Origin of the sequence: Paenibacillus pseudetheri (genome assembly GCF_924513355.1) — a bacterium.
Taxonomy (GTDB): domain Bacteria; phylum Bacillota; class Bacilli; order Paenibacillales; family Paenibacillaceae; genus Paenibacillus_AQ; species Paenibacillus_AQ pseudetheri.
Map to the genome: position 1 here is coordinate 115,344 of NZ_CAKMAB010000013.1, position 42,786 is coordinate 158,129.

The following is a 42,786-nucleotide window of genomic DNA, read 5'->3' on the forward strand; positions in this document are numbered from 1 at the left end:
TTTAGCTATAATAATTTCAATAATATTTTTTTTCTCAGTGTCCTGATTGTAATAGTCGTCACGATACAGGAACGCAACAATGTCGGCATCCTGCTCGATAGAACCGGATTCACGCAAGTCACTCATCATCGGACGTTTATCCTGACGCTGCTCCACACCCCGGCTAAGCTGCGACAGGGCGATAACCGGCACGTCCAATTCACGAGCGATCTGCTTCAGTGTACGGGATATATCCGATACTTCCTGTTGACGGTTTTCCCCGCCTTTACCGCGGCCCTGAATGAGCTGCAAGTAGTCAATGACGATCATCCCCAGGCCCTTTTCCTTCTTGAGCCTCCGGCATTTCGCACGAATATCCGTTACAGTAATCCCTGCTGTATCATCGATATAAATCTCCGCCTCCGATAGGGACTGAATGCCCATAGTCAGCTTCGACCAATCATCATCACTCTTGAAGTCACCGGTACGCATAGTATTCGCATCCAGATTAGCTTCGGCACAAATCATCCGCTGTACTAGCTGCGGCGCAGACATTTCCAGACTAAATATGGCAACCGTCTCTTTGGCACGCACGGCCACATTCTGAGCAATATTTAGCGCGAATGCTGTCTTACCTACAGAAGGACGGGCTGCAACAATGATCAAATCATTGCGCTGGAATCCATTAGTCATATGGTCTAAATCCACAAATCCCGTTGGAATACCTGACATGCCGCCCTTATCTTTATTCTGATGAAGGAGTTCAACCTTATCAAATACTTCCATCAAAACATCGCGGATTGCGATAAATCCACTGCCGCTGCGCCGGTTAGAGATTTCAAGAATTCGCCGTTCTGCATCACTCAGCATATCGGCTACATCTTCGCCGCCGGTGTAACCCTCGCTTACGATTTGCGTCGCTGTACGAATCAAACGCCGTAACATAGCCTTTTCTTCAATAATCTGCGCGTAGTATTCTACGTTAGCCGCAGTAGGCACAGCATGCGCCAGCTTAGCTAGGTAGCTAACACCACCAATATCTTCGAGCTCTCCCTTGTCCTGCAGTCTAGAAGTAAGCGTAACAAGATCAATCGGCTGGCTCTCTTCTCCGAGCTGCACCATCGCCTCAAAAATCATTTGATGCGCTTTATCGTAGAAGTCTTCGGTATTCACCCGTTCCATTGCAGTAATGAGCGCTTCATCCTGCAACAGAACAGCACCAATTACCGCTTGCTCCGCCTCAAGATTCTGCGGGGGGACCCGATCGAAAAAGAGATCTCCACCCATGTTACTCCTCCGTTACCTGAACCTTAAGGGTAGCCTTTACTTCAGTGTGTAGTTTTATACTTACTTGAAACACTCCCAAATGACGAATCGGCTCTCCTAGCTCAATCTTGCGCTTATCGATAGAAATACTTTGAGTGGAAGCTAGCGTTTCAGCAATTTGTTTGCTCGTGATTGCGCCGAATAGACGGCCGCCTTCACCTGCTTTTGCTTTCATAGTAAGGGTAAGCTCATCTATCTTCTTGCCCAGTTGCTGAGCTTCTTCTTTTTCGTTATCTTTACGGCGTTGTTCAGCAGCTGCTTGATTCTCAAGCGTCTTCACATTGCCTTCCGTTGCCGGACGAACTAATCCACGTGGTAATAGGAAGTTCGAAGCATAACCTTCGGATACCTCTTTAACCTGACCTTTTTTACCTTGACCCTTAACATCTTTTATGAAAATGACCTTCATTCGAATAAACCCTCTTTCGATTCGATTTCAGCCAGCACCTGCAGCAGTCTGGCTTCTGCTTCTTTACATGTTCCTTCTAGCTGTACCGCGGCGTTCGATAGATGCCCACCGCCACCCATTTTTTCCATCACGACCTGGACATTCATACGCCCAAGTGATCGAGCACTAATGCTTATCAGGCCGTCTGGTCGCTCGCTAATGACAAATGAAGCGACTACGTTCGTCATCCCAAGTAATGTATCCGCAGTCTGAGCGATAAGTAGCTGTGGAATCTTCATACCTGGTGCCGTAACGACCAATGCGATTTGATCATAAATCATACGCGCATGTTTGATAATTTCGGCTTTTGAAATATACTCCTGTAAATCCTCCTTCAGCATACGCTGAATAAGAACGGTATCCGCACCATTTCGGCGCAGAAACCCTGCAGCTTCAAATGTACGTGAGCCTGTATGCAGTGCAAAGTGCTTCGTATCTACAGTAATTCCCGCTAAGAGCATTGTAGCATCCAATGGACTAATCTTTACCTTCTCATGGATATATTGAAGCAACTCTGTCACCAGCTCACAGGTTGATGAAGCATAAGGCTCTAAATAGACAAGTACAGCATCGTTGATGAACTCTTCACCTCTACGGTGATGATCCACCACCACAATTCTACTCGCATATTGCACAAGCCGCGGTTCCATTGTCATAGACGCCTTATGGGTGTCCACAACAATAAGCAACGTATGCTCCGTCATCACTTGTAAAGACTGCTCCGTTGTGATGAATGACTTAAATAATTCATCATCTTTCCGAATCTGCTCCATCATGTTTGTTATGGAAGGATTAGGAGTCTCCATCACAATGCTAGCCTCTACATTATACATCTGTGCCGCTCTCAGAAGGCCAATCGCAGCACCAACAGCATCGATATCTGGTGTCCGGTGGCCGAGGATCAGCACACGGTCGCTTTCCTGCATCAAATCACGCAGCGCATGCGCAATGACTCGTGCCCGCACTCGTGTACGCTTCTCCGCAGCATTACTCTTTCCACCGTAGAAAGACAACCTCTGACCTGCTTTTACAGCAGCCTGATCACCACCTCTGCCGAGCGCCATGTCCAAACTGGATTGTGCTAAAGCACCTAGCTCGCTTGCAGAGTCCGCGCCAAATGCCATACCAATACTCAGTGTCATTGGCACTTTAAGGTCGGCCGTCATTTCCCTAATCTCATCGAGAATAACGAATCGACTTTCTTCCAGTGCTTGCAGACTACGATGATTAAGTAGCATTAGATAACGCTCAGACGACAGACGACGCAGGTAAACATCAAACTGTTTACTCCATTCAGTGATCTCACTCGCCACCTTAGCGATCAGAGAAGTACGCTGTTGATCATCCATTCCTTGAGCAGATTCATCTAGATTATCCATCATCACTATGCCAATCGCCAGCTTCTCATCCTCATAACGTTCACGTAGCACCACAAGCTCAGTGATATCATACATGTAAAGAATACGTTCACTTGGAATAATGACGGCTTGATAAAATCGTTCATCCACAGTGATCTCAAGGCGAGTGTCATGCAATACGCCTTCTTTGTGAACATCCCGTTTTCCCGATACATTCGTCGTAAAAAAAGACTGCATATCCGGCAGCAATTCCAGTAGCGGCTCCCCAACTAAAGACTTGCGCGCAAAAACATCACCAGCGTAGCGGTTATTCCATTCTACTGTTCGATCTTCGCTAAACAGAATGATTCCGAGGGGCAGCATACTCACTGCTTCTCCCTCCACTCGCTTAATACGAAAAGTTAATCCATTAATATATTCCACCAGATTACGGCGGAACGAAATCTCCATCTTCAGCATATAGAAGCATAATGTACCTGCCAGAAACAGGCTAACGACCCCAAGAGCCCAGTTATAAATACTAACAATTATAATAAGGGCCAACAGCAGCATGAACGCCCATACGGTATGATAGCCGTGCCAGCGTCTTTGCAGAAATTTAGGCATGAACTCTCACCCTATCGTTTCGATTTCGTCACATACTCCCGCAGTGGGAAAGCAAGATCAATAATACCGATAATGCGTAGCGGCGGCAGCAAAATGACCGGTATTGCTAGCAGAATGGCAACCATCTTGTTCCATTTGCGTTCATGCGCCAGGAAGAAGAAAAATCCAATCGCCTGAATCATAAAGCCAATTCGTAGCAACGGCAGTAGATTGGCAGAAATCATGAGGATGTAATTATTCTCTGATCCTGAGAAGAAGAGCTGAAGAACCACACCAATCAAATAATACCAAATAAACGATCTCGAAAGTCTCCATTCACGAGCAGGCTTCATCTTAGGCACTGCATAATTCATACTGTTCAGAATCGGACGAACAATAGAATGCGTAATGACAGCTATCATAAAAGAGCTTACGATTAGTGTCATTGGGATCATTTGAACCGTCATATGACTTAGCTTGTTTACATCCTCAGTCGTAAATCCAAGATCAGTAAACAGTGGATTAGCAGTACCAAGATCAGACAGAGGCGAGTTAACCATCTGCAGCACATCGTTCACATAGTTAGACAAATCAAAGTTAAATAACGCCGTACCGAGTAATAAGAGTACCAGGAATTCTCCAAGAATCGTAACCGTACCTGCAATCACGGTAGATACTGCTGAAGCATGTCTTTTATACCAACGTCCCATAACCAGAGCAGGTATTAAGAAATACGCCGCGATAAGCACATAAATAGGTGTAATCAGACCAACAATCAGCAACACCGGCAATACGTGTAGAACGAATTGTTTGGTGTTCAGCGTAGTGAATAACACTACTGCCGGAACAATCATAAATAGGGTAGTGATGATGAGCAGTGGAGTCGTTAAACTAAGCAGCAAAAGTAAGTATATTACGCTCCAAGCCACAGATGACCAGCGAAATTTCAACAGTATTCACCTCTTACGCATATGTTCTTCTAAAGCAGATATATCTTGATACCATTCTTCCAGTTGATGCCCTTCCTGCTTATGCTTTCTGAGCTTCTCGAGTAGCAAGTCATCTAATTGACGATAGGGAATCCCTAGTCTGCGGCCCAAAATATAAGAGCTCATAATCAAACTAGCCAGGCTGTCGCCCACACGGGTAGTACTGCCTTCCCATAACGCTTTAAATAACCGTGAAACTTGGTCAATCACTTCTGTTTTTAACCATTCAATTACCTTGGCGCGTTTAGCGACATCCAGATCCTTCGGCACATTGGACACGTCTCTCTACCTCCGGCAAAAAGCTTTATTCTCCATTATAGCATAAAAAATTCTGTGTCACACAAGGGCGCCCCGCGCACCTTAAGTATGCTTCATCCAGGGATGAACTAGTACTTCTTACATTTTAAAAAAAGACCTGCTTTCCGTTATCGCCGGAAATACAGGCCTTGTTCCGATGCTTCTATTCCCGCGAATAAATTGGGCTATAATGACTCTTGTGATTGTTTTGATACAAATTTCTCGCAATATTCTATGACTTGACTCCGGCGAACGATGCCAATAAAACGGTTCATATCATCGACTACAGGAACAAAGTTCTGTACCTTAGCCAAATTAATCAGATCTTCCATATCCGCATCAATCGAGACAGGTCTGTTATTCATCCTCAACGGCAAATCTTTAAGCAAGAATTTTGAAGCGTTCTCGAAAGTAACCTTGCCCTCGGATTCCTTCATATACCAGAGCAGATCACCCTCTGTAACCGTACCAGCATATTCTCCATTTCGGTTCAGAATAGGGACAGCAGTATAACGGTGATACTCCATCCTCTCCAACGTTTGACGTAGCGTTGAATCGATCGTTACGCAAGCGACTTCCTGTTTCGGAAGTAAAAAAAATGCAATATTCATCTCTTGATCCTCCTCAAAGAGTTCCGAAGGAATTACGGTTCTTTAACTTCCTTTCACTGCCATGCAAAATTATTAATACGTGGCAGCTTAATAATAGTTCCAATACATTATAGCATGAAGACAGTAAGCAGCAGCCATAAGAATGTGAATGGCTGCTGCAATTAATTATATGCGTTTGAATTCCACTTTAGAATTATTGCGTAACTGCTGTTGATTTAGGCTCCAGTGCATTACTTGCTTTTCCAGGCTCAATTAGTTGATCTACAGGTGTTGCTGCACTCATCCAATTGTCGATCATCGCCTTAGCTTCACTCAAATCCTCTTCATCAATGATATCATAGTAAACACCATCCATACGTTTACCTTCACCCATAACTGTGAAGCTTGAGATATCCATGCCTTTTCCGCCCATGAATTTTTTGGCTAGACTAATGATCATCGAAGGCTCTATATCGGTTTTGAAATTATCTCCCATAATATCCAACAACTTCGGAATGTTGCCAATTTGACTAATCGATAACATTTTATTCGCTACAACATCAATAAAAACCTGTTGACGTTTGGTACGGTTAAAGTCACTATCCTCACGATAACGCGTATAGTTCAGTGCTTCTTGTCCGTTATAAAGCGACTTTCCAGCTTCAATTGTAAACTTTTCATGATCCTTACCTTTGTTCACAATGTCTTTCTTAATCGGCAGCGGAACGCCTCCAATAGCATCTACAGCATCCTTGAGTCCTTTGAAATTTATTGTCGCATAGTATTGAATATCATGACCGAGCAGCGCCTCTAGGGAATCCTTGGCCATCTGCTGCCCCCCAAAAGCATAGGCATGTGTAATCTTATCCTTTTTATTATCCTTATGACCTATAATTTCCGTATACGTATCACGCGGAATAGAAATAAGCAGGATCTTATAGTCCTCAGGGCGAACAACAGCGTACATCATGGTATCTGAACGTGCTGTTTCATTATCACGTTGATCGGTACCTAAGAGCATAATTGAGAACGGATCGCTCTTGTACACAACCGGTTCTGGCTTAACCTTATTATCATCCTTAAGCGGCTGGTAAGATTCTTCCTTTAGCTTAGTTTCAACCCGATCAGACAAAAAGAGGTCGAAGGCTAAGACAGCCAGGGAATTACGAAACAGAAAGCCTCCCGCTATAATAACAACAAGAACAATGAGGGCGATATATCTTTTCTTTATTTTTTTCATCTTTGATTCCTTCATTTTTGATTCCTTCTTTATTGTAGAATAATTGCTTGCCATATATATAATGCTTCCTGAATCTTTATCAGGCAGTCATGACTTTATTTCTCACGGCGATCAACTGTCCCTTATTCCATTATCTTATTGTCCCCCCTTTCAGGAAATTCAGGTCATTCAAAATTATAGAAAAAAAGTTTTTTGCAGTTCTAAAATAATGTGGGCTAAAACAATATTTCTATTGTAATCACTAAATGGATAAAAAGAAACCACAAATAACGACATGAATAGGGAAAAAGCACCAAACCAAGTAATAAATACTGGTATGGCGCTCCGACTTTAGTTCCTAATTCTGAGCGGATTCATCATATGTTTAACCCGATCTCCGGATTGTAAACCACGAAAAAATCCGTAATCAAATAATTTTGCTGCCCCTTCAAATCGGCTCTCATAAGTCTTTGCCCCCATAACGACTGCAATAAGCCTATGCCCATCCCGCTGAGCCGAGCCTGCAATGCAGTATCCTGCCCGGTTATCGTGTCCTGTCTTTAAACCATCTGTACCCTCATAAGCGTAAATGCCACCCATAGCTGGCAACATAAAATTGCTATTACTTACATATAGCCCCTTATTCTTCAAATGCATTTGTGTACGGCTAGAAATATTGAGAATATCCGGATGATGATAGATTAGTGCAGCAGCCAATTTAGCGGTATCACGAGCTGTCATCATAGTCTCACCGCTAATATGCATATTCGGATCAGTGAAACCAAGATCCTTACCTGATAGTCCCGTTGCATTAGTAAATATTGTGCGAGAAGATAAGCCTAGACTACGTGCCTTGTCGTTCATCATGAGCACAAAAGAGGCTTCTGAACCAGCCATATACTCAGCCAATGCAACAGTAGCATCGTTGGCAGAATATATAGTGACTCCTTCGAATAATTCTCTTATAGTATAGAATTCCCCCCGCTTCAATGAGAGACTTGTGCCTCCCATTTTACTTGCATAGGCACTAATTGGGACTCTATCCTCCCATCTAATCATTCCAGAGGAGATTTGATCCAGCACAATCATTTCTGTCATTAACTTAGACACACTGGCCGGTGGCATGGGTACATCACCATTAATGTCCACCCATATATCTCCGGTATCCATATCTAGAAGCACCGCTGATTCCGCGTCAATATTCGGTTTAAAACCAAGCCCTGTTGGCCTCCATACCGCAAGCAAGACAACGACTAATACAGCTGCGATTGCCCCCACTACTATCCGTCTCTTCATCGTCGTCATCCTCCATACTATATATGACGAATGAAACTACAATTTGATTTCATTTTTCACAAAAAATTATTATTTTATTTTTCGTCCTCTTCCTTAATCCACCATTTGTAAGGGTCTATAATTGTACTTATAGAATTGACACGAACGCCCTGTAGGCGCTTATTTACTGGAACAATGGCTTTTCGTTCGGCAAAAAAGATCATAGGTACCTCTTCATTAACCAGCTTCTGCCACTCATAATATATTTCTTTACGATAATCCATATCGTATGCCTTCATACTTACGCCTTCACGAATCAGCTCTTCATTCCGCTCTGAAGACCAACGTGGATAGTTCCATAGATCATTTTCTCTCCATAGACCTGTTGGATCAGGATCACTCGCTAGCCCCCATACTCCGTAAAATAGTTCGATAGACGGATCATCGGCTTCCACTGCGTCGTAGAAAGTATGGAATTCTTTTAAAGCTCCACCGTTTAGCTGTACATCGAGTCCAACATCACGCCAATTTCTTAAGATGGCATTAGTACGTAGCTCTGCTGTTTGACTGCCTAGCATAGAATCAAAATGGATCATCAGCTTCTGGCCCTTTGGGTCTTCCCGTAATCCGTCACCGTCTAGATCCAAGAACCCAGCAACATCCAGCAGTTCCTTGGCCTTTGTAGGATTATACAGATAAGCATTAATCTCAGTATCAGGGATCTTCGCCCAGCTAGTACTAGATATTGGAGTCTCTACAGGCTCAGCTAGACCGTGGGAATATGCTTTGATGATCCCTTCACGATCTAAAGCATAATACATAGCTTGCCGTAATCTTTTGTCTTCAAATTTAGGGTTATCCATTACGATTGTCTCGGTTTTCGTATCCCAATGCCCGAATTTAAAACCTATATATTCATAGCCTAGCTCAGCAGTTTGCAGGATGTTTATATTCTCCAGTTTTTTTAGATCATCATAAGCATCCCGAGGGGCTGACTCTATATCAATTTCTCCTGTTTGAAAGCGTTCGGTCACTTCCTTATCGTCAAATGCCTTATACACTATCCCATCCAATAGCGCTTTGCCCTTGTAGTATTGATCAAAACGTTTCATTTCTACCCTCTGGCCAGGCTGAATATGTTCAACCTCAAAAGGGCCAATACCTATAGGAGATTTTCGCATCTGGTCACTTTCAGGCATATCTTTAACAGCAATTCCAGTATAGTATTTTTTATTCATCGGATAGGGCCACAGACTATCGATTGTATTTACCCGTGCAGCAGTTACAGTTATTTTCAAAGTATAAGGATCTATAACCTTTAATCCGGATATCCCCTTCGCTTCACCCTCATGATAGGCTTCTGCACCCTGAATCATTTCAACACTATAATAATGCGAGCCCGTGTAATCTGGACTAGCAATAGTTTCAATTGCGAATTTCCAATCCTCTACCGTTAATTCATCACCGTTATGCCAACGGATTCCCGGTTTAATTTTAAAGGTAAATACTTTATGATCATCAGATTCCTGCCAAGAGGCGATATTAGGAACCGTCACTAGTTCATCATTTACCTGAAACATCGGCTCAGTAATAAACTCCAGCACATGAAAATCATCTTCACCTTCATAAAAAGCAGGCTCAAACAAACCCGTAAATGGTGAGGAGAATCCGTAGGTAACTACTCCACCAGCTTGTGGCTTATCGTCTACTAAATTATGGCGCGAAGATAATGGATTACTGCTAGAAGTTGCTCTACTACATGCTGACAATAGAGTTGCCATCACGAGCAGCGTTAACAACAACCTGCATATTTTCTTATTATTCATGTGTTTCTTCCCTTCTCTAGTTGAACGTATATCTACATTTAAGCTATGGAACATAAATATTTTTACTGTAACAAAGTTTTATGGTGGTTACAATAACTTCTAAGCCCTAGGCCTTTACTCCTGCTTGAAATTCACTTATTTCGTTATATCTATAAAAAAAAGACCTGTCTCGTGGACAGATCTTCATTGAATCTATTCTTCATCTCTGTGCGTAATCGTTAAACCCTCAACATGTTTACGCTGCATCAACTTGCGCTTTTTACGTGTATCCTTACTCTCAAAAATAATATCAAAGTCATATTCCTCCGGGTATAACTCTTCTTTTGAAAGATAGGGCTTCAACCGCTTATGGTTAATTTTCATTTTTTGCTTCTGGATCATCACTCCAACCATTCCTAAATGATCTCTCTTCTCATAAACGATCCCTGTCCGGCCAAGTGACGTTACCACAACTGCATCTCCAATTTCAAATTGAATCAGCTTCTCCTTGCTGCGGTCAGATGGAGTAGCTTCTTCTTCTGCGTTGCCATGTTCCTCTACTGGAAGTGCAGCATATTCTTGCTCTCCATCTTTGCTGAAAAGACTTTCCCATGCCTCTCCGCTGCCTTTCTGTAGCCTTTGTTGCTGCGCCTCAACAATTTCCCATGATCTCTTAATAACGTTATCCTGTATCCCCAGCTTTTTAGCGATCTGCAGAGCATAACTTTCCCCCGCTTCTCCAATCGTCAATCGATACAACGGCTGTAGCGTTTCTTTATCAAATTCCATTCGCGCATTTTGAAAGCCCGTCGTTGCGGCTGCAAAGGCTTTTAGCTCATTAAAATGTGTAGTAACAATAATATTCGCCCCTTTACGGCTCAGCTCTTCCAGAATCGCGATAGAGAGCGCAATGCCTTCCCCGGGATCCGTACCAGCCGCCAGCTCGTCAATGAGCAGCAGCACCCCTTTAGATGCATCTCTCAGCATTCCCTCGATACTCTTCATTTGCGCGGAGAACGTACTAAGTGATTGTGCCAGACTTTGTCCGTCGCCAATTACACTGATCACATCCGTAAAAATAGTAAATTCGCTCCCCTCCTCGACCGGAATCAACAGCCCTGATTGAGCCATGATCGTCAGCAGCCCTAGTGTCTTAAGGACCACAGTTTTACCACCAGTATTTGGACCTGTAATGATGAGGGATTTATACCCCTTACCAACCTCCAGATTGATCGGAATCATCCCCTTCAGCATGGGATGCCTACCTCCATTCATCTTTAGAAAGCCTTTCGCATTCAGCGTAACAGCAGATGCCCCCAGCGTTCGTGCATATTTAGCTTTGGCGAAAATAAAATCATACGTGCCCGTAGCCTCAATATTAAGGTGCAGGGCAGCCTGTTCCTGTTCTACCAAGCTAGTCAGCATACTGAGGATAACAGCTTCTTCTCGAGCCTCTTCACCCAAAAGCAAATCAAGCTCAATTTGGAGAGCAGCGATCTCGTCTGGCTCAATAAACACCGTCTGTCCACTTGTGGATTGGTCAAGCACCGATCCTTTTATTTGTTTATGATATTCCCGTTTTACGGGGATAACGTAACGCCCACCTCGCTGACTATATATATTCTCCTGCAAAATCGATTGATGGCGTGACATAATTCCGTCGATTTTTTTATGAAGACGTTCTTTAGCCACTACAATCCGTTTCCGAACTCGCTCTAACCCCTTACTCGCTCCATCATCAATCGCACCAAAACGGATACAGCGATCAATAGCCTCTCTCACATGATTTAATTCCATCAACGAGGAAGCATACGCAGCAATTCGTGGAGCGCTTTGTTCTTTAGAGGCCATATATTTGCGTAATTGACTACAGCTCTTAAGAAATGTAGCAACTGCAGTGAAATCTTTCTCACTGTACAAATATCCAGTTCCCATTAAAGACATGATCCACTCAATACCCTCTAATGAAGGAATGGGTACACTCGATCCTCGTTCCAGCAGTTCTTTAGCTTCAGAAGTCTCCTCCATTGCTCTTTGAATCGTCGGCAAATAGGTCATTGGCATAAGCTCTTCTACAGCTTTTTTTCCTACATAAGATACTGCGTGGCGCCCAAGCTCTGTTTTAATGATTTCGTATTCCAGTGTATTTAGACTTTGTAAATTCACAGCAAATCCTCCTTCAAATCTCTATTGGTTTGGACCTAATTCTCCATAACGCAAAGAAGGGCAAAGAATGCCACTATGGCAGTCCTTGCCCTTCTTATACTGGTGCCCTCTATCGTCCTAAGGCCCCGAAATGAGAACAGGTGCCGAAAAACAAAAAAACCGTGCAATAAGAGCACGGTTAATTACAAAGAGAACAACAGCCGTAAAGAGGCCATTTGACGCTTCGTGTGTTCTTAACTAAATCATCCACCCGTAAGGAGCAACAGACTGCTGCGTAATACGAACTCAAATAGAGCACGTAATCGCCTCATGACGAGCCTGCTAAAGCCTTCCTAATCAAGTGTTATGAAATTGCTAGTTAAGAACGGTCACCAACATCAAAATTTCCCCTTTAGTTATAGGATAGCTGTAATTTAACATATTAAAGTTCCAACGTCAAACGATTCAACGCCCAAATAATTCGATTTCATGCTTACCCCACTATTAGTGCTTCCTTTTCTGCATACAAAAAAAGCAGCCGGTTTCCCGACTGCTTTTATAAAACGTCCTATTCCGTTGTGTAAGGAAGCAACGCGATTTGACGCGAGCGTTTTACAGCAATGGTAAGAGCGCGTTGGTATTTTGCACTTGTACCTGTTACACGACGTGGCAAAATCTTTCCACGTTCGCTGATGAACTTCTTAAGAAGTTCGGTATCTTTATAATCAATGTGAGTAATCTTGTTCACAGTGAAAAAGCAAACTTTTTTACGCTTGTTGCGTCCACCACGACGTGCCGGTCTTTTGTCGTTGTCAGCGCCTTCTCTTGGTTTAAAAGCCATATTCTTTTCAGTCCTTCCTAATTAAAATGGCAAATCATCATCCGATATATCAATCGGTTTACCATCGCCCGAAAAAGGATCTTGAGTATTGTTGTTACGCGAGAAATTATTGTTGTTATTTCCGCGTCCAGCGTTACCACCGCCACCATATGCTGGCTCTTCAGGCATACTACTTGCACCACTTGAAGTATTTCCACCTTCACGGCTCTGTGAAGATTCCAGGAAACGAACATTATCAGCAATAACTTCAGTTACGTATACACGTTTGCCTTCGTTATTCTCATAATTCCGCACTTGGATGCGTCCTTCCACTGCTGTCAGACGACCTTTGCGCAAGTAATTGGCACAGGTTTCTGCTAGCTGTCTCCAGGTTACAACCGGGATGAAGTCTGCCTCACGTTCACCGTTCTGGCCCGTAAAGTTACGATCTACGGCTAGCGTAAATTGCGTTACGGCAACACCAGCGGGAGTATAACGAAGTTCCGGGTCACGGGTCAACCGTCCGATCAAAATGATACGGTTCAACAATTCTGGTCCCCTCCTTTAGAGCGATTCATTACAAAGCTTGTCAAGATCTTAAGCAACGTCGTTCGTAATGAGATAACGAATAACTTCGTCAGAAATCTTCATAAGACGTTCTAATTCAGTAACTACTGCAGGTTCTGCATTGAAGTTAACCAAAACATAAACGCCATCACGGAATTTCTTGATCTCATACGCAAGACGGCGTTTACCTTGCACTTCGTGCTTTGTAATTTCCCCGCCATTGGAGATGATGCCTTGGAATTTATCGACTGCTGCTTGAACGGCTTCTTGTTCAATGTCAGGACGAATAATGTACATCACTTCATATTTGCGCATAATTTTCACCTCCTTATGGTCTGAGGCCCCTAATCACGTCAGGAGCAAGGAACGAGCACAAACATAGACTCGCACCTGATTAATATACCAAAATGAACAGCAGAGTGCAAGCAATATTAATACAGGACAACTCCTCCCCCTCTTTTACATGAAAAAATCACTACCTGCGCACAATAATTACGAATTCATCTACACTAAAAAAGGAGGAATAATAATGGGTGAGAAAACGGAATATGAAGAAGGCGACAAAGCCCCCAATCCAGGCATGTATACAGAGGTAGGCGAAGCGCGAAGCTTCCATACTGAGATTTCGAATCCACAGCACATTAAAATGGAAAAAGGGGATACCTTCCCTGAGACCACCAACAAAAATCGAAAGTGGAAAAAGGTTGAAAAAGCACGGGTCCACTAATTCAAAAATATTTTAAAAATAAATGTGTATAAAAAACCCGATATTACACATACTATACTCAGGCAGTACAAAAGAGAGGTGTGGTTCCGTTGGGCGTCGTAGACGAACACAATCACAGGAGATCTGATTCAGCATCTATTGTAAGCTGGGAAGAGTAGTGGGTTATTGTCTTAAAAAAGCATTAGCCTCAGCAACGCCTAAATCACTTTAGTCGCTATAAACAGAGAAATTCCAACATCATTGATGTACTGCCTCCTGAAGAAGGACCCGAAAGGGCCCTTCTTTTTGCGTTATATCTTATCCTGTGTATCGGCTATTATAGACACAAAAAAACCTCCGTTACAGGAACGAAGGATTCATTAAATCTTATATATGCTGAAGTGGCGGAGAGGGTGGGATTCGAACCCACGCACGCTTTGACACGCCTAACTGATTTCGAGTCAGCCCCCTTGGGCCTCTTGGGTACCTCTCCGCAGCAAAAATAATTGTATCATGCAGACATGCCATTTGCAAGCTTAATTATTGTCTGTATTTTCCTCAGCAGAGCGCAGTACCTTCTTCATATTCTTCTCGAATTTAGCACGGGGAATCAGAACACTATGCTGACAGCCTGTACATTTAATTCGGATATCCATCCCCATGCGAATGATTTCCATCTCATTAGATCCACAAGGATGCTGCTTCTTCATTTGCACTATATCCCCAAGCTGAAAAACTTTACGTTCCACTATTCTTCCCCCTCTTCTCCTTCTTGTGTAGCTGCGATTTGCCGTCTTGATCCAGTGTTTGCCGACCCTGTAACTTGTAGTGCATGTTCTGTCTTTGCAAGATCAATTTGAGCCTTCACCTCTGCCTCTGCTTTCTTACGTGCTTCTTCTTCAGCTTGAGCCAGTTCCAGCATGCTCTGTTTCTCTAATGCCTGCTTTATATCGTTCTGAATTTGTCTTTCCGCTGCATCTCTTGCATTAGGAGCACAACTGGCTGCTATACGAATCACATATTCCGAGGTGCTCATGGACTGTATACCGAGCACATTAGGGTAAGCAAGCACATTGGAGTTACGATCTTCTATTCCTTTTAACGCCTCGCCAATTAATCCTAACGTAGCTTCCAAGCTTTGCTCCATTTTAACAGGAACGTCAACTACAGCCAAAGCATTGGCAAGAGAATAGTTAGTCACATTCGTAATTAAGCCATTCGGGATAATAAACACTTCACCGGTAGCACTAAGTAGTCTTGTAGTTCGCAGTCCGATTAATTCTACTGTTCCTTTATAAGTCCCTGTCTGGATCACATCACCCACTGCAAATTGGTCCTCCAAAATAATAAAGAACCCTGTAATAACATCCTTCACCAGACTTTGTGCTCCAAAACCTATTGCTAAACCAAGCACACCCGCTCCGGCCAACAAGGGTGCCAAATCGAAGTGGAACTCTGAAAGAACGAGCATGATCATCACAAAATTACAGATAACTGTTACTACATTTTTCATCAATTCTCCTACCGTAGTAAACCTTCGTGTGTTAGTCAGAATTCTGCCACCGGTTTTACGTTCAAGCGAACGATCAATAATATTAGAAACAATTTTAATAATAACCCTAGTTAAGAGAAAAATAATAAGAATTCGTAGTCCTGAGAATAAGACATTGGCCCACATATCAGCATCGGTAAACCAATTCCACACCTTATCTTTAAAACGCAAAGCATCTTTTACAACATCATCGGAAGTAGTAGTCTCCAATATCCACTTATTCATATCGTGTATTCCTCCCTACCTCTCAATCAGTATGTAGTTCTCGTTGTGTTTTCTGTAGATACCGCGAATCTCGATATTCTGCTCAGTTACAATCTTCTGTACCTCTCCCAGCGCACTTTGATAAAACTGAATCGATATCGCGCACCCTGCCGTGATCTCTTTCGGGGTAGGGAATATATCAATTTCAATTTCTGCATATTCAAGCAGCATTTCAGCACGAAGCGCCTGCTGGGTAGAGTCAAACGCGATCAACATCTCTTCCTGCATATACGTTACGCCTCCCATAGGTTTATCGTCCTATCTCTTGCCGCTGTAGTATAAAACCCCTCTTCTATCCATATACTAGATACCATCAAATAGAATCAGCTTCAGAAAGGAAGATGGTATGAATTTTTCATCGAAGGCTACATCAGCGCAAGAAACGTCCTGTTTAAAAATATCACATACAGATCCCAATATCTATTCTGCGATCACCCACCGACTACTTTTCCACTTCGCACGCACACGTCCGGAGACACAGATTGTCGTCATTTGTGTGGGTACCGATCGATCCACAGGAGATTCTCTTGGTCCTCTTGTTGGCACTGCATTGTCACGTTTTCATAGTCCGCTATTTCATTTATATGGAACACTTGAAGATCCTGTTCATGCCGTTAACCTTGAGGAAACTTTAACCTTAATCAATGAAAGATATAGCAATCCCTTTGTCATCGGTATAGATGCTTGTTTAGGTCACTCTACTAGTGTTGGCTGTATCCAAGTTGTTGAAGGACCTCTAAGACCTGGCGCTGGCGTAAATAAACAATTGCCGCCGGTAGGTGATATCCACTTGACTGGAATCGTTAATGTCGGCGGCTTTATGGAGTATTTTGTATTGCAGAACACGCGATTAAGTTTAGTGATGCGATTATCTGATATTATTGCAACGAGTCTATATTCAGCCTTAAAGCAATGGAATCTTCATGCTAGGTCCGCTGCAACGCGAGAGTAACGACTTCTTTTTCTTCAGGTGATAGCACATATTGTGATTCACCATTCTGCATAGGTTTAGAGTAAATGTAAGAATTCTCACGATTATGAAGACTGGTTAACACAATACCACTGCTATTGTCATCCAGTATAGCGACTGAAAAGCTCAAATCATTGCCACGTTCACCAAAAGCATTATAACGCTTCAGCGCAATATTAGACTTCATGCCACGCATTCTAGTTTGAGTAGCTTCTAGCACGACTTTTTGCTCGCGTTGTTCTTCTTCCAACATGTCGCTTTGGTTCTTCAGATCAATCAGAAGGCCTTCCAGATCCTCCACACCGCTTCCAGCCATCATGGCCTCATACTTACGCCGCATAGTGCGTAACTTAGCCCCCTGGGCGATCACAGTGATTACCAGCACCAACATTATTACTGTAAAAGCAAATACAAACCACTGCAACTGCTCACTAATTAATTGATTTAATTCAGACATGAATGGACCATCCTTTTTATTTATCTGCTGCGGGCATTGCCATATAAGTCATCCATAGCAGCCAGCATTCTGCTTATATTATGCTCTGTCGTATCTACGCCTACACTCGCCCGAACAGCACCACTCTCTAGCGTGTCAACCGCCTTATGTGCCAAAGGGGTACAATGCATGCCCGCTCTGACCGCTATTTTATAATCACGATCTAGACGGTGAGCGATATTTGCTGACTCTTCTCCATCCACCACAAACGATACAATACCTGTTCTCGGAGCGCCTAGAGAGGGTCCTAATAGTCTAATGCTCGGGATGTGGGACAAACCCTCCATCAGTCTTTGAGTTAACGCCCACTCTCTCTCATGAATAACGCTCGTCCCTAAAGATTGTACCTTTTGAACACCTGCTAGTAAACCGGCAATCCCTACCGTATTTTGCGTTCCCGCTTCATACCGATCTGGACGAACAGAGGGCTGTTCACTGTTTTCCGATTGACTACCAGTTCCTCCATGCATCAGGGGTTCAAGGTCCAATTCAGGTGATATATAAAGTCCGCCGGTTCCTTGTGGTCCAAGTAGTCCCTTATGCCCCGGAAAAGCCAATAAGTCGATATTCATTTTTTTAACATCAATATCAATTGAACCTGCGCTTTGAGCAGCATCCACTAGAAATACAGCACCATGCGATTTAACGATATCGCCAATATCGCCAATAGGCAGTATGCTTCCAAGTAAGTTGGAGCTGTGATTACAAATCACCATTTTGGTGTTTGGCTGAAAAGCATTTTCGAGTTCTTGTAAATCCAACTGTCCTTCATGATCCACTTTTAAATAGTCAACTTTTATCCCTAGTGTCTTACGCAAGTATTCCAGCGGCCGTCTCACAGAATTGTGTTCTGTCATCGTTGAAATCACGTGATCTCCCGCTTTAAGCGTCCCTTTGATCGCCATATTCAAACTCATCGTAGTATTATGGGTAAAAGCTATATCTTGCGCATTAGATACACCAAACAATCCAGCCAGTACACTTCGCGTCCTTACTAATACTCGACCGCTTCCTATCGCTAGTGAGTGATTACCTCTGCCAGCATTTGCTCCTGACTGCAGAGCATCCATCATCGCAGCTGCAACCTCTGGTGGTTTAGGCCAAGAGGTAGCTGCGTGATCCAGATATACGAAGTCTTCCATAACCCCGCTCCTCGTCTAATACCCTTTTTAATCAACTTATCTAAAAAAACATACCCCTAATTATCCGATTAAGGATATCTCAGGATATGTTCTTGGCATAGATACCCATTTAGTTACCCAATAATTCCAACAATCTTTCTAAATCCTGAGCACTGTAGTAATTCAGTTCAATCTTCCCTTTTTCCTTACCCTGTTTTATTTTCACCGTTGTTTTAAAACGTTCACGCAATACTTCCTCTACATTATCAATATAGGGATCACGTTTAACAACTTTGATTTTTACTCCATTAGTAGGTTTTCGGTCCAAGTTCTTCACTGTTTCTTCTAGTTCTCTTACACTCCACTGTTGTTCCACGCATTGTTCTGCCAGTTGTTTAATTACTTCTGGATCCTTCAAAGCAACAATTGCCCGTGCATGCCCCATTGACATTGTTCCACGTGAAACATATTCTTTTACTTCTTCAGGTAAAGAAAGCAATCTCAGGAAATTGGCGATATGTGATCTGGACTTTCCAACCTTAAGCGAGAGTTCTTCTTGCGTGAGTGAAAACTGATCCATTAGGCCTTGGTAAGCCACCGCAATTTCCATTGCATTTAAGTTCTCACGTTGCAAGTTCTCGATTAACGCTATCTCCATGACCTGTTGATCACTAAGGTTTCTAACGACTGCTGGAATTGTAGCTTTACCACAATATTGCGAGGCACGGAATCTGCGTTCGCCGGCAATGATCTCATACCCCTTCAATACGCTACGAACAATGATCGGCTGAATCACGCCATGTTGTCTGATAGATTCCGCTAGTTCATGAATGGCCTCTTCATTAAAATCTTTGCGTGGTTGATATGGATTAGCCCGAAGTTGAGCTAAAGGGATCTCAACCACCTTATCATCTTCATTAATTGATAAAGAAGGGATTAGCGCATCCAGACCTTTCCCTAAACGTTTACTCATAAGAAATCACTTCCTTTGCCAACTCTAAATACACTTCTGCTCCTTTAGAGCGAGGATCATAAGTAATAATGGATTGTCCATGTGACGGCGCTTCACTTAACCGGACATTCCGAGGAATAATCGTTCTATATACTTTTTCTTGGAAATACTTCTTAACCTCTTCTATTACTTGAATTCCCAGATTGGTCCGGGCATCAAGCATTGTCAATAATACTCCCTCTATCTTCAGATGCGGGTTGAGATTTTTTTGCACCAGACGAACGGTGTTTAAAAGCTGACTCAAGCCCTCAAGTGCATAATACTCACACTGAATCGGGATGATTACCGAATCCGCTGCAGTAAGGGAATTGATTGTTAAAATACCAAGTGAAGGAGGACAATCGATGATAATATAATCATAATTGTTTTTAACCGCATTCAGCGCCTTTTTTAGCTTTAGCTCTCTGGAAATCGTCGATACCAACTCGATTTCCGCGCCCGCTAATTGAATGGTCGCCGGAATGATATGCAGTCCTTCATTTTGAGTTTCCAGTATGGTTTCTAGAGGATTTACCTCATTTATAAGAATGTCATATATACAATTCGCCACGTCCGCCTTGTTGACGCCAACGCCGCTAGTAGTGTTACCTTGAGGATCGATATCAACTAGAAGCACTCTTTTTCCTAATGTAGCCATACCGGCACCTAGGTTCACGGAGGTTGTTGTTTTACCGACACCGCCTTTTTGATTTGCTATGGCAATAATCTTGGACACTTATTTCACCTCGAATAGTTAGGAAGAATCTTCTCGTAGATCGCAAGTACAAATATTCCTGACGCTGATGTAACGTCACACTTTATGAAGAATATAGACAACTATTATATACTGGAACTTTAAATTATAGGCCTAGCCAACACATCCCGGTTCTAGCCACACCAAAGGCGGCCAATCACCTCGAGGCCGCCTTCAGCTTTTGAAACAATTTATCTTTTGGGGATTTGGATTACAATCTCGTAATGGTCACCACGGTCATTTTCTGACGTTTTGATTTCCATCCCTGAGCCTGACACCATATCAATAGATTGACGAATTGTATTAAGAGCTAGACGAACATCCTTGGTATAGGAGACCCGTTTCGATTTTTTAGTTTGTGAGACTTGTTTGTAGAAAGCAATACGAGCTTCTGTTTGTTTAACGTTTAACCCTTTTGCAATGATCTCTGCCAACACTTTCAGTTGCATCTCCACACTATCGAGTGATAATAGTGAACGTGCATGTCTTTCAGAAATCTGACGCTCCATCAAGGCCATCTTAACTTCTTCAGGCAGATTGAGTAAGCGAATCTTATTTGCTATGGTAGACTGACTTTTGCCTAATCGTTGTGCCAAGCTTTCTTGCGTCAATTGATGAAGATCAATTAACTTTTGATAAGCAACAGCTTCTTCAATAGAGGTCAAGCCTTCACGCTGTAGGTTTTCTATAAGCGCAATAGATGCGGCCTGTGAATCATTGAATTCACGAACAATGGCTGGAATCGTCTCTAAACCAAGCTTTTTAACCGCACGCCAGCGTCGTTCACCTGCGATAATCTCGTACACGGAATCTCGCATGCGTACAACTATGGGTTGAATGACCCCATGAGTTTTAATCGTCTGGCACAACTCATCGATCTTATCATCGTCGAATATCGTCCGCGGTTGGTAAGGACTGCTAATGACCTCATGAACTGGTATTTGTTTGATTTCTTCTCCGCTGCTCCGCTCGTTAAATCCAAATAGCTTGGTAAATTGTTCTTTCATTCCGTTCATAACCACCTAATTTCGTTATAGTACGATCTTCTTGACCTTCTTCTCGGAAAGCGTATCGTACAGCAATAAAAAACATTCTGATATTATGGAATGACCTGCTGCTATCAGGCATCATAATCTCTCCTTCTTTCGAACAAGAGTACAGAGAAGGAGTTATATACAAAATTAAAAGTCTACTATGCTATTCTATCACTTTTCTCTACATAATCATATTCTCCGTAAAGACCTATTTTTCCTGCATTTTCATAATGATAGCCGCTTAATAAACATATCAATCTAGTTTATCTTTTAATTAATGTTCATTTGAGATCGTATTCGCAATTCCAAACAAAAAAAGGTCATCCTCTTAAAAGAGGATGACCTTAAATATATTTTCCAATTTATAATGTTTCACGTGAAACATTATTTGATTAGTGGTGTTTTGGCAGGAATTCCCGCTTTTCGTGGGTACTTAGCAGGAGTGGCACCTGTCTTACGAATAATGACAATATGTCTCGCCGACCCTTCCACAGGCAAGCTGAATGACTCTACTTTACCAAGTTGAGCACGAAGCTCTTTTAAGCTGTACTTCGCCTCACTTAATTCTTCTGAAGGATCACTTCCCTTCATGGCAGCGAAAACTCCATCCTTACGTGTGAAAGGAAGACAAAATTCATTCAACAAGGATAATCTTGCCACCGCGCGCGCAGTCACCAAATCATAGGCGTCACGATGCTTGAATTGCCGGGCAATATCCTCCGCACGACCATGAATCAATTGCACATCAGTTAATTTCAACGTAGTACAAACATGCTGCAGAAAAGAGATCCTTTTACTCAATGAATCAATGATCGTAAGCTTCAAATGTGGGAAACAAATCTTAAGCGGAATCCCTGGGAATCCGGCTCCCGAACCGACATCTGCCAAATTGTTTATCTCATTGATATTAAGGAAAAAGGCTAGAGAGATCGAATCATAAAAATGTTTCGTGTAAACCTGCTCACGCTCTGTTATTCCAGTGAGATTCATTTTTTTATTCCAGGATACGAGTTCTTTATAGTAAAGATCGAATTGCTCCAATTGTTCTGCTGTAAGTGTAATGCCTCTTTCTTGTAAAAGCTGTGTGAATTGAATTTCCGTATTATCCATAGATTATCCTTTCGCCGCGGTTACCCGGTTGTAATGCTCGAGATATACGAGGAGAATAGAAATATCGGCAGGTGTGACTCCCGCAATCCGAGAAGCCTGCCCGATAGAAATCGGACGGATCTTAGTCAGCTTCTGCCGAGCTTCCATCGCTAATCCATGGATTTCATTATAATTAATGTCATCTGGAATTTTCTTCTTCTCCATCTTTTGCAAGCGCTCCACATGTTGAAGCTGTTTTTCAATATATCCGGCATATTTGATTTGGATTTCCACTTGCTCCTTCATTTCTGCATCCAGCATTTCCGGTGATGGCGAGACTTGATCCACAAAACTATATACAAGCTCTGGACGCCGCATCAGAACAAGTAAATTACTGCCGTCTACAATAGGTGCCGATTCGTATTGTGCTAGTACATGGTTTACCTCGACAGGTTTAACCTTTGTCTCTTGTAGGCGAACAATTTCACGCTCCACCCGTTCTTTCTTATCCGTGAAGTTATCGAAACGTTCTTGTGTGATCAAACCAATGTCGTAACCAATAGGTGTAAGTCTTAGATCTGCATTGTCATGACGAAGCAACAAACGATATTCTGCACGTGAAGTAAGCAGACGGTAAGGTTCATTAGTGCCCTTAGTCACCAGATCATCAATGAGTACACCAATGTATCCCTGTGAACGATCTAAGATTACGGGTTCTTTGTCTTGTACTTTGCGCGCTGCATTAATTCCAGCCATTACACCTTGGCCAGCTGCTTCTTCATAACCGGAAGTACCATTGATTTGTCCAGCAGTGAAAAGACCTGGTAGACGTTTAGTTTCAAGAGATGGCCATAGCTGTGTAGGAACCATTGCATCATATTCAATAGCATAGCCGTTACGCATCATCTCTACCTTTTCCATCCCAGGGATGGAACGCAGAATCGCCAGCTGTACATCTTCAGGAAGACTGGTCGACAGACCTTGAACATAGTATTCCGATGTATTTTTTCCTTCTGGCTCTAAAAAGATCTGATGCTTAGATTTATCACTAAATCTTACTACTTTATCTTCAATAGATGGGCAATAACGTGGACCTGTTCCTTCAATAATACCCGTAAACATCGGCGCACGATGAAGGTTGTCATTAATAATCTGATGAGTAACCTCAGAGGTATAAGTTAACCAACAAGGAAGCTGTTCATTGTTGGATGATTTCGTCTCAAACGAAAAGAATTTAGGCTCATCGTCGCCGGGTTGAATTTCTGTCTTCGAGAAATCGATCGTATCGCGATGTACACGTGGTGGTGTACCTGTCTTAAAACGCACCAATTCAAAACCAAGTTCCCGCAAATTCTCAGATAGCTTCACTGATGGCTGCTGATTGTTAGGTCCACTCTCATATGTCAATTCACCCATGATCACTTTACCACGCAGGTAAGTACCTGTGGTCAGGATAACTGTCTTACTATGATATTCCGTTCCTGTCTTCGTAACTACACCCGCACAACGTCCATCCTCAACGATTAAACGCTCAACCATCCCTTGCCGAAGCGTCAAATTAGGCGTTTTCTCCATCGTTTCCTTCATTGTATGTTGGTACAAGAACTTATCAGCTTGTGCACGCAATGCATGCACCGCAGGTCCCTTCCCTGTGTTAAGCATACGAAGCTGAATAAAAGTCTTATCTATATTACGGCCCATTTCTCCGCCTAGCGCATCAATCTCACGCACCACATGTCCTTTGGCAGGTCCGCCTATGGACGGATTGCAGGGCATGAATGCAACCATATCCAGGTTAATTGTGATCATCAACGTGCTGCAGCCCATCCGTGCTGACGCTAGAGCTGCCTCGCAACCGGCATGACCGGCGCCAATGACGATTACGTCATAGTTGCCTCCATCATAACTCATGTCCTGTTTCCCCCTAATTGTTATATTAAAATGTAAAACCTATTTTCCTAAACAAAATTGTGAGAATATTTGATCTAACAAAGAATCTGCCGCTGTATCGCCTATAATTTCACCAAGCTGTTCCCATGCGAGCCGTACATCAATTTGAATCATATCAATCGGTATATACTGTTCCGCCGCATCGTATGCATCTTGTAGCGATTTATAAGCCTTTTTGAGCAAGGCAATATGTCTCACATTACTTACATATGTCAAGTCACCCGATTCCAGCTTTCCACCAAAAAAGAGTGTCGAAATGGCATCTTCAAGTTTGTCTAGACCTTCCTCTTCCAGAACGGACATCGGTACGATGTTGGACTCCTCAAAGAAAGAGAGCAACTTATCCTTATCCAGTTTGGGTGGTAAGTCCATTTTATTCATGATCACTAGGCATTGTCTACCGTGGATTTGTTCCATCAATGCCAATTCGTCCTCATGTAGCTCTTCGTTAGCATTTAGCACAAGTAGAATCAGATCCGCATCACTAACTGCCGCCTTGGAACGTTCTACGCCAATCTTCTCCACTACATCCATCGTTTCACGAATTCCCGCCGTATCAAGCAGCTTAAGCGGAATGTTGTTTATCGTTATATATTCTTCGATGACATCCCGTGTTGTTCCAGGAATATCTGTTACAATCGCTTTGTTATCACGTGCTAACGCGTTTAATAATGAAGATTTACCAACATTGGGACGACCAACTATAGCTGTCGTTATCCCTTCACGAAGAATTTTTCCTTCATTAGAAGTCTTAAGAAGCTTTGTGATTCCTTCCATCACTTCACTGCTTTTATCTTTAATAAATTCAGCCGTCATGGATTCTACATCATGCTCTGGATAATCTATATTCACTTCGATATGAGCCAGCATCTCAATAAGTGTATGACGCAAAGCATGAATTCGATCCGACAAGGATCCACTGACCTGCTTTAAAGCCACCGAAAAAGCGCGATCCGACTTCGAGCGAATGAGATCAATAACCGCCTCAGCCTGTGATAAATCTATACGTCCGCCCAAGAAAGCACGCTTGGTGAACTCACCCGGCTCGGCTAACCTTATCTCCTGCTGAAGAAGTAAATCCATCACCCTTCTTACAGAAATTACACCACCATGAGCACTAATCTCTACTACATCCTCGGTCGTAAAAGAACGTGGGCCCTTCATCACGGTTACTAGTACTTCTTCCATCTTCTCTCCGTTATCCGGACTAACGATATGCCCATAATGAACGGTATGCGATTCCGCTTCAGTTAACGGAACTCGGCTACGAAACAGAGGCGCCACTTGGGAAATAGCCTGCGGGCCACTTACCCGAATAATAGCAATTCCTCCCTCGCCTAATGCCGTCGCTACGGCAGCAATGGTGTCACTAAGCATGCTGTTTTTCACCCCAGAACCTATATTTTTTTGATCATAAACGGTCTTATATTGTTAAAAAAGCAATGACCCCTTACATTGGTCAAGGAGTCATTGCATCATATAGTCTTTACTTCAAAGTTATAACGACGCGGCGATTTGGCTCTTCGCCCTTACTAAGGGTATTCACTTGCCGATGATCCTGTAATCTGGAGTGAATAATTTTCCGCTCCTGAGGTGACATCGGTTCCAGTACTACCTCTTTACGAGTCCGAATGACACGACCGGCTAAACGATCAGCCAGCTCTTCGAGAGTTTTTTTACGCCGCTCACGGAAGTTCTCCGCATCTAGCACAAGCCGTATAAAACTGTCGGAGTAACGATTAGCTACGATATTAGCCAAATACTGCAGAGCATCGAGAGTTTGTCCTCTTCTACCAATCAACAGTCCCAAATCTGGACCTGATATCTGCAGAATCGTGGATTCCTTGGTGTGGACGATTTCGACTTCCACTTCGAGCCCCATGCTCTTAGCGACATCCACAATGAAATGAACGGCTTCTTGGTAAGCTTCCTCCACCGGTTGTCCGGAATCTTGGCGTGGCACACCGCCGTTAGCCTCCTGTTTGCTCTCTCTTGTTGACTGCTGAGGCAGTGACGGAGCACTCGCCGCTGATGCCGGTGCGGCTTCGGCTATCAAGGTTAACTCAACCTTGGCACCTTTCGCACCGATCAATCCCAGGAATCCTCTTGATGGCTGCTCAAGTACGTCGACCGTTACCCGGTCCTTTTGAACTCCAAGCTGGGTTAGTCCCCGTTCTACAGCTTCTTCAATGGTTTTCCCTGTTGCGACGACTTTGCTCATTTTGACTTTTTGGCTCCCTTCGATGCTTTACTGCCGCCTTTGCTCTTCACAGCAGTTGAGTCATCTGTACTTTTCACAGCACTTGCGATTGCCAATTTGTGTTTATCGTTGTTGCGATATAAGAAATAGTTCTGAACAATAGTGTAAATGTTACTGTATACCCAGTACAGCGGCAATGCTGCTGGGAAGTTGTAGGACATAACGAAAATCAGAACTGGATAAATCATCATCATGAACTGCATTGGCCCTTGTTGTTGCATCGGGTTCATTTTAGTCATCATTCTAGTTTGTATAAATGTTGTTAATGCTGCAAGCACTGGTAAGATAAACAGATGATCCGGCTTACCTAGCTCCAGCCATAAGAAGGAGTGCTCCCGTAGATGTGGATTATAGTAGATCGAGTTGTAGAGAGCGATAAAGATAGGCATTTGTACGATCAGCGGTAAACAACCCGCCATTGGATTAACCTTATTCTCTTGGAACAAACGCATCGTTTCTTGCTGCACCTTTTCAGGTGTGTCTTTATATTTTTTCTGGATCTTTTGGAGTTCCGGTTGAATGGCTTGCATTGCCCGCGAGCTCTTCACCTGTTTAATCGTAAGCGGAAGAATCAGCGTGCGGACAATAATAACCATCACAAGTACGGCTAAACCATATTCTCCGTTAAACCAATCAGCAAACTTGTCCAAGGCAATGGCGAAATAATACACTACATTACTTTGCCAGAAGCCTCCATTCTTTAAATCCTCCGTAGTGTGCGTAACAGCAGCTGACGGAGCGCATCCCGACAGAACAGCTAACGACAACACCATCACTGTGATGAGGAGAAACCATTTTCCCCGTCTAGTCTTCATTAGAGACACTTCAAAACCCCTCTCTTGAACATTCCATTCCACCGTAAATCATACCATAATTATGAGCACAAATAAACAAGCCTCTTATGCGTCCTTTATTTGCGGGAAGCCTTTAGTAGCTTGGCTTTGCGCAGTACATGCAGCACGCTTTTTTCGAGCTCTGCGTATTCCATGGAAAGCGCTCCTTTTCTTACGATAAACACCATATCGAGTCCACCTGCAATTTCAGGTTCATGATGACGGACGATTTCCTTCACCAATCTTCTCATTCGGTTACGGACAACCGCGTTTCCAACCTTTTTACTGACCGATATCCCAACTCTAAATCGCTCTACCTCTTTTTTGCTAAACCAATACACTACAAATTGATGATTCGCAAATGACTTCCCATGGCGATATACACGACTGAAGTCGGCACGGTTTCGTAATCGTAACTTTTTGTGCACGGGAATCTCCTTCATAAATCCGGTTAAAAGTATCCCTCCGAATTTTTTTCTTCTAATAGTATAGTCATTTGGATGTCGCCATAAACGACCGCGACTACAACGCTGAGATTTCCCTTCTATATTATAGAAAGAAAAATATTCTCAACTTCTCACAAAATAATTCTGTATATACGTTAAATAGCCCCGCAAATTGTAGCTAGCGCATTAAGCGAGATCCTAGTCGTTTGCAGAGCAAAAAATAATAAAAAGCAGTAAAAAAAGACCACCGGAGTGGTCCCTTAGTGGCCTAACTTACGCACTCAAAACTTTTCTGCCTTTCAAGCGGCGAGCTGCCAGCACTTTACGGCCGTTTTTCGTGCTCATTCTTTTACGGAAACCGTGAACCTTCTTGCGTTTGCTCACATTTGGTCTAAATGTCGGTCTCATAATTGCACCTCCCTTACAGGAACTTAATTACTGTCATATAAGCAGAAACGGTCTAAGCCGTCCTTATAGTAGGGACAGTATCTACATGAATCATCATTTAATTATCGAGACATATCCTTACAGAAAACACCTTTATATATTTAAACATATTTTATGCGCAAAAGTCAACCTACTACTGGCTCCAGACCCTCCCTCTAATCCAAGCTGCTTATCCACAACTCCCATTAGAAAAAAAGTAATCCACAAGATATGACAGTTATCCACCTGTGATCAAAAAATAAAGTCGACTACTCACAGATGAGCACAACCTGTGTATAAAATTATCGAAGCTTTGGCGTAAAGTGTCGAACCGTAAACAAATTATCAACAATATGTAGTGGTGTTCCTAATAATTGTACACAAGTGCTTGAATTTGTGGATAAAATAGCCCTGCTCATTGAAAAATAAGGGGCGTTTTGCTATGATGGTATTACTTTTGAATGTGAATAGATTTGTTTGTTCTCTTAATTATCAACAAGCTGTGGATAAAGTTGTGAACAAATCAAATTTATCCATATTTTTTTGTCTCTTCATATTGCCTACTGGGGATAAATATCAGCATCAACCTATTTTCTTCGACATTTCCACTTCATGGCTGATGCCACATTTGGAAGATTTAAAGGAGTGACAGTCTGTGGACAGCCATACTTCCGAATTATGGCAGCAAATTTTATCGATTATTCAAACCAAATTAAGCAAGCCAAGCTTTGATACCTGGTTTAAGGCTACTAAAGCGATAACCTTCAACTCCCAGGTTCTCATTATCTCGGCACCTACAACGTTCGCAGTAGAATGGCTGGAAAGTCGCTACACCAAACTAGTAGGAGCAACGGTCTACGAAGTCACTGGGAAACAAGTGGATGTAAAATTCGTGATTGAAGAAAGCAAGCCGCCTGAGCTTGTGGTCCAGCAATCCGCTCCGACTCCCGTAGTATCAAGAGAAGAAGCACAAACGCATCTGCTCAATCCAAAGTACACTTTTGACACATTTGTAATCGGCTCTGGGAACCGCTTTGCGCATGCAGCCTCACTGGCAGTAGCGGAAGCGCCGGCCAAAGCATACAATCCCTTGTTTTTATATGGTGGTGTAGGTCTGGGCAAAACCCATTTAATGCATGCCATTGGGCACTATGTTCTAGAACATAACCCGAATAACAAGGTTATTTACATCTCATCAGAGAAATTCACGAATGAATTTATCAATTCGATCCGTGATAACCGCGGTGAAAGCTTCCGTAATAAGTATCGTAACGTTGACATTTTGCTTATTGACGACATTCAATTCCTCGCTGGAAAAGAGTCGACACAGGAGGAGTTTTTCCATACTTTCAATGCGCTCCACGAAGAACGCAAGCAAATTATCATCTCCAGCGACCGACCGCCAAAGGAAATTCCCACACTGGAAGAACGGCTGCGTTCCCGGTTCGAATGGGGCTTGATTACGGATATTCAACCACCCGATCTAGAAACCCGGATTGCGATTTTACGCAAAAAGGCTAAGGCAGAGAACCTTGATATCCCTAATGAGGCCATGATGTATATTGCTAACCAGATTGATACCAATATTCGTGAGCTTGAAGGTGCATTAATCCGGGTTGTTGCTTATTCTTCGCTAACTAACCAGGATGTAACCACTCATTTGGCAGCTGAAGCACTCAAGGATATTATTCCTTCCAGCCGGCCTAAGATGATTACCATCGCTGATATTCAGCAAAAAGTCGGTGAATACTACAATTTGCGCCTTGAAGACTTCAAAGCACGAAAACGTACGAAAGCCGTAGCATTTCCACGTCAAATCGCAATGTATCTCTCCCGTGAACTAACCGATTATTCGCTCCCTAAGATTGGTGAGGCATTCGGAGGACGTGACCATACGACCGTAATTCATGCGCATGATAAAATTACACAGTCATTAAAGGTCGATCAGGAGTTGTACAAAGTGGTAAATAATCTTGCGGAGAAAATTAAAAATCCTTCCTAAGAGGAACAAAGAGCCTATACACAATCTATACACATGTGGGTAGGCTTAATTTTATGCTATTTGATAGGGTTATCCACATATTAGACGCCCCTACTACTAATACTATTAAATAACTATAATAATTCATCATGTAAAGACGCGTAATAAAGAGACACAAATACAACGAAATTCCCAATTTTTCAGCTAGGAGTGAAATCATGAAAATAAGCATTCTTAAAAATGAACTTAACGAATCCATTCAACACGTATCCAAAGCTATCTCCAGTAGAACAACCATCCCTATTCTGACCGGTATTAAGCTGGAAGTTAGCCATCAAGGCGTCACATTAACTGCAAGCGACACCGATATTTCGATTCAATCGTTTATTCCAGCAGAGAATGACAGCCATACGATCGTGAAGATAGATCAGCCAGGAAGTGTTGTTCTTCCCGCTAAATTTTTCGTCGAGATTATTAAGAAGCTGCCCTCCAAAGAGATTCACATGGAAGTTAAAGAAGGATTCCAAACGTATATTTCTTCTGGATCCACTGAGATTCAGATCGTAGGTTTAGACCCTGAAGAATTCCCGGTGCTACCGAGTATTGAGGAGAACGATACCATCTCCCTGCCAGGTGATTTGCTGAAAAATATGATTAAACAAACCGCTTTTTCTATTTCTACCCAAGAGACAACTCCGATTTTAACAGGTATACTGTGGAATCTGGCCGATAATGAGTTTAAGTTTACAGCGACAGACCGTCACCGCTTAGCTACAAGAGCAGCAAGACTAGAAGGTACGGAGAATGTCCAATTTGCAAATATCGTAATCGCCGGTAAAACCCTTAATGAGCTAAGCAAAATTATCCCTGATCAAAATATGCTCGTCGATATTGTGGTTGCAGACAATCAAGTTCTCTTTAAAATCGACAAAGTACTGTTCTATTCACGGATCCTTGATGGAATTTATCCGGATACTTCTAGAATTATTCCAACAACCTACAAAACAGAACTAACTTTGGACACAAAAAAATTAAGCGAATCGATTGATCGCGCTTATTTGCTGTCCCGCGAAGAAAAAACCAATATTGTGCGTATGCAGACGCTTGAGCAAGGCGGTATTGAAATTTCTTCTAGCTCTTCTGAGCTTGGTAAAGTTCGCGAAGAACTTGAAGTCATTGATTTCAAAGGTGAACCGCTCAAAATATCTTTCAACTCCAAATATATGCTCGATGTCCTAAAAGTTATTGAGAGTGAGCAGCTTGTAATAGCATTTACAGGAATGATGAGTCCGATCATTTTGAAGCCACTCGATCAAACTAATAGCTTGTATATTATTTTGCCCTACCGTACAACAAATTAATGCCAACATTCATGAACATGTGGATAAGTGGCTGAAAGGATAAAAACCATGAAAAAAATACTTATCCACAGTGGATATATTAAGCTGGATCAATTCCTGAAACTTTCTGATTGTGTATCCACAGGGGGAATGGCTAAAGCTTTGCTGCAAGAAGGACATGTACTTGTTAACGGAGAAGTAGAGGAACGGCGTGGAAGAAAACTTTATCCGGGTGATCAAATTGAAGTGCAGGATAACGGCACATTTCAGGTTGAAGGCGGAGGAGTCAAAGAGGAGTAGGCTAGGGGAGGAACCATTTCGTGTTTGTTAAAAATATCGGTCTGCAGCATTATCGGAATTACGGGCTGCTGCGTCTGGAGAGCTTGGGTGATGTGAATCTGATTCTGGGTCAGAACGCCCAAGGCAAAACAAACCTCATGGAGGCATTGTTCGTCCTGGCGATGACCAAAAGCCACCGCACCTCGAAGGATCGCGAACTTATCTCATTCGATGCCCCTGGAGACGCTGCTCAGATCATTGCCGAGGTAGAACGTAAGTACGGCGATCTCAAGCTAGAGCTCACCCTATCTGCCAAAGGTAAAAAAGCTAAGATTAACGGTTTAGAACAACGACGTCTTAGTGAGTTTGTGGGATCACTCAATGTGGTCATGTTTGCACCGGAAGATTTAGAGATAGTCAAAGGCACACCTGGCATCAGACGGCGTTTTCTCGATATGGAGATTGGCCAAGTCCAGCCCAGTTATCTATTTCACCTCCAGCAGTATCAAAAAATTCTCTTACAAAGGGGCAATTTGCTGAAGCAGTTGTGGGGGAAAGAGGCAGCGGGAAAAGACCTTTTGGAAATCTGGGATGCTCAACTTGTGGAGCACGGTGTTAAAATCGTAAAAAAAAGGAAACAATTCATAAAGAAGCTGCAAATATGGGCTGAAAGCATACACCGGGGGATTACGAACGGCGGAGAAGAACTGAAATTGCTCTATGTCCCCTCTTTCGGCGATCGGGATGAGGAAGATGAAGCTGTCTTATTAGACAATTTTATGTTAAAGTTATCACAAACGAGAGAACAAGAAATCAGGCGCGGCATGACGCTGACGGGTCCCCATCGGGATGATCTGTCCTTTTTTATCAACGGAAGGGAGGCTCAGGTCTACGGTTCTCAGGGACAGCAGCGTACAACGGCTTTATCGCTCAAGCTGGCGGAAATCGAGCTGATCCATGAAGAAATCGGAGAATATCCTGTGCTGCTTCTTGATGATGTTTTATCCGAGCTTGATCCTTACCGACAGACCCAGCTTATTGAAACCTTTCAAAGCAAGGTACAGACATTCATTACCGCTACCGGGATTGAGGGTCTGAATGCCGATAAATTAAAGGGCGCCAGCCTATATCATGTTCATGATGGAAAAGTGGAGTTATAAAGAGCGGAGGAAGATCATGTATATTCATTTGGGCGGGGAGAAGATTATTCGCTCTTCGGAGTTAATTGCAATATTTGATATTTCGATTGAGAAATCTTCCAAGGTGTCTAAGCAATTCGTCATTCACTCTGAGCAGGACAAGAAGCTTGAGCGAATTGGTGAAGAGGAAGCAAAATCTATTGTCGTAACTAAAAATATCGTGTATTACTCCCCCATTTCCTCCTCCACTCTCAAAAAAAGAGCCAAAATTTTGCTCGAAATATAACTTGCGTTAGTAACAAAGAGATAATCTGAAAGAAGTAGGTGAAGGCATGTCAATGAATCAACCGACATATGATGAGAGCCAGATTCAGGTACTGGAAGGGCTAGAAGCTGTCCGGAAACGTCCGGGCATGTATATTGGTTCCACTAGTTCTAAAGGTCTCCATCACTTGGTGTGGGAGGTCGTAGATAATAGTATCGATGAAGCCCTAGCAGGTTATTGTGACCGGATTGAAGTGATTATTCATGAGGATAACGGGATTACTGTTATCGATAATGGACGTGGCATACCTGTAGGTGAAAATGAAAAACTTAAAAAGTCGACGCTTGAAGTTGTTATGACAGTACTGCATGCAGGCGGTAAATTCGGCGGCGGCGGATATAAAGTATCAGGCGGCTTACACGGTGTGGGTATCTCCGTAGTAAATGCCTTGTCTGAGAAGGTTGTTGTTAATGTTAAGCGTGATGGGCATATTTATCAGCAGGAATACAGACGTGGTGCACCACAGTATGAGATCAAAGTTGTTGGAGATACGGACGAGACAGGTACGACTACAACCTTCCATCCAGACCCTGAAATCTTTACTGAAACCACGGTCTTTGAATATGCGACACTGCTTACTCGTATTCGGGAGCTAGCTTTTCTTAACAAAGGAATTGAGCTTTCACTGCATGATGAGCGGACCGATGTCACCAACGTGTTCAAATACGAGGGTGGTATCGTTGAATATGTGAAATATCTGAATGAGAAAAAAGAAGCGCTGCACGAGGAACCAATCTACGTGGAAGGCTCACGGGATATGATTCAGGTTGAAGTAGCTCTCCAATATAATGATTCGTATACAGAGAACATCTACTCTTTTGCGAATAATATTAATACCCATGAGGGTGGAACGCATGAATCCGGCTTTAAAAGTGCTCTAACACGTATCATCAACGATTACGCCCGTAAAGCGGGTGTGCTGAAGGATGGTAATTCAAATCTGACTGGTGACGACGTGCGTGAAGGATTGACAGCCATTATTTCTGTCAAAATTCCAGAACCTCAGTTCGAAGGTCAAACGAAGACTAAGCTCGGAAATAGTGAAGTCCGCGGAATTGTAGAATCACTGTTCGGAGAGAAATTGCAGGAATTCCTGGAAGAGAATCCGGCAGTATCACGCCGTGTCCTAGAGAAGTCGCTTTCAGCTTCACGTGCACGAGAAGCCGCTCGTAAGGCTCGTGAGTTGACCCGCCGTAAGAGTGCGCTTGAAGTCAGTGCACTACCTGGTAAACTTGCGGACTGTTCATCTAAGGATGCGTCTATCAGTGAACTCTATATCGTCGAAGGTGACTCTGCGGGTGGATCGGCCAAGCAAGGCCGGGATCGTCATTTCCAAGCGATTCTACCGCTGCGTGGTAAGATTCTAAACGTAGAAAAGGCACGCTTAGACCGTATTTTATCCAACGCCGAGATCCGGGCTATTATTACTGCTCTTGGTACAGGAATCAGTGATGATTTCGACCTATCGAAGGCTCGTTACCATAAAGTCGTTATTATGACGGATGCCGACGTCGATGGAGCTCATATTAGAACTCTGTTATTAACATTCTTCTACCGTTACATGCGGAAGCTAGTAGATGCAGGTTATATCTATATCGCACAACCGCCATTGTTCAAGATAGAACGTAACAAAGTGATCCGTTATGCAGGTAGCGAAAAGGAACGCGATGAGATTATCGCCTCTTTTGGTGAGAATGTTAAGGTCAATGTTCAGCGCTACAAAGGTTTGGGCGAAATGAATGCTACCCAGCTGTGGGACACGACGATGGATCCTGAGGCTCGTATGATGCTACAAGTAACGATTGAAGATGCGATGCTCGCTGACAGTATCTTTGATACGCTGATGGGCGATAATGTTGAACCAAGACGTGACTTTATCCATGAGCATGCGAAGAGTGTCAGATACCTCGATGTGTAAGAATAACATTCAAGCATAGACGCCTTCGGCGTCCTTATAAGGATGATAAGCGTTTAAGCGAGAAATATAAGACATAAAGTATGGTGTGAAACTTATACTTTCTTATATTTTAATAAAACCTCCGGCTTCTGTTCCTAATGGAATGAGAATGCTGGAGGCTTTTTGGTTTCAGAGCTGATTTTTTAAGCTTTAGTATATTGTCTATTGCGGGTAGTGTATGGGGATTTTTTAGCTTTTACACGTCCGTATGCTACAGCATAGCGGTGTATTCTACGATAGATAGATTTATCAGAAAATAACTTGAATACAACAATGGATGGAAGCGTATTGACCTCAAGCAGCCACATATCCTTATGCTGATCCATGGCAATATCCAGACCAATTTCTTTAATTCCTGGATAGGTGGTCTCCAATTGACCTGCAATTTGTACGCCTAAAGATTTTAATTGATTTATCGTGGAGAGTGTTTCAGAAGGGTTCATATGATTTTTTAATAATGTATTTACTGACAGAATACTGCCTCCACTATGATAATTGGTGACGATTTTCTGAGGGGCAGCTACTCTTCCGAGCATTCCTGTTGTTTCCCATGTACCTGATGGAGTCTTTTGGGCAAGAACTCGAAGGTCGAAGGGACGATCTTGGTGACGCAGGAGATCAATTCCTTTTTGGACGAGGTAGGTACGGTTCTGAATTCTTTTCTGTAAGGCCTCATGCAGCTCTTCGGGGGAGAAGAAAACTTCTGCCATCTTTGCATATCTTAAAATATATAGGACCTGTGCTTCTTGCTGTTCTCTCTCCTCGTTATTGGCGGTAACATTAATTTCAGTCTTCTGCTGGCTAGGACTTAAAATCACCGTACGCTGCTCAGCTCTCATTACACCAATACCAAAGCTTCCGCGATCAGGTTTTATATAGACCATAGTATATAACGCAAGCATTTCTTTAAGAACACTTAAATCATATTTACGAGTATCAGGCACATATAGAGACAGAGATTGATTTTGAAGGATAACTTTTGTTTTAGCCCATTTACTTGGGACTCGTTGAATCTTCATTATCTTCCTCCTTAACAATTTTGTGCAGCATTTGCTCTTTTGAATTCCCTTGTACAAAACTTGCTGTGGAAGCATAATCTTTGGCAGCTGAAAATCAGGACAAGCTACCTAAACAATGGTATAATATAAGGATATGGGGTTTGCCTTATGAAACGATACTAGGATAATAAAACCGTGTTTCTTGTCTTTACAGTCTATGTACTAAAGACATTTGCGGAAAGGGCGAATACCCTAATCAGCGCAAAAGAAATCAATATTAGAAGATAAAAGGCTATCATGTTTAATTGTGCTACTTTTGTGAAAGTAATATAATTAAGGGTAGCGGTTTTTTAACTGAAGGAGGTCCAGCAACTCATGGCTGAACAAAATAACCCACAAGTCAAAGATCGGGACATTGGCGTGGAAATGCGTGAATCCTTTATGGATTACGCAATGAGCATCATTGTTAGCCGGGCTTTGCCAGATGTGCGGGACGGACTCAAGCCGGTTCACCGACGCATTTTGTTTGCGATGTCGGAACTTGGAATGTCTGCGGATAAGCCTCATAAGAAATCGGCAAGAATCGTCGGTGAGGTTATCGGTAAGTACCACCCTCACGGTGACTCAGCCGTCTATGAAACAATGGTACGGATGGCTCAGGATTTCTCTATGCGCTATATGCTTGTGGACGGTCACGGGAACTTTGGTTCGATTGATGGTGATATGGCTGCAGCGATGCGTTATACAGAAGCCCGTCTTTCCAAGATTGCAGGCGAAATGCTTCGAGATTTGAATAAAGAAACAGTTGATTTCGCACCCAACTATGATGGTGAAGAGAATGAGCCAGTTGTATTACCAGCTCGCTATCCGAACCTGCTCGTTAATGGGGTATCTGGTATAGCTGTAGGTATGGCTACTAATATTCCACCGCATAACCTAGGTGAAGTTATCGATGGTGTGCAGGCGATGATTAAGAATCCTGATATCACCCCTATGGAATTGATGGAGTATATCCAAGGCCCAGATTTCCCAACGGCTGGATATATTTTGGGCCGTGAGGGTATTCGTCAGGCTTATCGTACGGGGCGTGGTTCAGTGACCATGCGTGCAAAGGCAACGATTGAAGAGAATAACGGTAAGGCTCGCATCATTGTACATGAGCTGCCGTATCAGGTGAATAAGGCAAGACTGGTTGAGAAAATCGCAGAATTAGTACGTGAGAAACGGATCGAGGGTATAACGGATCTTCGAGATGAGTCTGACCGTAACGGTATGCGTGTAGTTGTTGAGATGAGACGTGATGTGAATCCAAATGTTGTGTTGAACAATTTATATAAACATACTTCTATGCAATCCACATTTGGGATCAACATGCTTGCCATCGTAAACAACGAGCCGAAAATTCTTAACTTGCGTGATGTGCTCTATCATTATTTGCAGCACCAGATTGAAGTTATTCGTCGTCGTACAATATTTGATCTTAAAAAAGCTGAAGCACGCGCTCATATTTTAGAAGGTCTGCGTATTGCGCTGGATCATCTGGATGAAGTTATTGCGTTAATTCGTGCTTCCCGGACAACGGACATAGCCCGTGAGGGATTAATGAGCACCTTTAGCCTTAGTGTAGAGCAGGCTCAAGCGATCCTCGATATGCGGATGCAGCGTCTGACCGGTCTGGAAAGAGAAAAGATCGAGAATGAATATAACGAATTGCTAGCTAAAATTGCAGAGTACCGTGAAATTTTGGCGAATGAGCATCTTGTACTGGAAATCATCAGTAACGAGCTGCAGGATATTCGTGATAGATATTCTGATGAACGCCGGACAGAGATTACCGTTGGTGAAGAAAGTATCCTGGATGAAGACCTTATTCCGCGTGAAGAGGTTGTTATCACTATTACACATACGGGATACATCAAACGTCTACCTGTCAGCACCTACCGCAGTCAGAAGCGTGGAGGGCGCGGAGTCATGGGGATGGACACCAAGGATCAGGACTTTGTGGAGCATCTCTTCGTGAGTAACTCTCATAACTATCTGATGTTCTTTACCGATAAGGGTAAGGTGTACCGGATTAAAGCTTATGAGATCCCAGAGCTGGGACGTACAGCACGTGGGACACCAATCATCAACCTGATTCAAATTGAACAAGGTGAGAAGATTAGTGCCGTAATCCAAGTGGAAGAGACTGATAGTGACAAGTACTTGTTCTTTGCTACCCGCGAAGGTATCGTAAAGAAGACGCCACTTGAGGACTACAATAACATCCGCAAAGGCGGACTTATCGCTATTAACCTTCGTGAAGAGGATTCTCTAATTGAGGTTAAGCTGACAGATGGACAGCAAAATCTTATTATCGGTACAGCTCGCGGAATGTCGATTACGTTCTCAGAGAATGATGTTCGTTCTATGGGTCGTAGCGCGACAGGCGTGAAGGGCATTACGCTTGACAGTAATGACCATGTCATCGGTATGGATTGTGTCGATAAGGAGCTTGAGGTTCTGATTGTTACTAGCAAGGGTTATGGTAAACGGACACCAGCTGGTGACTATCGTTCCCAGACTCGTGGTGGTAAAGGAATCAAGACCATTAATCTCACGGAGAAGAATGGCCCTGTAGTTGGTCTAAAAGTCGTTAAGAACGACGAAGACTTAATGATCATTACTACAAGCGGTACCTTGATTCGTACCAGCATGGATGGAATCTCTACTATGGGTCGTTATGCGCAAGGGGTTAAGCTAATTAACATCCGCGAGGATGATGCTGTGGCTACCCTGTGCAGAGCAGATAAGAACGAAGAGGACGAAATGTCTGAAGATATGGAAGGCCTTGAGGAACAAGTAACAGTAGATGAATCTGGTGATATTGATCAACCGGAAACAATTGTTGAGGATCAAGAAGATAACTTAGAGTAGGTTATATTCAATAAAGAGCAAGGGCTTCTATTACAGAGACCCTTGCTCTTTTTGCTGTGATTAATTAATAGCTAGTTATTTAATGAGAATTTTTATAAGAATAGTTTTCATTTCACTAGTCGCTTCCTTTTATCCGTACTATAATTAGCCGATAGAGTATAAATCAGTATATAAAGTACTATTTTCTCAGAAATTATCTGTCATATTAGATTTCGGTAATCCTGAGCTTATTGTTATAGAAATTAAGGGGCTGAGTATATGCCAAGTGTATTGGTTGGAGAAGTTAAAGCGGGCTCAAAGATAACAAAAGATGTAATTACACCTTTGGGTGGAATTTTGTTCAACAAGGGAAAAATACTACTCCCCCGTGATGTAGAAATTTTAGAAGCCTTTTTGGTTGGACAAGTGGAGATCGAAGGTGTTCAAGGAGAGGCCAACTCTGATACTGTCAAAAAAAACGCCAAGCAGACATCACTTAAAGCTGGAGCCATTATAAATGAATCGATGTTAATTAAGAGCAATTCCCCTTTACACGATGAATATGACAAAATGATCACAATTATTAGGAACAGCTATCGTTCGGTTTCGGCAGCCTCTCTTCCTATTTTTGAGTTGCGGAGTCAGTTAGAGTCACTAATTAGTCATTTGAAGGATTATCATGTATTGAAGTTTTCTCCACGTACGCTAAAAGACGAGGATTACAACTATCACAATGCCGTGCTGTCCGCTTTAACATCCTATAAGATCGCTCAGTGGTGCGGGTATCCGCAAAAGGATTGGATGCAAATCGCTTTTGCCGGATTACTACATGACATCGGAAACGCAAAAGTAGATAGTTCTCTTTTACATAAGCCGGAGTCACTTAATAGTGCTGAAATAGAAGAGGTTCGCAGACATACTACATATGGCTATCAATTATTGCGTAATGTAACAGCGATTAATGAAGGGGTAAGACTAACGGCATTGCAGCATCATGAGAAGGTCGATGGTTCTGGTTACCCACTTAAGCTAGAAGGTAGCCAGATTCATTTTTACGCTAAAGTAGTTGCGGTAGCAGATATATTCCATGCTATGACTCTAGAAAGGGCCTATAGAAAAGCACAGTCTCCTTATTTAGTGTTAGAGCAGATAATGACAGAAAGCTTCGGTAAGCTCGACCCGGTCGTTGTACAGACTTTTATACAGAAGAGTACCGATTTGTTTAATGGAACCAGAATACGTCTGAGCGATGGACGTCATGGAGAGATCATATTTACTGACCGTGCTAATCCAACACGTCCTATGATTAAGGTAGAGGGTACGATTGTTAACCTAATGTTGGAGCGAGATCTGTATATTCAGGAGATCATTGCTTAGAGAAGGTAGTATCAAGAGACTACATAACTGAGGCTGTGCTAACAGGTATATACCAATATATTGAGGGTGATTGATAGCACAGTCTCTTATTTATAGATTATATTAAAAAAAGTGTTGCAATGAATCTCTATACATGATATATTCTAAGTCCGGCCAAGAAATACACATGCCGAGCTCGAAAAAGAAGTTAAAAAAGAGCTTGACATTAAATAGCCGAACATGATATAGTATAAGAGTTGCTGCTGAGACATTAAACGGCGCCAACGAGAACTTGATCTTTGAAAACTGAACAACGAGTGAGTAGGAAATCACGAAAGTGAAATCCAAAACTGATGAGTTTCACAGCGTATTTTACGCTTTTGAAATTTCATCGTGAGAATTAATTTTCTCGTCAGATGTTTCAAAATGAGCATATCGCTCTTTTCAATACTAATTGGAGAGTTTGATCCTGGCTCAGGACGAACGCTGGCGGCGTGCCTAATACATGCAAGTCGAGCGGAGTTACTTTGAAAGCTTGCTTTCAAAGTAACTTAGCGGCGGACGGGTGAGTAACACGTAGGCAACCTGCCCCTTAGACTGGGATAACTACCGGAAACGGTAGCTAATACCGGATAATTTCTTTTTTCTCCTGAAGAAAGAATGAAAGACGGAGCAATCTGTCACTGAGGGATGGGCCTGCGGCGCATTAGCTAGTTGGTGGGGTAACGGCCCACCAAGGCGACGATGCGTAGCCGACCTGAGAGGGTGAACGGCCACACTGGGACTGAGACACGGCCCAGACTCCTACGGGAGGCAGCAGTAGGGAATCTTCCGCAATGGACGAAAGTCTGACGGAGCAACGCCGCGTGAGTGATGAAGGTTTTCGGATCGTAAAGCTCTGTTGCCAGGGAAGAACGTCCGGTAGAGTAACTGCTACCGGAGTGACGGTACCTGAGAAGAAAGCCCCGGCTAACTACGTGCCAGCAGCCGCGGTAATACGTAGGGGGCAAGCGTTGTCCGGAATTATTGGGCGTAAAGCGCGCGCAGGCGGTCATTTAAGTCTGGTGTTTAAACCTTGGGCTCAACCTGAGGTCGCACTGGAAACTGGGTGACTTGAGTACAGAAGAGGAAAGTGGAATTCCACGTGTAGCGGTGAAATGCGTAGATATGTGGAGGAACACCAGTGGCGAAGGCGACTTTCTGGGCTGTAACTGACGCTGAGGCGCGAAAGCGTGGGGAGCAAACAGGATTAGATACCCTGGTAGTCCACGCCGTAAACGATGAGTGCTAGGTGTTAGGGGTTTCGATACCCTTGGTGCCGAAGTTAACACAGTAAGCACTCCGCCTGGGGAGTACGGTCGCAAGACTGAAACTCAAAGGAATTGACGGGGACCCGCACAAGCAGTGGAGTATGTGGTTTAATTCGAAGCAACGCGAAGAACCTTACCAGGTCTTGACATCCCTCTGAATCCACTAGAGATAGTGGCGGCCTTCGGGACAGAGGAGACAGGTGGTGCATGGTTGTCGTCAGCTCGTGTCGTGAGATGTTGGGTTAAGTCCCGCAACGAGCGCAACCCTTAACTTTAGTTGCCAGCAGGTAAGGCTGGGCACTCTAGAGTGACTGCCGGTGACAAACCGGAGGAAGGTGGGGATGACGTCAAATCATCATGCCCCTTATGACCTGGGCTACACACGTACTACAATGGCCGGTACAACGGGAAGCGAAACCGCGAGGTGAAGCCAATCCCATCAAAGCCGGTCTCAGTTCGGATTGCAGGCTGCAACTCGCCTGCATGAAGTCGGAATTGCTAGTAATCGCGGATCAGCATGCCGCGGTGAATACGTTCCCGGGTCTTGTACACACCGCCCGTCACACCACGAGAGTTTACAACACCCGAAGTCGGTGGGGTAACCCGCAAGGGAGCCAGCCGCCGAAGGTGGGGTAGATGATTGGGGTGAAGTCGTAACAAGGTAGCCGTATCGGAAGGTGCGGCTGGATCACCTCCTTTCTATGGAGAATCGTCTTCTGCAATGAAGACATTCAAATCGGAAGTTAAACTTCCACAACTCACTCGTTGCTCAGTTTTGAGAGTTTAAGCTCTCATCTTTAAACTTGATCCTTGAAAACTGGATACCGAAACGAATTTGCGTTTTAGAACATCTTTTAGCTATAACTTGTGTAAACAAGTACGTTAGTTATTAGCTGGAAGCGAAGATTTTC

General features: G+C 43.1%; 39 protein-coding genes, 1 tRNA gene and 1 rRNA gene (1 of these 41 cut by a window edge). 11 read left to right on the forward strand and 30 right to left on the reverse strand.

Features of this window, described 5'->3' with window-relative positions:
• The 13 genes from dnaB to rpsF form a co-directional block, all read right to left on the reverse strand.
• Positions 1-1,266: the 5' portion of a replicative DNA helicase gene (dnaB, locus tag L1028_RS14245; RefSeq protein ID WP_042131710.1), read on the reverse strand. It extends 102 nt beyond the left edge of the window; the window shows 1,266 of its 1,368 coding nt (coding positions 1-1,266); it begins with the start codon at positions 1,264-1,266; its stop codon lies off the left edge, out of view.
• Position 1,267: 1 nt separating this feature from the next.
• Positions 1,268-1,714 carry a 50S ribosomal protein L9 gene (rplI, locus tag L1028_RS14250; protein WP_042193036.1) on the reverse strand — a complete coding sequence of 149 codons (447 nt, stop codon included), beginning with the start codon at positions 1,712-1,714 and terminating at the stop codon, positions 1,268-1,270.
• Complete coding sequence (locus L1028_RS14255; protein ID WP_234534877.1) at positions 1,711-3,717, reverse strand: DHH family phosphoesterase; 2,007 nt, start codon at positions 3,715-3,717, stop codon at positions 1,711-1,713. Before L1028_RS14255 ends, rplI begins: the two co-directional genes overlap by 4 nt.
• Positions 3,718-3,728: 11 nt before the next feature.
• Complete coding sequence (locus L1028_RS14260; protein WP_234534879.1) at positions 3,729-4,646, reverse strand: DUF2232 domain-containing protein; 918 nt, start codon at positions 4,644-4,646, stop codon at positions 3,729-3,731.
• Positions 4,647-4,652: 6 nt separating this feature from the next.
• Complete coding sequence (locus L1028_RS14265) at positions 4,653-4,955, reverse strand: MazG-like family protein (protein WP_170880353.1); 303 nt, start codon at positions 4,953-4,955, stop codon at positions 4,653-4,655.
• Positions 4,956-5,167: 212 nt separating this feature from the next.
• A complete protein-coding gene (locus L1028_RS14270; RefSeq protein ID WP_042193039.1) occupies positions 5,168-5,593 on the reverse strand; it encodes a CBS domain-containing protein in 426 nt (141 codons plus the stop codon).
• 193 nt (positions 5,594-5,786) lie between these two features.
• Positions 5,787-6,827, reverse strand: coding sequence for an LCP family protein (locus tag L1028_RS14275; RefSeq protein WP_234534880.1), 1,041 nt, complete (start codon positions 6,825-6,827; stop codon positions 5,787-5,789).
• Between the two features lie 315 nt (positions 6,828-7,142).
• Positions 7,143-8,087 carry a D-alanyl-D-alanine carboxypeptidase family protein gene (locus L1028_RS14280; protein WP_234534882.1) on the reverse strand — a complete coding sequence of 315 codons (945 nt, stop codon included), beginning with the start codon at positions 8,085-8,087 and terminating at the stop codon, positions 7,143-7,145.
• 74 nt (positions 8,088-8,161) lie between these two features.
• Positions 8,162-9,892, reverse strand: coding sequence for an oligopeptide ABC transporter substrate-binding protein (opp4A, locus tag L1028_RS14285; RefSeq protein ID WP_234534884.1), 1,731 nt, complete (start codon positions 9,890-9,892; stop codon positions 8,162-8,164).
• A gap of 192 nt (positions 9,893-10,084) precedes the next feature.
• Complete coding sequence (locus L1028_RS14290; RefSeq protein ID WP_234534886.1) at positions 10,085-12,037, reverse strand: endonuclease MutS2; 1,953 nt, start codon at positions 12,035-12,037, stop codon at positions 10,085-10,087.
• Positions 12,038-12,584: 547 nt separating this feature from the next.
• Complete coding sequence (rpsR, locus tag L1028_RS14295; protein ID WP_036651767.1) at positions 12,585-12,857, reverse strand: 30S ribosomal protein S18; 273 nt, start codon at positions 12,855-12,857, stop codon at positions 12,585-12,587.
• A gap of 21 nt (positions 12,858-12,878) precedes the next feature.
• A complete protein-coding gene (gene ssb / locus L1028_RS14300) occupies positions 12,879-13,385 on the reverse strand; it encodes a single-stranded DNA-binding protein (protein ID WP_036677780.1) in 507 nt (168 codons plus the stop codon).
• A gap of 48 nt (positions 13,386-13,433) precedes the next feature.
• Positions 13,434-13,718, reverse strand: a complete 285-nt coding sequence (gene rpsF, locus L1028_RS14305; RefSeq protein ID WP_036677776.1) for a 30S ribosomal protein S6 — start codon at positions 13,716-13,718, stop codon at positions 13,434-13,436.
• A 214-nt stretch (positions 13,719-13,932) separates the two neighbouring features.
• Between rpsF and L1028_RS14310 the strand changes: the two genes are divergently transcribed.
• Positions 13,933-14,130 (forward strand): YjzC family protein, encoded by a 198-nt coding sequence (locus tag L1028_RS14310; RefSeq protein ID WP_042131720.1) that lies wholly within the window; start codon positions 13,933-13,935, stop codon positions 14,128-14,130.
• 381 nt (positions 14,131-14,511) lie between these two features.
• On the opposite strand, the gene L1028_RS14315 is transcribed toward L1028_RS14310, so the two are convergent.
• The 4 genes from L1028_RS14315 to L1028_RS14330 form a co-directional block, all read right to left on the reverse strand.
• A tRNA-Ser gene (locus tag L1028_RS14315) sits at positions 14,512-14,602 on the reverse strand.
• 43 nt (positions 14,603-14,645) lie between these two features.
• On the reverse strand, positions 14,646-14,858 hold the full coding sequence (locus L1028_RS14320; RefSeq protein ID WP_042193044.1) for a DUF951 domain-containing protein: 213 nt from the start codon (positions 14,856-14,858) through the stop codon (positions 14,646-14,648).
• Complete coding sequence (locus L1028_RS14325; protein WP_234534888.1) at positions 14,858-15,886, reverse strand: mechanosensitive ion channel family protein; 1,029 nt, start codon at positions 15,884-15,886, stop codon at positions 14,858-14,860. Before L1028_RS14325 ends, L1028_RS14320 begins: the two co-directional genes overlap by 1 nt.
• A gap of 15 nt (positions 15,887-15,901) precedes the next feature.
• Positions 15,902-16,153, reverse strand: coding sequence for a putative Se/S carrier protein (locus L1028_RS14330; protein ID WP_234534913.1), 252 nt, complete (start codon positions 16,151-16,153; stop codon positions 15,902-15,904).
• Between the two features lie 118 nt (positions 16,154-16,271).
• Here L1028_RS14330 and yyaC point away from each other — a divergent pair, with 118 nt between their 5' ends.
• Positions 16,272-16,877: a spore protease YyaC gene (gene yyaC, locus L1028_RS14335; RefSeq protein WP_234534890.1), complete on the forward strand. Its 606-nt coding sequence runs from the start codon at positions 16,272-16,274 to the stop codon at positions 16,875-16,877.
• On the opposite strand, the gene L1028_RS14340 is transcribed toward yyaC, so the two are convergent.
• The 12 genes from L1028_RS14340 to rpmH form a co-directional block, all read right to left on the reverse strand.
• On the reverse strand, positions 16,852-17,352 hold the full coding sequence (locus tag L1028_RS14340) for a DUF4446 family protein (protein ID WP_234534892.1): 501 nt from the start codon (positions 17,350-17,352) through the stop codon (positions 16,852-16,854). The genes yyaC and L1028_RS14340 overlap by 26 nt on opposite strands.
• Before the next feature lie 20 nt (positions 17,353-17,372).
• Positions 17,373-18,533: an aminotransferase class V-fold PLP-dependent enzyme gene (locus L1028_RS14345; protein WP_234534894.1), complete on the reverse strand. Its 1,161-nt coding sequence runs from the start codon at positions 18,531-18,533 to the stop codon at positions 17,373-17,375.
• Between the two features lie 109 nt (positions 18,534-18,642).
• Positions 18,643-19,485, reverse strand: a complete 843-nt coding sequence (locus L1028_RS14350; RefSeq protein ID WP_234534896.1) for a ParB/RepB/Spo0J family partition protein — start codon at positions 19,483-19,485, stop codon at positions 18,643-18,645.
• Positions 19,478-20,239, reverse strand: coding sequence for a ParA family protein (locus tag L1028_RS14355; protein ID WP_042131728.1), 762 nt, complete (start codon positions 20,237-20,239; stop codon positions 19,478-19,480). The genes L1028_RS14350 and L1028_RS14355 overlap by 8 nt, the downstream gene beginning before the upstream one ends.
• Before the next feature lie 209 nt (positions 20,240-20,448).
• Positions 20,449-21,264 carry a nucleoid occlusion protein gene (gene noc / locus L1028_RS14360; RefSeq protein ID WP_234534915.1) on the reverse strand — a complete coding sequence of 272 codons (816 nt, stop codon included), beginning with the start codon at positions 21,262-21,264 and terminating at the stop codon, positions 20,449-20,451.
• A 411-nt stretch (positions 21,265-21,675) separates the two neighbouring features.
• Entirely contained in the window at positions 21,676-22,401 is a 726-nt protein-coding gene (gene rsmG, locus L1028_RS14365) for a 16S rRNA (guanine(527)-N(7))-methyltransferase RsmG (protein WP_234534899.1), read from the reverse strand.
• Between the two features lie 3 nt (positions 22,402-22,404).
• Positions 22,405-24,291, reverse strand: a complete 1,887-nt coding sequence (gene mnmG, locus L1028_RS14370; RefSeq protein WP_042193060.1) for a tRNA uridine-5-carboxymethylaminomethyl(34) synthesis enzyme MnmG — start codon at positions 24,289-24,291, stop codon at positions 22,405-22,407.
• 39 nt (positions 24,292-24,330) lie between these two features.
• Positions 24,331-25,707: a tRNA uridine-5-carboxymethylaminomethyl(34) synthesis GTPase MnmE gene (gene mnmE, locus L1028_RS14375; protein ID WP_234534901.1), complete on the reverse strand. Its 1,377-nt coding sequence runs from the start codon at positions 25,705-25,707 to the stop codon at positions 24,331-24,333.
• Between the two features lie 109 nt (positions 25,708-25,816).
• On the reverse strand, positions 25,817-26,551 hold the full coding sequence (gene jag, locus L1028_RS14380) for an RNA-binding cell elongation regulator Jag/EloR (RefSeq protein WP_234534902.1): 735 nt from the start codon (positions 26,549-26,551) through the stop codon (positions 25,817-25,819).
• The gene (locus L1028_RS14385) at positions 26,548-27,414 is read right to left on the reverse strand and encodes a YidC/Oxa1 family membrane protein insertase (RefSeq protein WP_042193068.1); all 867 of its coding nucleotides are present in this window, start codon (positions 27,412-27,414) and stop codon (positions 26,548-26,550) included. The genes jag and L1028_RS14385 overlap by 4 nt, the downstream gene beginning before the upstream one ends.
• 86 nt (positions 27,415-27,500) lie before the next feature.
• Positions 27,501-27,851, reverse strand: coding sequence for a ribonuclease P protein component (gene rnpA, locus L1028_RS14390; protein ID WP_234534903.1), 351 nt, complete (start codon positions 27,849-27,851; stop codon positions 27,501-27,503).
• 291 nt (positions 27,852-28,142) lie between these two features.
• Positions 28,143-28,277: a 50S ribosomal protein L34 gene (gene rpmH, locus L1028_RS14395; RefSeq protein ID WP_039295761.1), complete on the reverse strand. Its 135-nt coding sequence runs from the start codon at positions 28,275-28,277 to the stop codon at positions 28,143-28,145.
• Positions 28,278-28,950: 673 nt separating this feature from the next.
• On the opposite strand from rpmH, the gene dnaA reads away from it, so the two are divergent.
• The 6 genes from dnaA (at position 28,951) to gyrB (ending at position 35,277) form a co-directional block, all read left to right on the forward strand.
• Complete coding sequence (dnaA, locus tag L1028_RS14400; protein WP_042183777.1) at positions 28,951-30,297, forward strand: chromosomal replication initiator protein DnaA; 1,347 nt, start codon at positions 28,951-28,953, stop codon at positions 30,295-30,297.
• A 197-nt stretch (positions 30,298-30,494) separates the two neighbouring features.
• On the forward strand, positions 30,495-31,637 hold the full coding sequence (gene dnaN, locus L1028_RS14405; RefSeq protein WP_042123045.1) for a DNA polymerase III subunit beta: 1,143 nt from the start codon (positions 30,495-30,497) through the stop codon (positions 31,635-31,637).
• Between the two features lie 48 nt (positions 31,638-31,685).
• Entirely contained in the window at positions 31,686-31,916 is a 231-nt protein-coding gene (yaaA, locus tag L1028_RS14410; RefSeq protein ID WP_042123047.1) for a S4 domain-containing protein YaaA, read from the forward strand.
• Positions 31,917-31,936: 20 nt separating this feature from the next.
• Entirely contained in the window at positions 31,937-33,055 is a 1,119-nt protein-coding gene (gene recF / locus L1028_RS14415; RefSeq protein WP_042123050.1) for a DNA replication/repair protein RecF, read from the forward strand.
• A gap of 16 nt (positions 33,056-33,071) precedes the next feature.
• On the forward strand, positions 33,072-33,320 hold the full coding sequence (gene remB, locus L1028_RS14420) for an extracellular matrix regulator RemB (RefSeq protein WP_036677731.1): 249 nt from the start codon (positions 33,072-33,074) through the stop codon (positions 33,318-33,320).
• Between the two features lie 46 nt (positions 33,321-33,366).
• Entirely contained in the window at positions 33,367-35,277 is a 1,911-nt protein-coding gene (gyrB, locus tag L1028_RS14425) for a DNA topoisomerase (ATP-hydrolyzing) subunit B (RefSeq protein ID WP_060626334.1), read from the forward strand.
• A 182-nt stretch (positions 35,278-35,459) separates the two neighbouring features.
• Here the strand turns inward: gyrB and L1028_RS14430 are convergent, their stop codons facing one another.
• Positions 35,460-36,335 (reverse strand): YheC/YheD family protein, encoded by an 876-nt coding sequence (locus L1028_RS14430; RefSeq protein WP_234534904.1) that lies wholly within the window; start codon positions 36,333-36,335, stop codon positions 35,460-35,462.
• A gap of 354 nt (positions 36,336-36,689) precedes the next feature.
• Between L1028_RS14430 and gyrA the strand changes: the two genes are divergently transcribed.
• The 3 genes from gyrA (at position 36,690) to L1028_RS14445 (ending at position 42,574) form a co-directional block, all read left to right on the forward strand.
• Positions 36,690-39,230, forward strand: coding sequence for a DNA gyrase subunit A (gene gyrA / locus L1028_RS14435; RefSeq protein WP_234534905.1), 2,541 nt, complete (start codon positions 36,690-36,692; stop codon positions 39,228-39,230).
• A 258-nt stretch (positions 39,231-39,488) separates the two neighbouring features.
• Complete coding sequence (locus L1028_RS14440; RefSeq protein ID WP_234534906.1) at positions 39,489-40,586, forward strand: HD-GYP domain-containing protein; 1,098 nt, start codon at positions 39,489-39,491, stop codon at positions 40,584-40,586.
• Positions 40,587-41,016: 430 nt separating this feature from the next.
• Positions 41,017-42,574: ribosomal RNA gene (locus L1028_RS14445) — 16S ribosomal RNA — on the forward strand.
• The last annotated feature ends 212 nt before the right edge of the window (positions 42,575-42,786 follow it).

Coding starts and splice junctions, on each gene's coding strand:
- rplI (WP_042193036.1), bottom strand. CDS start 1,714: ATGAAGGTCATTTTCATAAAAGATGTTAAGGGTCAAGGTAAAAAAGGT.
- L1028_RS14255 (WP_234534877.1), bottom strand. CDS start 3,717: ATGCCTAAATTTCTGCAAAGACGCTGGCACGGCTATCATACCGTATGG.
- L1028_RS14270 (WP_042193039.1), bottom strand. CDS start 5,593: ATGAATATTGCATTTTTTTTACTTCCGAAACAGGAAGTCGCTTGCGTA.
- L1028_RS14275 (WP_234534880.1), bottom strand. CDS start 6,827: ATGAAGGAATCAAAGATGAAAAAAATAAAGAAAAGATATATCGCCCTC.
- L1028_RS14280 (WP_234534882.1), bottom strand. CDS start 8,087: ATGAAGAGACGGATAGTAGTGGGGGCAATCGCAGCTGTATTAGTCGTT.
- opp4A (WP_234534884.1), bottom strand. CDS start 9,892: ATGAATAATAAGAAAATATGCAGGTTGTTGTTAACGCTGCTCGTGATG.
- rpsR (WP_036651767.1), bottom strand. CDS start 12,857: ATGGCTTTTAAACCAAGAGAAGGCGCTGACAACGACAAAAGACCGGCA.
- rpsF (WP_036677776.1), bottom strand. CDS start 13,718: ATGCGCAAATATGAAGTGATGTACATTATTCGTCCTGACATTGAACAA.
- L1028_RS14310 (WP_042131720.1), top strand. CDS start 13,933: ATGGGTGAGAAAACGGAATATGAAGAAGGCGACAAAGCCCCCAATCCA.
- L1028_RS14325 (WP_234534888.1), bottom strand. CDS start 15,886: ATGAATAAGTGGATATTGGAGACTACTACTTCCGATGATGTTGTAAAA.
- L1028_RS14330 (WP_234534913.1), bottom strand. CDS start 16,153: ATGCAGGAAGAGATGTTGATCGCGTTTGACTCTACCCAGCAGGCGCTT.
- yyaC (WP_234534890.1), top strand. CDS start 16,272: ATGAATTTTTCATCGAAGGCTACATCAGCGCAAGAAACGTCCTGTTTA.
- L1028_RS14340 (WP_234534892.1), bottom strand. CDS start 17,352: ATGTCTGAATTAAATCAATTAATTAGTGAGCAGTTGCAGTGGTTTGTA.
- L1028_RS14345 (WP_234534894.1), bottom strand. CDS start 18,533: ATGGAAGACTTCGTATATCTGGATCACGCAGCTACCTCTTGGCCTAAA.
- L1028_RS14350 (WP_234534896.1), bottom strand. CDS start 19,485: ATGAGTAAACGTTTAGGGAAAGGTCTGGATGCGCTAATCCCTTCTTTA.
- noc (WP_234534915.1), bottom strand. CDS start 21,264: ATGAAAGAACAATTTACCAAGCTATTTGGATTTAACGAGCGGAGCAGC.
- rsmG (WP_234534899.1), bottom strand. CDS start 22,401: ATGGATAATACGGAAATTCAATTCACACAGCTTTTACAAGAAAGAGGC.
- mnmG (WP_042193060.1), bottom strand. CDS start 24,291: ATGAGTTATGATGGAGGCAACTATGACGTAATCGTCATTGGCGCCGGT.
- mnmE (WP_234534901.1), bottom strand. CDS start 25,707: ATGCTTAGTGACACCATTGCTGCCGTAGCGACGGCATTAGGCGAGGGA.
- jag (WP_234534902.1), bottom strand. CDS start 26,551: ATGAGCAAAGTCGTCGCAACAGGGAAAACCATTGAAGAAGCTGTAGAA.
- rpmH (WP_039295761.1), bottom strand. CDS start 28,277: ATGAGACCGACATTTAGACCAAATGTGAGCAAACGCAAGAAGGTTCAC.
- dnaN (WP_042123045.1), top strand. CDS start 30,495: ATGAAAATAAGCATTCTTAAAAATGAACTTAACGAATCCATTCAACAC.
- yaaA (WP_042123047.1), top strand. CDS start 31,686: ATGAAAAAAATACTTATCCACAGTGGATATATTAAGCTGGATCAATTC.
- remB (WP_036677731.1), top strand. CDS start 33,072: ATGTATATTCATTTGGGCGGGGAGAAGATTATTCGCTCTTCGGAGTTA.
- gyrB (WP_060626334.1), top strand. CDS start 33,367: ATGTCAATGAATCAACCGACATATGATGAGAGCCAGATTCAGGTACTG.
- L1028_RS14430 (WP_234534904.1), bottom strand. CDS start 36,335: ATGAAGATTCAACGAGTCCCAAGTAAATGGGCTAAAACAAAAGTTATC.
- gyrA (WP_234534905.1), top strand. CDS start 36,690: ATGGCTGAACAAAATAACCCACAAGTCAAAGATCGGGACATTGGCGTG.
- L1028_RS14440 (WP_234534906.1), top strand. CDS start 39,489: ATGCCAAGTGTATTGGTTGGAGAAGTTAAAGCGGGCTCAAAGATAACA.